At 71.2% G+C, this 57,671-nt stretch carries 49 protein-coding genes and 2 tRNA genes (1 of these 51 cut by a window edge); 9 read left to right on the forward strand and 42 right to left on the reverse strand.

Annotation, left to right across the window (positions count from 1 at the left end):
- The 9 genes from holA to leuS form a co-directional block, all read right to left on the reverse strand.
- Positions 1-876, reverse strand: partial view of a DNA polymerase III subunit delta gene (gene holA / locus ACWGJB_RS09605; protein WP_453379646.1) — the 5' portion only. It extends 114 nt beyond the left edge of the window; the window shows 876 of its 990 coding nt (coding positions 1-876); the start codon lies at positions 874-876; the stop codon falls past the left edge of the window.
- 114 nt (positions 877-990) lie between these two features.
- On the reverse strand, positions 991-1,236 hold the full coding sequence (locus tag ACWGJB_RS09610) for a hypothetical protein (protein WP_365796147.1): 246 nt from the start codon (positions 1,234-1,236) through the stop codon (positions 991-993).
- A gap of 61 nt (positions 1,237-1,297) precedes the next feature.
- Entirely contained in the window at positions 1,298-2,179 is an 882-nt protein-coding gene (locus tag ACWGJB_RS09615) for a YceI family protein (RefSeq protein WP_453379647.1), read from the reverse strand.
- Between the two features lie 174 nt (positions 2,180-2,353).
- On the reverse strand, positions 2,354-3,208 hold the full coding sequence (locus ACWGJB_RS09620; RefSeq protein ID WP_453379648.1) for an arylamine N-acetyltransferase family protein: 855 nt from the start codon (positions 3,206-3,208) through the stop codon (positions 2,354-2,356).
- Positions 3,209-3,212: 4 nt separating this feature from the next.
- The gene (locus ACWGJB_RS09625; protein ID WP_453379649.1) at positions 3,213-5,930 is read right to left on the reverse strand and encodes a ComEC/Rec2 family competence protein; all 2,718 of its coding nucleotides are present in this window, start codon (positions 5,928-5,930) and stop codon (positions 3,213-3,215) included.
- Positions 5,927-7,030, reverse strand: coding sequence for a helix-hairpin-helix domain-containing protein (locus ACWGJB_RS09630; RefSeq protein WP_453379650.1), 1,104 nt, complete (start codon positions 7,028-7,030; stop codon positions 5,927-5,929). Before ACWGJB_RS09630 ends, ACWGJB_RS09625 begins: the two co-directional genes overlap by 4 nt.
- 131 nt (positions 7,031-7,161) lie before the next feature.
- Positions 7,162-8,007, reverse strand: coding sequence for a DegV family protein (locus ACWGJB_RS09635; RefSeq protein ID WP_453379651.1), 846 nt, complete (start codon positions 8,005-8,007; stop codon positions 7,162-7,164).
- 72 nt (positions 8,008-8,079) lie between these two features.
- Entirely contained in the window at positions 8,080-8,808 is a 729-nt protein-coding gene (locus ACWGJB_RS09640) for a hypothetical protein (protein WP_453379652.1), read from the reverse strand.
- 152 nt (positions 8,809-8,960) lie between these two features.
- Complete coding sequence (gene leuS / locus ACWGJB_RS09645) at positions 8,961-11,840, reverse strand: leucine--tRNA ligase (RefSeq protein WP_453379653.1); 2,880 nt, start codon at positions 11,838-11,840, stop codon at positions 8,961-8,963.
- Positions 11,841-12,266: 426 nt separating this feature from the next.
- On the opposite strand from leuS, the gene ACWGJB_RS09650 reads away from it, so the two are divergent.
- Both ACWGJB_RS09650 and ACWGJB_RS09655 read left to right on the forward strand, forming a co-directional pair.
- The gene (locus tag ACWGJB_RS09650; protein ID WP_453379654.1) at positions 12,267-13,565 is read left to right on the forward strand and encodes a cytochrome b/b6 domain-containing protein; all 1,299 of its coding nucleotides are present in this window, start codon (positions 12,267-12,269) and stop codon (positions 13,563-13,565) included.
- Positions 13,562-15,172 (forward strand): NADH-ubiquinone oxidoreductase-F iron-sulfur binding region domain-containing protein, encoded by a 1,611-nt coding sequence (locus ACWGJB_RS09655; protein WP_453379655.1) that lies wholly within the window; start codon positions 13,562-13,564, stop codon positions 15,170-15,172. Before ACWGJB_RS09650 ends, ACWGJB_RS09655 begins: the two co-directional genes overlap by 4 nt.
- Before the next feature lie 167 nt (positions 15,173-15,339).
- On the opposite strand, the gene ACWGJB_RS09660 is transcribed toward ACWGJB_RS09655, so the two are convergent.
- Positions 15,340-15,412 (reverse strand) — tRNA-Ala (locus ACWGJB_RS09660).
- 113 nt (positions 15,413-15,525) lie between these two features.
- On the opposite strand from ACWGJB_RS09660, the gene ACWGJB_RS09665 reads away from it, so the two are divergent.
- A complete protein-coding gene (locus ACWGJB_RS09665; RefSeq protein ID WP_453379656.1) occupies positions 15,526-16,737 on the forward strand; it encodes a glycosyltransferase 87 family protein in 1,212 nt (403 codons plus the stop codon).
- Here ACWGJB_RS09665 and ACWGJB_RS09670 read toward each other — a convergent pair.
- The 3 genes from ACWGJB_RS09670 to ACWGJB_RS09680 all read right to left on the reverse strand — a co-directional run bounded on the left by ACWGJB_RS09670 (position 16,716) and on the right by ACWGJB_RS09680 (position 18,664).
- A complete protein-coding gene (locus ACWGJB_RS09670; RefSeq protein WP_006136074.1) occupies positions 16,716-16,949 on the reverse strand; it encodes a hypothetical protein in 234 nt (77 codons plus the stop codon). The two genes, ACWGJB_RS09665 and ACWGJB_RS09670, sit on opposite strands and share 22 nt — an antisense overlap.
- 3 nt (positions 16,950-16,952) lie before the next feature.
- Positions 16,953-17,126, reverse strand: a complete 174-nt coding sequence (locus ACWGJB_RS09675) for a hypothetical protein (RefSeq protein ID WP_453379657.1) — start codon at positions 17,124-17,126, stop codon at positions 16,953-16,955.
- 68 nt (positions 17,127-17,194) lie between these two features.
- The gene (locus ACWGJB_RS09680) at positions 17,195-18,664 is read right to left on the reverse strand and encodes an MFS transporter (RefSeq protein ID WP_453379658.1); all 1,470 of its coding nucleotides are present in this window, start codon (positions 18,662-18,664) and stop codon (positions 17,195-17,197) included.
- A gap of 94 nt (positions 18,665-18,758) precedes the next feature.
- Here ACWGJB_RS09680 and ACWGJB_RS09685 point away from each other — a divergent pair, with 94 nt between their 5' ends.
- Entirely contained in the window at positions 18,759-19,700 is a 942-nt protein-coding gene (locus ACWGJB_RS09685) for a helix-turn-helix transcriptional regulator (protein ID WP_453379659.1), read from the forward strand.
- 60 nt (positions 19,701-19,760) lie between these two features.
- Here the strand turns inward: ACWGJB_RS09685 and ACWGJB_RS09690 are convergent.
- The 7 genes from ACWGJB_RS09690 to ACWGJB_RS09720 form a co-directional block, all read right to left on the reverse strand.
- A tRNA-Ala gene (locus tag ACWGJB_RS09690) sits at positions 19,761-19,833 on the reverse strand.
- A gap of 136 nt (positions 19,834-19,969) precedes the next feature.
- Positions 19,970-20,638, reverse strand: coding sequence for a histidine phosphatase family protein (locus ACWGJB_RS09695; protein ID WP_450755586.1), 669 nt, complete (start codon positions 20,636-20,638; stop codon positions 19,970-19,972).
- Complete coding sequence (rsfS, locus tag ACWGJB_RS09700; protein WP_360483967.1) at positions 20,638-21,081, reverse strand: ribosome silencing factor; 444 nt, start codon at positions 21,079-21,081, stop codon at positions 20,638-20,640. Before rsfS ends, ACWGJB_RS09695 begins: the two co-directional genes overlap by 1 nt.
- A gap of 101 nt (positions 21,082-21,182) precedes the next feature.
- Positions 21,183-22,913, reverse strand: coding sequence for a LytR C-terminal domain-containing protein (locus ACWGJB_RS09705; protein ID WP_453379660.1), 1,731 nt, complete (start codon positions 22,911-22,913; stop codon positions 21,183-21,185).
- A gap of 16 nt (positions 22,914-22,929) precedes the next feature.
- Positions 22,930-23,622: a nicotinate-nucleotide adenylyltransferase gene (gene nadD / locus ACWGJB_RS09710; RefSeq protein WP_453379661.1), complete on the reverse strand. Its 693-nt coding sequence runs from the start codon at positions 23,620-23,622 to the stop codon at positions 22,930-22,932.
- Positions 23,623-23,691: 69 nt separating this feature from the next.
- Complete coding sequence (locus ACWGJB_RS09715) at positions 23,692-23,859, reverse strand: hypothetical protein (RefSeq protein ID WP_351692895.1); 168 nt, start codon at positions 23,857-23,859, stop codon at positions 23,692-23,694.
- 176 nt (positions 23,860-24,035) lie between these two features.
- A complete protein-coding gene (locus tag ACWGJB_RS09720; protein WP_362168800.1) occupies positions 24,036-24,197 on the reverse strand; it encodes a hypothetical protein in 162 nt (53 codons plus the stop codon).
- A 101-nt stretch (positions 24,198-24,298) separates the two neighbouring features.
- On the opposite strand from ACWGJB_RS09720, the gene ACWGJB_RS09725 reads away from it, so the two are divergent.
- Positions 24,299-25,441 carry a M48 family metallopeptidase gene (locus ACWGJB_RS09725; RefSeq protein ID WP_453379853.1) on the forward strand — a complete coding sequence of 381 codons (1,143 nt, stop codon included), beginning with the start codon at positions 24,299-24,301 and terminating at the stop codon, positions 25,439-25,441.
- Between the two features lie 10 nt (positions 25,442-25,451).
- On the opposite strand, the gene ACWGJB_RS09730 is transcribed toward ACWGJB_RS09725, so the two are convergent.
- The 5 genes from ACWGJB_RS09730 to proB form a co-directional block, all read right to left on the reverse strand.
- On the reverse strand, positions 25,452-26,522 hold the full coding sequence (locus tag ACWGJB_RS09730) for an SCO2583 family membrane protein (protein ID WP_453379662.1): 1,071 nt from the start codon (positions 26,520-26,522) through the stop codon (positions 25,452-25,454).
- An 89-nt stretch (positions 26,523-26,611) separates the two neighbouring features.
- Positions 26,612-27,187 carry an SCO2584 family spore wall biosynthesis protein gene (locus ACWGJB_RS09735; protein WP_453379663.1) on the reverse strand — a complete coding sequence of 192 codons (576 nt, stop codon included), beginning with the start codon at positions 27,185-27,187 and terminating at the stop codon, positions 26,612-26,614.
- Positions 27,188-27,355: 168 nt separating this feature from the next.
- Positions 27,356-28,642, reverse strand: a complete 1,287-nt coding sequence (locus ACWGJB_RS09740) for a glutamate-5-semialdehyde dehydrogenase (RefSeq protein ID WP_453379664.1) — start codon at positions 28,640-28,642, stop codon at positions 27,356-27,358.
- A gap of 87 nt (positions 28,643-28,729) precedes the next feature.
- The gene (locus tag ACWGJB_RS09745; protein WP_453379665.1) at positions 28,730-29,158 is read right to left on the reverse strand and encodes a hypothetical protein; all 429 of its coding nucleotides are present in this window, start codon (positions 29,156-29,158) and stop codon (positions 28,730-28,732) included.
- 124 nt (positions 29,159-29,282) lie between these two features.
- Positions 29,283-30,389 carry a glutamate 5-kinase gene (proB, locus tag ACWGJB_RS09750; RefSeq protein WP_453379854.1) on the reverse strand — a complete coding sequence of 369 codons (1,107 nt, stop codon included), beginning with the start codon at positions 30,387-30,389 and terminating at the stop codon, positions 29,283-29,285.
- Positions 30,390-30,623: 234 nt separating this feature from the next.
- Here proB and ACWGJB_RS09755 point away from each other — a divergent pair, with 234 nt between their 5' ends.
- A complete protein-coding gene (locus tag ACWGJB_RS09755) occupies positions 30,624-32,027 on the forward strand; it encodes a polysaccharide pyruvyl transferase family protein (protein ID WP_453379666.1) in 1,404 nt (467 codons plus the stop codon).
- A gap of 37 nt (positions 32,028-32,064) precedes the next feature.
- Here the strand turns inward: ACWGJB_RS09755 and ACWGJB_RS09760 are convergent, their stop codons facing one another.
- The 6 genes from ACWGJB_RS09760 to ACWGJB_RS09785 form a co-directional block, all read right to left on the reverse strand.
- Entirely contained in the window at positions 32,065-33,225 is a 1,161-nt protein-coding gene (locus tag ACWGJB_RS09760) for a glycosyltransferase family 2 protein (RefSeq protein WP_453379855.1), read from the reverse strand.
- Between the two features lie 382 nt (positions 33,226-33,607).
- Positions 33,608-35,692: a hypothetical protein gene (locus tag ACWGJB_RS09765; RefSeq protein ID WP_453379856.1), complete on the reverse strand. Its 2,085-nt coding sequence runs from the start codon at positions 35,690-35,692 to the stop codon at positions 33,608-33,610.
- 184 nt (positions 35,693-35,876) lie between these two features.
- A complete protein-coding gene (locus tag ACWGJB_RS09770) occupies positions 35,877-37,376 on the reverse strand; it encodes a D-ribitol-5-phosphate cytidylyltransferase (RefSeq protein ID WP_453379667.1) in 1,500 nt (499 codons plus the stop codon).
- A 322-nt stretch (positions 37,377-37,698) separates the two neighbouring features.
- Positions 37,699-38,940 (reverse strand): hypothetical protein, encoded by a 1,242-nt coding sequence (locus ACWGJB_RS09775; RefSeq protein ID WP_453379668.1) that lies wholly within the window; start codon positions 38,938-38,940, stop codon positions 37,699-37,701.
- A gap of 114 nt (positions 38,941-39,054) precedes the next feature.
- Positions 39,055-40,605, reverse strand: a complete 1,551-nt coding sequence (locus ACWGJB_RS09780; protein WP_453379669.1) for an alkaline phosphatase D family protein — start codon at positions 40,603-40,605, stop codon at positions 39,055-39,057.
- Between the two features lie 174 nt (positions 40,606-40,779).
- Entirely contained in the window at positions 40,780-41,715 is a 936-nt protein-coding gene (locus tag ACWGJB_RS09785) for a LysR family transcriptional regulator (protein ID WP_453379857.1), read from the reverse strand.
- 80 nt (positions 41,716-41,795) lie between these two features.
- Here ACWGJB_RS09785 and ACWGJB_RS09790 point away from each other — a divergent pair, with 80 nt between their 5' ends.
- Complete coding sequence (locus tag ACWGJB_RS09790) at positions 41,796-42,749, forward strand: NAD(P)H-binding protein (protein WP_453379670.1); 954 nt, start codon at positions 41,796-41,798, stop codon at positions 42,747-42,749.
- 36 nt (positions 42,750-42,785) lie between these two features.
- Here the strand turns inward: ACWGJB_RS09790 and obgE are convergent, their stop codons facing one another.
- From obgE to ACWGJB_RS09820, 6 genes are all read right to left on the reverse strand, one after another.
- On the reverse strand, positions 42,786-44,228 hold the full coding sequence (gene obgE / locus ACWGJB_RS09795) for a GTPase ObgE (RefSeq protein ID WP_453379671.1): 1,443 nt from the start codon (positions 44,226-44,228) through the stop codon (positions 42,786-42,788).
- Positions 44,229-44,362: 134 nt separating this feature from the next.
- Positions 44,363-44,617, reverse strand: coding sequence for a 50S ribosomal protein L27 (rpmA, locus tag ACWGJB_RS09800; RefSeq protein WP_020940020.1), 255 nt, complete (start codon positions 44,615-44,617; stop codon positions 44,363-44,365).
- A 14-nt stretch (positions 44,618-44,631) separates the two neighbouring features.
- On the reverse strand, positions 44,632-44,952 hold the full coding sequence (gene rplU / locus ACWGJB_RS09805; protein WP_007381993.1) for a 50S ribosomal protein L21: 321 nt from the start codon (positions 44,950-44,952) through the stop codon (positions 44,632-44,634).
- Positions 44,953-45,321: 369 nt separating this feature from the next.
- Positions 45,322-49,494, reverse strand: coding sequence for an Rne/Rng family ribonuclease (locus tag ACWGJB_RS09810; RefSeq protein WP_453379672.1), 4,173 nt, complete (start codon positions 49,492-49,494; stop codon positions 45,322-45,324).
- 278 nt (positions 49,495-49,772) lie between these two features.
- Complete coding sequence (locus tag ACWGJB_RS09815) at positions 49,773-50,537, reverse strand: TIGR03936 family radical SAM-associated protein (RefSeq protein ID WP_453379673.1); 765 nt, start codon at positions 50,535-50,537, stop codon at positions 49,773-49,775.
- Positions 50,538-50,645: 108 nt separating this feature from the next.
- The gene (locus ACWGJB_RS09820) at positions 50,646-51,485 is read right to left on the reverse strand and encodes a hypothetical protein (protein ID WP_453379674.1); all 840 of its coding nucleotides are present in this window, start codon (positions 51,483-51,485) and stop codon (positions 50,646-50,648) included.
- 181 nt (positions 51,486-51,666) lie between these two features.
- Here ACWGJB_RS09820 and ACWGJB_RS09825 point away from each other — a divergent pair, with 181 nt between their 5' ends.
- Complete coding sequence (locus ACWGJB_RS09825; protein WP_453379675.1) at positions 51,667-52,020, forward strand: DUF805 domain-containing protein; 354 nt, start codon at positions 51,667-51,669, stop codon at positions 52,018-52,020.
- A gap of 51 nt (positions 52,021-52,071) precedes the next feature.
- Here ACWGJB_RS09825 and ACWGJB_RS09830 read toward each other — a convergent pair whose 3' ends face one another.
- From ACWGJB_RS09830 to ACWGJB_RS09850, 5 genes are all read right to left on the reverse strand, one after another.
- The gene (locus tag ACWGJB_RS09830) at positions 52,072-52,536 is read right to left on the reverse strand and encodes a hypothetical protein (RefSeq protein ID WP_453379676.1); all 465 of its coding nucleotides are present in this window, start codon (positions 52,534-52,536) and stop codon (positions 52,072-52,074) included.
- Positions 52,537-52,757: 221 nt separating this feature from the next.
- On the reverse strand, positions 52,758-52,994 hold the full coding sequence (locus ACWGJB_RS09835; RefSeq protein WP_453379677.1) for a DUF6400 family protein: 237 nt from the start codon (positions 52,992-52,994) through the stop codon (positions 52,758-52,760).
- A gap of 205 nt (positions 52,995-53,199) precedes the next feature.
- Positions 53,200-53,817: a VOC family protein gene (locus tag ACWGJB_RS09840; RefSeq protein ID WP_453379678.1), complete on the reverse strand. Its 618-nt coding sequence runs from the start codon at positions 53,815-53,817 to the stop codon at positions 53,200-53,202.
- A 70-nt stretch (positions 53,818-53,887) separates the two neighbouring features.
- Positions 53,888-54,640: an SDR family oxidoreductase gene (locus ACWGJB_RS09845; RefSeq protein WP_453379679.1), complete on the reverse strand. Its 753-nt coding sequence runs from the start codon at positions 54,638-54,640 to the stop codon at positions 53,888-53,890.
- On the reverse strand, positions 54,630-55,322 hold the full coding sequence (locus ACWGJB_RS09850; protein WP_453379680.1) for an isochorismatase family cysteine hydrolase: 693 nt from the start codon (positions 55,320-55,322) through the stop codon (positions 54,630-54,632). Before ACWGJB_RS09850 ends, ACWGJB_RS09845 begins: the two co-directional genes overlap by 11 nt.
- A gap of 927 nt (positions 55,323-56,249) precedes the next feature.
- Here ACWGJB_RS09850 and ACWGJB_RS09855 point away from each other — a divergent pair.
- The gene (locus ACWGJB_RS09855; RefSeq protein WP_453379681.1) at positions 56,250-57,458 is read left to right on the forward strand and encodes a cytochrome P450; all 1,209 of its coding nucleotides are present in this window, start codon (positions 56,250-56,252) and stop codon (positions 57,456-57,458) included.
- Positions 57,459-57,671 lie beyond the last annotated feature (213 nt).

Raw genomic sequence — 57,671 nt, forward strand, 5'->3', positions numbered from 1 at the left:
CCGCAGCGCCACCGCCACCCCGTCGGGCGTCCAGCCCCGCATCTGCTGCCGTACCCGGTCGATCTTCCACGGCGGCATCCCGAGCTCCCGGGCGAGATCGGCGGGCCGCCCGCCCCGCGCGCCCGACAGCTTCCCGATCGCCCGCACCCCCTGCGCGAGCGCACTCGTGATCAGCACCGGGGCGACACCGGTCGACAGCGACCAGCGCAACGCCTCCAGCGCCTCCGCCGTACGTCCTTCCACGGCCCGGTCGGCGACGGTGAAGCTCGACGCCTCGGCCCGCCCGGTGTAGTACCGCCCGACGACGGCCTCGTCGATGGTGCCCTCGACGTCGGCGGCGAGCTGGGTCACGGCGGAAGCCAGCTCGCGCAGATCGCTGCCGATGGCGTCGACGAGCGCCTGGCAGGCCTCGGGGGTGGCGGAGCGGCCCAGCGCCCGGAACTCGCTCCGCGTGAACGCGAGCCGGTCCGCCGGCTTGGTCATCTTCGGGCAGGCGACCTCCCGCGCCCCCGCCTTGCGCGCCGCGTCCAGCAGCCCCTTGCCCTTGGCGCCGCCCGCGTGCAGCAGCACCAGCGTGATCTCCTCGGCGGGCGCCCCGAGGTACGCCTTCACGTCCTTGACCGTGTCGGCGGACAGATCCTGCGCGTTGCGTACGACGACGACCTTGCGCTCCGCGAAGAGCGACGGGCTGGTCAGTTCGGCGAGCGTGCCGGGCTGCAACTGGTCCGGGGTCAGATCCCGTACGTCCGTGTCGGCGTCGGTGGCCCGGGCGGCGGCCACCACCTGCTGCACGGCGCGGTCGAGCAGCAGCTCCTCCTGCCCCACGGCAAGCGTCAGCGGGGCGAGCGGATCGTCATCAGCAGTCTTCTTTGCCATCACGCCAAGCATCCCACGGCCCACTGACAACGCGGCCGCGCCGCCTGCCGACGCCAGGCGAGGGCCGTTGCGCCGCCGGCCGGCAGGGGTGGACTCGGTGGCTCCGCGCACCCGCTACGGCTCCTCCCGCCATCCCTCCCACTCGCCCGCGAACTCGTCCAGCTCCGCCGGGTCCAGCCGTCCCTCCGCGTCCCGCAGCAGCACCAGCCACTGTGCGTCCTCGGCGTCGTCCTCCCCCGCCAGCGCGTCCCGCACCAGCCGCGGCTCCTCACCGATCCCGAAGCGCTCCCCGAGCGCCTCGGCGGCTTCCTCCGCCGCGTCCCGGTCCGGTAGCACCAGCACATGTCTCACATCGCTCACGGCACCATTCTCGGGTACCGCCACCGGCCGCAACGAGCCGGAGCGGGCAGGAGGGACCGGCTCAGCCCTTGGGCACGATCTGCACGTCGAGGTCGACGCGGATGCTCGGCCCGACGACCGCGATCCCGCGCGCCAGCATCGTCTGCCAGCTCACGGTGAAGTCGTCCCGGTGCAGTTCGGTCGTGGCCCGGCAGGCCGCCCGCGCCTCGCCCTCCATACCGTTGCCGAGCCCGAGGTAGTCCGTGTCGAGGGTGACCGTCCGGGTCACGCCGTGCAGGGACGGTGCCCCGGTGACGGCCCACCTGGTGCCGCCCCGGTGCGCGAACCGGTCGCCGTAGAACTCCAGCGTCGGAAACCGCAGCACGTCCAGGAAGTCCGCCGACCGCAGATGGTCGTCCTGCATCCGCACGCCGGTGTCGATGGTCGCGGCGTCGATCACGACGTGCAGGGCGGACCGCTCCATCGGTTCGGCGATCCGTACCGCGCCCGCGAACGAGTTGAACCGCCCGTGGACCCGGGCCAGTCCGATGTGCCGGGCGGTGAACGCGATCGAGGAATGCGTCGGCTCGATCTCCCAGTCCCCGGGCGCCGGCAGCTCCGGCGGCTGGGCGACCTGGAGGGTCACGTCACCGAGCGAGGCAAGGCAGTTCTCGCCGACCCTCGCGGTGGCCCGGTACGGCGTGAACCCCTCGGCGGACACCGCGAGCCGGTACTCCCCGGCCGGCACAGTCGTCATGAACGACCCGTAGGGATCCGCGCCCCCGCTGACCACCGTGCGCCCCATGGTGTCGCTGACCGCGAACTCGGCGTTCGTCACGGGCTCGTTGACCGGGTCGAGCACCCGGCAGCTCAGCACCCCGGCGTCGGGCGGAGTCCGCACCGCCGCGAGGGGACTCGTCCGCTGCACCCGGTTCGTTCGGTTTCCCCTCAAGCCGCCGAACATCCACGCCACCCCTGTACGCCTCGCCACCGTTCGTTACCGAAGAAACATTCGATCACTGATGCGGCTTTCGGGGCAACACGGGCCCACATCGCGGGAATCCAGCAGATATGCCGGAACTACCCATGAGTAGCATGTTACGCGCCGGTACTGACGCATTCTCCAGCGACGCCCGACTTAGCCACTCCGGTTGATGTTCCGTGGAGTTCGCACAACGGGCACACGGTCCAGCTCGATCCCGAACCGCTCCCGGTAGACCCCCAGCACCTCCTCGTCGCGCTCCAACTCCCGTACCTCACGCGCCCCGTCCGCCGCCGTCACCGTCAGCGTCCGCCCGCCGAGCGTGATCCGACCGCCGTCCTCGGTGACCCGGGAACACACCAGCGACTGCGTGAAATGGGACGACGGCGAGGTGCTGTGCCACCACGCCCCGGCCGCGAAGTCCCCGAGCACCCGCGGCCGGACCTCCAGCCGGTACTGCGGCTTCCCGTCCCGCAGCACGTCCAGGTCCCCGGCCACCGCACCCGGTCCTCCCCCGACCCCCGCCGCGTCCGGCCCGGCCCCGGCGATCCGGAACGTCCCGCCCGGATCCGCCTGCTCACCCCGCTCCGCGAACGCCAGCGGGTAGTGACTGTGCGACCCGAACCCGACGTCGGCCAGCCACTCGCCCCCGTCCACCGTCCCGACGCGCAGCGCGAGATGGTCGTACGGGATCCCGAGCCGCCCCTCATCCCCGTACACCCGCCCCGCCAGCAACGTCACCCGGAAACCGAGCGCGGTCAGCAACGCCGAGAACGCGCCGTTGAGTTCGTAGCAGAACCCGCCCCGGCCCGCGCCCACCATCTTGTCCACCAGCCGCTCCTCCGCCAGCACGATCTCCTCGCCGAGGTGGAGCGACAGGTTCTCGAAGGGCACGGCCCGCAGATGCCTCAGATGCAGATCCCGCAGGGCCTCGGCGGTGGGCCGGGCCGGGCGGGCGGCCCCGAGCCGTTGAAGGTAGGCGTCGGTCTGCGTGCTGTTCACCGCGTTCATGCCCTCAGTCTCGCGCCACCGCCAGCTCCCCCGCCTCCCGTCCCGTACGGCCGCCGGTCACGGCGAGCGCCCCGTCCCGGTCGGTCCGCAGCACCACCGCCCCCACGGCCCTCAGCCGCGCCACCGTGTCGGGCGCCGGATGCCCGTACGGGTTGTCCGCCCCGCACGAGATGAGCGCCACCCGGGGTGCCACCAACCGCAGCAACTGCGGATCCTGATACGCGGACCCGTGATGGGCCACTTTCAGAACGTCCACCCGGCCCAGTCCGGCGGCCGCCGGTGATCTCAGCAGCTCCTGCTGGGCCGGGGGTTCGAGGTCTCCGAGCAGCAGCATCCGCAGTCCGGCCGAACGGACCAGCAGGGCGACACTGGCGTCGTTCGGGCCGTCGGGTTCCGGTGCCGGATCCGGGGGCGGCCACAGCACCCGCCAGTCCAGCCCGCCGGTGGTGCGCCGCTCCCCGGCGACCGCGCGCGTGAGGGGGATCCGGCGCTCGGCCGCCTCCCTGCGTACGAACTCGGCCTGTTCCGCCGGTTCCTCGAACCCGGTCGTCTCGATCTGCGCCACCGTCCGCCCGCGCAGCACCCCGGGCAGCCCGCCGACATGGTCGGCGTGGAAGTGGGTCAGGATGACCAGCGGGACGCGGGTGATGCCGAGTTCCCGCAGGCAGCGGTCGACCAGTGCCGGATCGGGCCCGGCGTCGACCACCACGCCCGTGCCGGCGCCCGCCGCGAGCACCGTCGCGTCGCCCTGCCCGACGTCGCACATCGCGAGCCGCCAGCCGGGCGGCGGCCAGCCCGTGATCACCCGGGTCAGCGGCGCCGGCCGCACCACCAGCAACACGAGCAGCACCCCGAGCGCCCCGCACCACCACGGGTGCCGCAGCAACCGCCGCCCCAGCGGTACGACGACCACCGTGACCCCGGCCAGCAGCAGCGCCCCCGCCCAGCTCCCTGGCCAGTCCACGCCCGCGCCCGGCAACGCGGCCCCGGCCCGGGCGATCCCCGCGATCCACCTGGCCGGCCAGCCCGCGCACCACGCCAGCGCCTTGGCCAAGGGCATCGCCACCGGGGCCGCCGCGAGCGCCGCGAACCCCAGCACCGTGGCCGGCGCGACCGCGATCTCGGCCAGCAGATTGCACGGCACCGCCACCAGACTCACCCGCGCCGACAGCACCACGACCACCGGCGCGCACACCGCCTGCGCGGCGGCAGCCGCGCCCAGGCCCTCGGCCAGCCGCTCCGGCACCCCGCGGCGCCGCAACGCCTCGCTCCAGCCGGGCGCCAGCACCAGCAGCGCCCCGGTGGCCAGCACCGACAGCAGGAAGCCGTAACTGCGTGCCAGCCACGGGTCGTACAGCACCAGCAGCAGAACCGCCGTCGCCAGTGCCGGGATCAGGGACCTGCGGCGGCCGGTCGCCAGGGCGAGCAGGGCGACGGCTCCGCAGGCCGCGGCCCGCAGCACGCTGGGGTCCGGTCGGCACACGACGACGAATCCGAGGGTGAGTGCTGACGCGAACAGCGCCGTCGATCGCAGCGACAGCCCAAGGCGCGGGGCGAGGCCGCGCCGCTCGACCTGCTGGGCCAGTCCCGGCGGTCCGATGAGCAGGGCGAGCAGGATGGTGAGGTTGCTGCCCGACACCGCGAGGGTGTGCGCGAGATCGGTCTGCTCGAAGGCCTCGTCCAGTTCGGGGGTGATCCGCGAGGTGTCCCCGACGACCAGCCCGGGCAGCAGCGCCCGCGCGTCTTCGGGCAGCCCCTCGGTCGCCTCCCGCAGCCCGGCCCGCAACCGCCCGGCCAGCCGCTGCGGCCCGCTGGGCTCACCCACCACCACCGGCGCCGGACGCTCCCGCACCCGCAGCATCGCCGCGGTCCGGTCCCCGCCGGCCGTCGCCGGTGCCAGCCGCCCGCTCACCCGCAGCCGCGTGGAGGGCAGCAGCCCGAGCCACTCCGCGCGGCCACCGCCACCCGGCGCCCGCACCCCCGGGTCGACGGCGATCAGCACCGGTGACCTCGTCGTCACCGCCGTCCCCTCGCCGCTCTCCACCCGCCGTACCTCGCCCCGCACCAGCACGGCGACCGGAGTGGCATGGTCACCCCGCACGCGCGGCCTGCTGACCCACGGATCGCCCGTGAGCTCCACCTCCGCGGTCACGGTCGCGTAGGCGCGGGCCAGCCCGGGCACCGGCCCCCGGCGCACATCCGCCCCGTGCAGCCCCGCGGAGGCGGCGGCCCCGGCGACACAGAGGAGCAGAGCACCGACGGAGGCGTTCCGCCAAGTCGGCCGGGGGGACGGGGAGTTGCGGGTCACTGTGCCGGGCCGGAGATCCGGAGGGTTGCGAGGCACCGTCCCAGCCCCGAGGCCCGGGGGGTTACGAGTCACCGCCCCAGGCCCGGGATCTGGAGAGTTGCCGGTCACCGTCCCAGACCCGGGATCCGGAGAGTTGCGAGTCGCCGTGCCGCGCCGGCGGCTCGCCCGGCTCCGCCACAGCAGGATCAGTCCGGCGACCAGGCAGGCGCCGGCGGTCCCGGCCGTCCACCCCGCCGGCGTGTCCAGGGTCAGCGCCGCCGTCGCCCAGGCGGCCAGCGCGGGCGGCACCAGCCGCAGGTCGGCCACGGTGTCCTGACGGGGGTGCGCGGTCCCGAGCCGCTTGCCCGAGCCGGCGTGCACGGCCCGGCGTACGGTCACGGATCCCGGCGGCGCTCCGTCGCTCGCGCGGCTCATGGCCGGACCAGATCCCGCAGGTCGGAGAAGCGGCGGTCGCCGATGCCCTTGACCTGGCGGAGTTCGTCGACCGAGCGGAAACCGACGTGCTCGGTCCGGTAGTCGACGATGTGCTGGGCCAGCACCGGGCCGACCCCGGGCAGGGCGTCGAGCTGCTCCACGGTCGCCGTGTTCAGCGAGACCGGGGCGGCCGGGGCCGTTCCCGTCGCGGCGCCGCCTGCCACCTGGCCCGGGGCGGCCGGCGGGGCGGGGCCCCCGACGACGATCTGTTCGCCGTCCACCAGGAAACGGGCGCGGTTGAGTCCGCCGGTGTCGGTACCGGGCCGCACCCCGCCCGCCGCCTTCAGCGCATCGGTCACCCGGGAGCCGGCCGGCAGGGAGTGGACCCCCGGCTCACGCACCTTCCCGGTGACGTCCACGACGACCTCACCGCCGGGCCCCGCCGGCCCGGTGGGCGCCCCGGCGGTACCGGTGCCCGCGGCCGGAACCTTCTCCTCACTCTTCTCGTACGACGCCTCGGCGCGCACCACCTCCGGTGCGCTCACCGACTCGGTCCGGCCCGTCCAGAAGTGCTGCACGGCCAGGGCCGCGGCCACCACGAGGACCACCCCGAGGGCGACGGCGCCCCGGCGTTCCAGCCCGCAGCGGGTCTGCAGCCACACCGGCATCCGCTCCCGCACGGCGAGCCCGACCCGGGCCCGCAGTTTGGGGAGCGCCGGTTCGCGCAGGGCCGTGCCCTCGTCGGCGAGCGCACGGGCCGAGGACATCACGGCCGCCGCCGTGGACAGTACGGCCGCGGCGGTGCGCACCCCGGACGCGGCGGTGCGCAGCCCGGAGGTGGCCGCGGTCAGCCCGGCCGCCGTACCGGGACCGGTCACCGTTCCCGCGTGCGGGGGTCCGTGTCCCGGCTCCGGCCTGGTGACTCCCCGTTCGCCGAAGAGGAGCTCCGCCCGGCGGCGCAGTTCTTCCGCCGGGGCCGGGCGGTGCCGGGTGCGGACCCGGACCGGGGACCGGCGGTGCCGGGTCCGGCCGTCGGAGGTGGGACCCCGGCCCGGGCCACTGGTCGCATGTGTCTCGTGTGAGCGTGATCGAAGTGCCATGCGACGAGGATGGGGCTTCCCGCCGATCCACGATGATCTTGCTCAAGTTCCGTGGAACACGGCCCGGTTGTGGATAACTTCGCCACCCACACGAGTGAAAGCGGCGAGGCCGCCGCCCTCTGATCCACAGGTCACCGAAGTGAGACGACCGCCCCGAGCAGCCCGGGTCCGGTGTGCGCACCGATCACCGCACCGACCTCGCTCACATGCAGCTCGGCCAGCCCCGGCACCCGCGCACGCAGCCGGTCGGCGAGGGCCGAGGCCCGGTCGGGGGCGGCGAGATGATGGACAGCGATGTCCACCTCGGCGCCGCCCGCACGCTCGGCGGCGAGTTCCTCGAGGCGGGCGATGGCCCGGGACGCCGTCCGTACCTTCTCCAGGAGTTCGATCCGGCCGCCGTCCAGCTGGAGCAGGGGCTTGACGGCGAGTGCGGAACCCAGCAACGCCTGGGCCGTGCCGATGCGGCCGCCGCGGCGCAGATAGTCGAGGGTGTCGACGTAGAAGTACGCCGAGGTGCCGGCGGCGCGTTTCTCCGCCGCGGTGACAGCCTCGTCGGCGGTGCCGCCCGCCTCGGCGGCCTCGGCCGCCGCGAGCGCGCAGAAACCCAGCGCCATCGCGACCATGCCGGTGTCCACCACCCGCACCGGAACGGGTGCTTCGCGAGCCGCGACGACCGCCGCGTCGTAGGTACCCGACAGTTCGGCGGACAGGTGGAGCGAGACGATGCCGGTGGCACCGGCCTCGGCGACCTTGCGGTACGTTTCCGCGAACACCTCGGGGCTGGGCCGGGACGTGGTGACCGAGCGCCGCTTCTGCAGAGCCTGGGCCAGGGAACGGGTCGAGATCTCGGTGCCCTCTTCGAGCGCCCGGTCCCCGAGGACCACGGTCAGGGGAACCGCGGTGATGCCGTGGCGCTCCATCGTCCGCGGCGGCAGGTAGGCCGTTGAATCGGTGACGATCGCGACATGGCGGGACATGAGCTGGAGGTTACCTGGCGTAGCCCAGGGGCGGCAGCCCGCCCCCGCCCGCCTCGACCAGGACCGGCCGTGTCAAGTGGTGCTCTCCGGCCGGGGCTTCTTCTGCCAGGGGTAGGCCTGACGCCGCCCGGGCGGAGTGATCGCGGGCTGTGCCGGCTCCTCGTCCGGGGCGGTCCGGGGTGCCTCGGGCCAGGTCTGGCGGTCGCCCTGGCCGGCGGGGGCCTCGGGCCACGGCGCGGTTTCGGGTGCGGGAGCGGGACGGGTCCAGTGTCGCAGGGCGTCCGCCTCGACGCCGATCTGGGTGCTCAAGGTGTCCAGGTCGTCGTCGGCGAACCGGTGGGCCCGGTCACGCACCGCCCATCGCAACGCGTCCGCGGACTCGGTGACGCGAGTGGTGCGCCGGCGCAGCTCGGGCAGCCGGGCGGTGAGCGTGGCCCGGTCCGGCTCGGACTCCAGGCGCCTGAGCTCGCCGTCCAGTTCTTGCCCGTGCACACTGAGCCGCTGGAAGAGGCCGAGGGACTCCTTCAGCGACTCGTCCTCGGCGACGCCGGCGTGCAGCGCGTCCTGGGTGGCCCGCATAGAGGTGCGCAGGGTGAGCCGCAGCTGGGCGATCTCGGCCGCCGGGCCGATCTGGACCATGGACTTGGCGCGCAGCGTGTGGTCCTCGACCGTACGCCGGGCCTGCGTGATCGTACGGTCCACACCGCGCTTGGCGGCGCCGACCGCCTTGAACGTGACGTATGCCCCGCCCGCGACGAAAAGCAGGAAGAGCACGGCGAATACGGCGATCACTGTTTCCACGGTGCTCCTCCTCCGCTCCCGGTCAGCCGACCGCTTCCGAGCACGGCAGGGGCGGCCGCCCTCTTCAACGGTAAACGCAAAGGGCAGGCCCGGAGTTCCAGAAAAACCCCGAACCTGCCCGTAGGGGACCGCCCGGAGGCGGCCTGCGGCCGTTACGCCGTGACGATGTTCACCAGCTTCGGCGCGCGGACGATCACCTTGCGGATCCCCGCGCCGTCCAGCGCCGCGACGACCTTCTCGTCGGCCAGCGCCACCTTCTCCAGCTCCTCCTCGGAGATGTCCGGCGACACCTCCAGGCGGGCCTTGACCTTGCCCTTGATCTGCACGACGCAGGTCACGGTCTCGTCCACGACGTACGCCGGGTCGGCGACCGGGAAGTCCCGGTGCACGACCGAGTCGGTGTGACCGAGCTTGCGCCACAGCTCCTCGGCGATGTGCGGGGCCAGCGGCGCGATCATCAGCACCAGCGGCTCGGCGACCGTCCGCGGCACCGCGCCGCCCGCCTTGGTCAGGTGGTTGTTCAGCTCGGTGACCTTGGCGATGGCGGTGTTGAAGCGCAGGCCCTCCAGGTCCTGTCGGACGCCGTCGATCGCCTTGTGCAGGGCACGCAGCGTGTCCTCGTCGGCAACGGCGTCGGTGACGGTGACCTCACCGGTCGCCTCGTCGACGATGACGCGCCACAGCCGCTGCAGCAGCCGGAACTGGCCGACCACCGCGCGCGTGTCCCACGGCCGGGAGACGTCCAGCGGGCCCATCGCCATCTCGTACAGGCGCAGCGTGTCGGCGCCGTACTCGGCGCAGATCTCGTCCGGAGTCACCGCGTTCTTCAGGGACTTGCCCATCTTGCCCAGCAGCCGGGTGACCTTCTCGCCCTGGTAGTAGTAGGCGCCGTCCTGCTCCTCGACCTCTGCGGCGGGCACCGGGAAGCCGCGGCCGTCGCGGTAGACGTAGGCCTGGATCATGCCCTGGTTGAACAGCTTGTGGAACGGCTCGGCGGACGAGACGTGCCCCAGGTCGTACAGGACCTTCGACCAGAAACGGGCGTACAGCAGGTGCAGCACCGCGTGCTCGGCGCCGCCGACGTACAGGTCGACACCGCCGTGCGGCAAGCCCTGGCGCGGGCCCATCCAGTACCGCTCGATCTCCGGGTCGACCAGCTGCTGGTCGTTGTGCGGGTCCAGGTAGCGCAGCTCGTACCAGCAGGAACCGGCCCAGTTGGGCATGGTGTTGGTCTCACGGCGGTACTTCTTCGGCCCGTCACCCAGGTCCAGGGTGACGTTGACCCATTCCTCGTTGCGCGACAGCGGCGTCTCGGGCTGGGTGTCCGCGTCCCCCGGGTCGAAGGTGCGCGGCGAGTAGTCCTCCACCTCCGGCAGTTCCAGGGGCAGCATCGACTCGGGCAGCGCGTGCGCGACGCCGTCCTCGTCGTAGACGATCGGGAAGGGCTCGCCCCAGTAGCGCTGGCGGCTGAACAGCCAGTCACGCAGCCGGAAGTTGACGGTGCCCTCGCCGATGCCCTTGCGGGCCAGCCACTCGGTGATGCGGGCCTTGGCCTCGGCGACCGGCAGGCCGTCCAGCTTGATGTCGTCGTTGGAGGAGTTGATGATCTTCGCGTCGTACGAGCCGAAGGCGTCCTCCCACGTCGAGGTGTCGGTGCCGCGGCCATCGGTCGGCTCGACGATGCAGACGATCGGCAGCTCGAAGGCGCGCGCGAACTCGAAGTCGCGCTGGTCGCCGGCCGGGACGGCCATGATCGCGCCGGTGCCGTAGCCCATCAGCACGTAGTCGGCGACGAACACCGGGGCCTTGTCGCCGTTGACCGGGTTGGTCGCGTACGCGCCCGTGAAGACGCCGGTCTTGTCCTTGGCCTCCGCCTGCCGCTCCACGTCGGACTTGGCGCCGGCCTGCGCGCGGTACGCGGCAACGGCCTCGGCGGGCGTCGCGTGGCCGCCGGTCCACACGTCGTGGGTGCCCTCGGGCCAGGCGGCCGGAACGAACTCGTCGACCAGCGGGTGCTCGGGGGCCAGCACCATGTAGGTCGCGCCGAACAGGGTGTCGGGACGCGTGGTGAAGACGGTGATCTTCTCGCCGTCGATCGGGAAGTCGACGCGGGCGCCCTCGCTACGGCCGATCCAGTTGCGCTGCTGCAGCTTGATGGCCTCGGGCCAGTCCAGCTCGTTCAGGTCGTCCAGCAGCCGGTCGGCATAGGCGGTGATGCGCATGTTCCACTGGCGCAGCTTGGCCTTGAAGACCGGGAAGTTGCCGCGCTCGGAACGGCCGTCGGCGGTGACCTCCTCGTTGGCCAGCACGGTGCCCAGCCCGGGGCACCAGTTGACCGGCGCGTCGGAGGCGTAGGCCAGCCGGAACTCGCCCAGGACGTCGCCTCGCTCGACTGCGGTCAGCTCGTTCCACGCGCGCGTGTGGCCCGGTACGGCTCGCTCACCGGACTCGAACTGGGCGATCAGCTCGGAGATCGGGCGGGCCTTGTTCGCCTCGTCGTCGTACCAGGAGTTGAAGATCTGCAGGAAGATCCACTGGGTCCACTTGTAGTAGTCCGGGTCGATCGTGGCGAACGACCGGCGCTTGTCGTGGCCCAGGCCCAGCCGGCGCAGCTGGGCCTTCATGTTCTCGATGTTGGACTCGGTGGACACGCGCGGGTGCGTGCCGGTCTGTACGGCGTACTGCTCGGCGGGCAGGCCGAAGGCGTCGAAGCCCAGCGTGTGCAGGACGTTGTGGCCGTTCATCCGCTGGAAGCGGGCGAAGACGTCGGTGGCGATGTAGCCCAGGGGGTGGCCGACGTGCAGTCCCGCCCCGGACGGGTACGGGAACATGTCCATGATGAACTTCTTGGGCCTGGCGACCAGCTCGGGGTCGCCGGCCAGGTCACCCTTGGGATTGGGGGCCGCGTAGGTGCCGTCGGCGTCCCAGAAGTCCTGCCAGCGTGCCTCGATCTCGGCCGCCAGAGCGGCCGTGTAGCGGTGCGGCGCGGCCTCCGCCGACGTGGCGGCGGCAGCGGGGTTCGTCTCGCTCATGATCCTCAAAGCTCCATCGATCGTCTCTGCCTGCGGCTGTGACTTTCTAGAAACGAAAAATCCCCTCGCACAGGAGGGGACGCCGCGCCGATGCCGACCGGCCGTTTGGTCCGGCGGTCGGGACTGATCAGCGCGGCCCGCTAAGCAGAAGGCGTACGGCACGCATGGCGTCAGGGTACCGCAGCACTTGAGCAAGCCGCGACGCGCTTACGTATCAATGGTCGACACGTACGTCTAAGGCGACAAACGGGACGAGAGTTGAACCAGGTTCAAAACTTACTTCGCGTAACAACCGCTAAGGGACATCGCAAGACCCGCATTGCCCTTTGATAACAACGCAATAACTCAAACCTCGTACTGATCGGTATGGCGCCACTTAGGCTGCGGCACCGGGACCGCTTTCCCGAACTGCTCGGAGTTGCCCCCATGAACCCTCGTCGTAGTAACAGCTCGCTCCCCAAGCCAGGCCGCTCGGCCTGGGGGGTGGCGTCCGCTGTCGTTCTGTTGCTCATACCCGTGGTCGTGCTGACCGGAGGCAGCCAGTTCCAATCGTTCCTGAACTTCGGCGCGGGCGTGCTCTCGCTCGTCTCGCTGAGCTGCTCGGTGATCTGGGGTCTGGTCGCACAGGACCGCATCTTCCTCAACACCCGCCAGCGGATCGTCGGCCAGGCGGTGCACCGGACGACCGCGGTCGCCTCGATCGCGTTCCTGCTGGTGCACATCGTCACGAAGATCGCCCTGGATCACACCGTGGTGATCGCCGCGATCATCCCGTTCTCGCTCGGCGTCACCGGAAGCGCCGGCCTGATCGGGCTCGGTTCGCTGGCCGGACTGTTGATGATCTTCGTAGGTGTCACCGGTGCCCTGCGCAGCAATTTCGCCGCCCCGGCCGTGGTGGCGGCCCGCTGGCGGGCCATGCACATGCTGGCCTACCCGGCCTGGTGCGCCGCGCTGATCCACGGCCTGTTCGCGGGCCGCGCGGCGAAGCCCTTCTTCATGATCTCGTACGAGCTGTGCCTGGTCGGCGTGATGGGCGCGCTGGCGCTGCGCGCCGCCCCGCGCCCGTTCAAGCGCAAGGTCGCCGACCGTCTCGTCTCCATCCTGGGCAGCTCGGAGCGCCCTGACCTGGACGAGCTGGACGCCAGCCGTGCCCGGGTCGGAGAGTCCGGCCTGCCGGGCTACGACGGCGGACGTGAACGCGAACGCGAGCCGAGGCCCTCGCGGGCCGACACCGGGGCCCCGCAGCCCAACCCGCTGTTCCCGACCGGCATGCCCACCCCCGAGCCTGCCTCCGGCTTCGCGGCCGCCTACCGGGCCACCTCCATGCCCGGGCAGCCCCAGTCGCCGTTCGCGGCCGGTCAGACCGCACGCATGGAGCGGCTGGACCTCCAGGCCACCGAGGCCATCCCGCGCATGGACGGTCCCGGCAGCACCTCGGGCAGCTGGCCGGTCCCGTCCCCGCCGCCGGTCGGCGAGGCGCCCCCGTCGGCGTACGACCCGCTCCAGGACACCGGATACAACATCCCGGTCTATGGCAATCCGGGCGTCGGCGGACCGGGAGGACGTGATGTGTACGACACGGGTGAGACGAACCCCGGCTACGGCACGTACAACTCGAACGACACGTACAACAGCGGTCCCGCCAACGAACCAGCGCCCGGCGCGTCCTTCGACGCACCGGGTTCGGGCGAACCTTGGAACACGCCTTCCGGAGGCTATAGGTGAACGAGGCCCTGCCCGACGTCCCAGAAGTCCGCGTGGTCGGCCTTCCGCAGCTCACGTCGGGCTTCGACCTTGTCGAAAGACTCGATCTGCCCATGCACCTCAAGGTGCACGGGCCGCTTGAACCCTTGGGCGGGGAGCAGCTCGCGCAGCTCTCCGAACGCATCAACCTGAAGGGCCGCGGCGGCGCGGGCTTCCCCTTCCACAAGAAGCTGCGCTCGGTCGCCGAAGCGGCGATCAAGCGCGGTGTCCGGCCGGTGGTCGTCGTCAACGGCAGCGAGGACGAGCCGGCCTGCCGCAAGGACACGGTGCTGATCAACCGTGCCCCGCATCTGATCCTGGACGGCGCGCTGCTGTGCGCCGAGGCGCTGGGTGCCCGCACGCTCGTGGTGGGGGTCACCCGGGAATCCACGCAGCGCTCCATGGAGCAGGCGCTGGCCGAACGCGGTCTGAGCACCGGCCGCCGTTCGGCCCTGAAGGCGTTCGTCCAGCGCAACCCGGTCCGGATGGTCACCGGCGCGGCCGCGTCGCTGGTCCGCTCGATCGACGGCGGCCCGGCGGTCCCGCCCGGCCGCAAGACCAGCGCCTCCCAGAACGGTGTCGGCGGCGCGCCCACGCTGCTGTCGAACGCGGAGACGTTCGCGCAGCTGGCGATCGCCGCCCGTATCGGCCCGGAGCGTTACGGCAACACCGGCCTGTATGACGAGCCGGGCACCGTCATGCTGACGGTCTCCGGCGCGGTCGCCCGCCCCATGGTGATCGAGGTGCCCACGGGTGTGCCGCTGCGCTACGTCCTGCAGCTGGCCGGCGCCCCTCCGGTGCCGCAGGGTGTGCTGACCGGCGGCTACCACGGCAAGTGGATCGACGCCGCGACGGTCAACGAGGCGATTGTCTCCCGCAACTCCCTGGACGCGGTGGGCGGAGCACTGGGCGCCGGCGCGATCCTGCCGATCACGCAGGACACCTGCCCGCTGGGCGAGTCGCTGCGGGTCGCCCAGTGGCTGGCGGAGGAGAGCGCGGGACAGTGCGGTCCCTGCTACCTCGGTCTGCCGGCGGCAGCGCGCGGCATGGAGGACATCCTCAACGGCGGCGGACCGGCCGCCCTGGAGGCGCTCAAACAGGTTGCCAAGAACGTGAAGCGGCGCGGCGCGTGCTCGCACCCGGACGGCTCCGCGATGTTCTTGGAGTCGACGATCAAGGCGTTCACCGACGACCTGGCCGCGCACGTCCTCGGAAACGGCTGCGGACGGCCCGTGGAAGGCGTTCTGCCGCTCTTCGAGGACGGCAAGATGCCGACCGGTATCCCGGGCGGCGGAGAGCCCGAGGAGACCAGCGGCAGCCGCCAGAAGATCTACGTCGACTGGACGCTGTGCCGGGGCCACGGCCTGTGCGCGGACATCCTCCCGGAGGTCTTCGAGCTGGGCGCGGACGGTTTCCCGACGGTGGCGCAGGCGAAGGTGCCGCGGTTCGCGGAGGCCAAGGCGCTGCGCGCGGTGCGCCGCTGCCCGGCGCTCGCCCTGCGCCTGGAGGAGGACACGCGCTCCCAGGCGCCGGCCAAGAACCTGCCGGTCCTCTCGCAGGGCCGCGGCCGCCGCGCCCTCGGCCGCTGATCGCACCAGCACCAGCACCAGCACCACATGTAAGGCGGGCCACCCGGTCGGGTGGCCCGCCTTACATGTGGCACACGTTTCCCTGCGCCCGTTTCCGCTGTTTCCGAATGTTTCCTGAAAACGCCGAAGGCGGACCGCCCATCCGGACAGTCCGCCTTCGACTTCTGTGGAGCTAAGGAGAATTGAACTCCTGACCTCCTGCATGCCATGCAGGCGCTCTACCAACTGAGCTATAGCCCCGCGTTTCGCTCCGCCCGGCTTCCCTGGCGGCGACGCCAACATTACACGGTCGACCGGGTGCACCACCAAATCGTTTCCGTTCTGTGCGGATACGGGCGCTAGTGTCGGACTTCGTGACCGTGATCGTGTTCTCCGAGACCCGGCGCCGGGTGCCGGTGGCCCTGGGGGTCTGCCTCTTGTCGTTCACGGCGTTCTGGGTGGCTCAACGGGCCGCGCACGTGTCGATGATCGACCTGATGGTCTACCGGGCGGAGGGCGCGACCGTCCTCGCGGGCGGCGACCTCTACGCACTCCGTACGACGGCAGCTCATCTGCCGTCCACCTACCCGCCGTTCGCGGCGTTGCTGTTCACCCCGCTGACGCTGCCGGACGTCACGACCATGCGGACGCTGGCGACGGCCGGGAACCTCTTTCTTCTGGTGGTGTTCGTGGCGCTGTCGCTGCGGCTCGTGGGGCACGCGCGCGTGGAGGGCGTGCTGTGGGTCGCGGCGGCTGCGGTGTGGTGCGAGCCGGTGTGGACGACCGTGCGCTACGGGCAGGTCAATCTGCTGCTGGCCGTGCTGATCCTGTGGGATCTGTCACGGCCTCCGGCCGAACGTCCGGGCCGCTGGGCGGGGGTGGGCCTCGGGCTCGCGGCCGCGGTCAAGCTGACGCCCGCCCTGTTCGCGGTGTTCCTGCTCGCCACGGGCCTGATGGCGCGCCGCGCGGGCCGGGACGGCGGGCCGTGGCTGCGGCACGCGCGCGGGGCCGCCGTCGCCTTCGCAGGGGCGACGCTGCTGGCGGCGGCCGTCCTGCCCTACGACTCGTGGCGGTTCTGGACCGGGATGGTGTTTCGGACGGGACGGGTGGGACGGGCCGAGGAGACCGCGAATCAGGCCCTGCGTGGCGTTCTGGCGCGGTTGCTGCATACTCCCGAGCCGGGGGCGCTCTGGACCGCCGCAGCGGCCCTGACGGCCGTCCTGGGGCTCACGGTGGCGGTCGCGGCGGAGCTGCGCGGCCGGCGGGGCTGGGCGGTGGCCGGGTGTGCGGTGACCGCGCTGCTGATCAGTCCGGTGTCCTGGTCGCACCACTGGGTGTGGTGCGTGCCCGTGGTGCTGCTGCTGTGGACGCGCGGGTACCGGGCGGCGGCCGCCGGCACGCTGCTGGTCTTCTGCTCGTACGCCCTGTGGTGGGTGCCACATCGGTACGGACGGCCCGAACTGCACCAGAACGCCGTCGACTTGACGCTGTCGGCGCTCTACGCGGTCACCGGACTGCTGTTCCTGGCGCTCGCCCGGACATCGTTGCCGAAGCCGGGCGCCGCTCAGGCCGTGACGAACGAGTAGAACCGCTTGAGCGTGCAGTGCTCCTCCAGAAGACGGCCGTAGATCGGCTCGCCCTCCAGTTCACGGTAGGTCTCGATCGGGTCGCCTTTTATGATCAGCGCCCGAGCGCATTCCTCGCACCAGTACTGGTAGTCGGGATTGATCGGCTCCATGTCGCGGACGATCGGGGTGCCGCTCCCGCACCAGTCGCACTTCCGCCTGTGTGCACCCATCGATCAGCTCCAGCTGTGGCCGCAGGCCGTGCACACGTAGGAGATCCCGCCGTTGTCGCCCAGTACTTGGGCCACATGTACGGAACCGCAGGAAGGGCAGAGCAGCCGGGTGATCGTGTCCCGTATCAACGCCGCACCGAGGAGGTGGCCGCCCTCCTCATGGATGCTCGCAGGCATCGCTACTCCTCCCGTCGGGCCGCGCCCCCTTCCGGCCGTTTGATTCTGCCACGGCCGGACCAATACGGTCAGCGACGCCTCAGTACCAGTCCGGACACGGCGCCCGCGGCCGCCGTCGCGGCGAGCGCCCATGCGCAGGCTGACAGCGCCTCCGCAGAGGTATACGCCCGCGGCGCCCCAAGTGACTCAAGCCGGTTCAAGAACAGTGTGCCGAGTGCGGCGACGCCGATGAGCTGGCCGAGCTGGGTGACGGTCGCCAGAAGACCGCTGGCATCCGCCGCGTCCTCGGGGCGCACGGTTGCGAGCGCCCCGGTGAGAGTGGGGCTGAACGCGAGCGCGAGCCCCGCCCCCACGCCGGCGTACGCCACATAGAGCCACGCGCCCCCGTCGCCGCCGCCGTGGAAGACCAGCCCGACGCCGGCGACGGACAGCGCGGTGAGCGCGAACCCGGCCGGGGTAAGCGCCCGCTGCCAGGAGGCGGGCCATCCGCGCCAGGTCAGGGCGACCGCGCCGAAGACGACGGCGGTCGGCGCGAAGGTGAGTCCGGCGCGCTGCGCGCCGTAGCCGAGGCCGCTCTGGACGTGCAGGGTGAGCGTGAAGAGCAGTCCGGCGTTGACGGCCATGACGGCGAGGATGCGGAAGACGGCGAGACCCATGCCGGGGTGGCGCAGCACCCGGGGTGCGACGATCGGGGCACCGCCACGCCGGGCGAGCCGCACCTCGTAGCCGCAGAACAGCGCGAACAGGAGCACGGCGGCCGCCAGGGACAGCCAGGACCACAGCGGCCAGTCCTCCTCCTGGCCGAGCACCAGCGGAACCGTGAGCAGCGACACGGCGGCCCCCAGCAGGACCAGGCCGGGCAGGTCCAGGCCGCGCGACCGCTCCGGCCCGGATCCGGTGCCCGGCGGCAGGACGCGCCTGCCGAGGACGAGGAGTACGGCGCCGACCGGCACGTTGACGAGGAACACCGGACGCCAGCCGGTGCCGAACAGGTCCGCGCCGACCAGGACGCCGCCGATGATCTGGCCGGCCGCGGCGCCGACCGCGAGGACCGCCGAGTAGGCGCCGAGCGCCCGGATGCGGGCCTCGCCGGTGAAGGTGCGCTGGATGATGCTGAGGACCTGCGGGATCATCACCGCCGACCCGGCGCCCTGCACCAGCCGGAACACGATCAGCTCGGTGGCTCCCTGGGCCAGGCCGCAGGCCAGCGAGGCCGTCGTGAACAGCACCAGTCCTGCGAGGTGGACCCGACCGTGGCCGAGCCGGTCGCCGAGGCGGGCGCCGGTGATCAGCAGCACGGAGTAGGTGATGGCGTAGCCGGCCACGACCAGTTGCAGGTCGGCGCCGGAGGCGTGGAGTTCGGAACCGATGGTGGGGGCCGCGACGTTCACGATGAAGACGTCCAGCACGGCCATGAACAGGGCCGCGAGGACGACCGCGAGGAGCAGCCGGGGCCGGTTGTCAGTGCCGGATGCTTCACTTTTCGCAGGGGTTCGAGCGGGTGCGGGGCCTGGTCCCGTCCGGGATGTCGTCGTCATGTGTCCGAGCGTGGCGAGGGGCCGGTACGGGTGCCGAGAGCCCACCGATGCTGGTAGTGGCAGCACCTGGCAGTGGGCGGGTGCGGCGCCCACGATGGATGACGTGACGACGGGGGACGTGACGATGAGGGCGACAGCACACCGCCGCAGGCCGGAGCTGGCCGCGTTCCTGCGCAGCAGGAGGGCCAGGGTGACACCGGCCGATGTGGGGATGCCGCCGGGGCTGCGGCGGCGCACTCCGGGGCTGCGCCGGGAGGAGGTCGCCCAGCTCTCGGGTGTGGGGGTGACCTGGTACACGTGGCTGGAGCAGGGCCGGCCGATCAACGCGTCGCCGCAGGTGCTGGACGCGGTGGCGCGCACGCTGCGGCTCGACGCGCCGGAGCGGGAGCATCTGTACCGGCTGGCGGAGGTGCCGTACGCGGCGGCGCCCGAGGGGCTGTCGCGGTCGGTCGGCGCGGAGGTTCAGGGCATCATCGACGCCCTCGATCCGCTGCCCGCGGTGGTGTACACGTCGCGGTACGACGTGCTGGCCACCAACCCGGCCTACCGGGACCTGTTCCTGGTGCCGGAGACGGTGCGGATCGGGGTGCCGAACGTCCTGTGGACGTTGTTCACCGTGTCCGAGGAGGCGTGCCCGGTTGTACACCGGGAGCGGGAACTGCCGGTGATGGTGGCGACCCTGCGCTCCAGCTACGGCAGACATGTCGGCGAGCCGGCCTGGGAGGACTTCATACAGGCGCTGTCCGGGGCGAGTGCGTACTTCGCCCGGTTGTGGGCGAGCGGTGCGGTGGCGCAGCCGGGGCCGCGGGTGAAGACGTTCCGTCATGAGGCGGTGGGTGAGCTGCGGATGACGTCGCAGTCGTTGTCGATCGACGGGATGCCGGAGTCCCGGATCGTGGTCTACACACCGGAGGACGAACGGACGCGGGACCAGGTCGCGTTGTTGCGGGAGCGCAGACAGCGGCTGTGGCCGGTGACCGACGACGAGGCCGCCGAGATCATCCGGGAGTGGAACACGAAAAATCCCGCCCCCTGAAGAGGACGGGATTCTCTCACCGATCTTTGACAACTCGACAGTGTGCGGAGTGTCGATCTGTGGAGCTAAGGAGAATTGAACTCCTGACCTCCTGCATGCCATGCAGGCGCTCTACCAACTGAGCTATAGCCCCTTGCGTTCTTCCCGTCTTTCCGCTCGGCGGGGCGAACAAGAAGAACTTTAGCCTGCGACCTGCCGGAAAGTGAAATCCGGGTCCCGGGGCGGGACGGGCGGCCGGAGGATCACCGGCCGACGGCCGAAAAGGGCTCTCAGTCGTCGTCGCCGAGGACGGGCTCCGGGAGGGTGCCCGCGTTGTGCTCCAGGAGCCGCCAGCCGCGGGCACCTTCGCCGAGCACGGACCAGCAGCAGTTGGTGAGACCGCCGAGGCTCTCCCAGTGATGGGAGTCCAGGCCGAGCAGGCGGCCGATGGTGGTGCGGATGGTCCCGCCGTGGCTGACGACCACGAGGGTGCCGTCCTCGGGGAGCTTCTCGGCGTGCCGGAGCACGACGGGGGCGGCCCGGTCGGCGACCTCGGTCTCCAGTTCACCGCCGCCTCGGCGGACCGGCTCGCCGCGCTTCCAGGCGGCGTACTCGTCGCCGTGGCGGGCGATGATCTCCTCGTGGGTGAGGCCCTGCCACACACCCGCGTAGGTCTCGCGCAGCGCCTCGTCGCGGATCACGTCGAGTCCGGTGAGCTCCGCGAGCTGGGCGGCCGTGTCGGAGGCCCGCCGCAGGTCGGAGGAGACGATCGCGTCCGGGCCCAGGGAGGCGAGCAGCCGGGCCGCGCGGCGGGCCTGGCCGATGCCGGTCTCGGTGAGCTCGACGTCGGTGGAGCCCTGGAAGCGGCGCTCCACGTTCCAGGAGGTCTGGCCGTGCCGCCACAGGATGATGCGGCGGCCGCGGCCCTTGCGGTCGGTCACCTCGCCCGTGGCGCTCATCACCACTCCCCGCCCGGCTCACCCGCGTCCTCGGCGGCCTGCAGCTTGGCGTGCTCCTGGGCCTTGCCGCGGGTGGCCTTGGCGTCGGCGGGCAGCTCGATCTCGGGGCAGTCCTTCCACAGCCGCTCCAGGGCGTAGAAGACGCGCTCCTCGCTGTGCTGGACGTGGACGACGATGTCGACGTAGTCGAGCAGGATCCAGCGGGCTTCGCGGTCGCCCTCGCGGCGCACCGGCTTGGCGCCGAGCTCCTTGCTGAGACGCTCCTCGATCTCGTCGACGATCGACTTGACCTGGCGGTCGTTGGGCGCGGAGGCCAGCAGGAAGGCGTCCGTGATCGACAGGACGTCGCTGACGTCGTAGGCGATGACGTCATGGGCAAGCTTGTCGGCGGCCGCCTGGGCGGCGGCGGTGATGAGCTCGAGGGAACGGTCGGTGGCGGTCACTACGTGGCTTTCCGTCGGCGGTCGATTGACCTCAAGGGTCTCACGGACCGCCGGGCGCACCCCACGTGATTACCGGGTCACGTGGGGTGCGACGGGTGGGCTCAGGAGGAGGACGGCTTGTAGTCCTGGCCGAGGACGACCGAGACGTCGGCGCCCGAGCCGACCGTGCCCTTGGCGACGGCGCCGGTGCCGAGGCCGAGGGTCTTGGCGACCTCGGTGGCGTTCTCCTTGTCGGCGGCGTCGGAGTACAGCACCTTGGAGGCGGCCTGGGTGCCGGAGGCCGTACCGCCTTCCAGGAAGGTGTAGCCGCCGTTGACGAGGACCACGCGGGCCTTGTCGGTGTTGTCCTTCACGCCGGTGGCGTTCTGGACGGAGACCCGGATCGCGGAGTCCGCGGAGGGGCTCTTGGCGGTGCCGCCGAGGATGTCCTTGACCACGCTGGAGCTGGTCTGCGCGCTGAGGGTGCCGTCGCTCTGCACGGGCAGCAGGGCGGTCTTGTAGTCGCCGCCCTTGGCGAGGTCGGCGAGCTTGGCGAGGAAGGTGCCGAGGTCCTTGTCGGTGAGCGAGGGGTCGAGGATCTGCGCGAGGGTCTGCACGGTGACCGTGGCGGCCGAGGAATCGGAGGACATCTTGCGCAGCACGCCCTGCATGACCTGCCCGAACCGCTCCAGCTGGGCGTTCTGGGCCTCGCCGGAGGCGCGGTAGGTGGCGTAGGCGACGGCGGCCTTGCCGCTGAGGGTCTGGTCTTTGCCCTTGTGGACCAGGGGCGCCTGGCCCTTCTTCTTGGCGTCCGGGTCGGGGACGTCGGCGTTGGTGTCCATGTCGATGTTGCCGACGAGATCGACGAGGTTCTGCAGGTAGGGGGTGTCCAGGCGCCAGGTGCCCTCGATGTTGGTGCCCAGGACGGTGTCGAGCTGGTCGCGGGTCCCGGAGGAGCCGTCGTCGCCGACGGACTTGGCGAGGGTCGTGGTGGTGCCGTCGTCGTCGGTCATGGCGAGCGAGTTGGGCAGCAGGACGGTGGTGCCCTGCTTGGTGGTGGTGTTGTCGACGAGCAGCGCGGTCGAGGTGCCGCCGCCGCTGGTGTTGTGCAGGTGGACGACGACCACGTCGCGTTTCTGGGCGGCCGCGGACGTCGTCGTGCCGCCCTTGGCGCCGGAGGAGGACAGTCCGGGCAGCTTTCCGGCGTACCAGAGGTAGCCGGCGCCGCCGACGGCGACCAGGGCGAGGACGACGACCAGGGCGATCATGCGGCTGCGGGCGCGGCGCTTGGCCTCTTCGCGGCGCTCGGTGCGGTTCTCGGTGAAGTTCAGCCAGTCGATGACGTCCTCGGAGTCGCCGTCCGGGTCCTCGACGAACGCGAACTGCTCGGTGTGGTAGTCCCGTTCGTCCCCGGGGGCCCGGCGGGGACCGGCGGGTTCCTCGACAGGCCCGGCCTGCTGCGGGATGTGCGCGGTCTGCTCGGCGACCCGGGGGTGCCGACCGCTGGTGGCGGCCTGCCCGTAGGGGTCGTAGACGGGCTGGCCGCCGGTGCCGTACGGGTCGTAGGCGGGCGTGACCGGCTGCTGCCCGGTGTCGTGCACGGGGGGGACGGGGGCCTGCTGCCCGGTGTCGTACGACGGTGGGCCTTGCCGTCCGGGGTCGTACGAAGGCGTGCCCTGCCGTACGCCGCCGTCGGCGGCGTACGGGTCGTACCCGTAGCCCTGTCCGGCGTACGGGTCGTACGTCTGCTGTTGTTGTGCGGGGATCTGGCGGTACACCGGCTGCCCGTACTCGTCGTAGCCGACGAGTTCGTACTGGTCGCTTCCGTAGCCCGCGTCGTATCGGTCGTTCACCGGTGCCCCTCTCGGCTCACTCGCCGCGGTACAGCTCGCGCTTGTCGATGTAGCGCACGACTCCGTCCGGCACCATGTACCAGATGGGGTCGCTCTTGGCGACTCTCGCACGGCAGTCTGTGGAGGAGATGGCGAGCGCGGGAACCTCCACCAGCGAGACGCCGCCCTCCGGGAGACCGCGGTCGGTCAGTTGGTGGCCGGGCCGGGTGCAGCCGATGAAGTGGGCGAGGGAGAAGAGTTCCTCCGAGTCGCGCCAGGTGAGGATCTGGCCGAGGGCGTCGGCGCCGGTGATGAAGAAGAGGTCGGCGTCGGGGTTGAGGGCGCGCAGGTCCCGCAGGGTGTCGACGGTGTAGGTGGGGCCGCCGCGGTCGATGTCGATACGGCTGACGGAGAACTGCGGGTTCTCCGCGGTCGCGATCACCGTCATCAGGTAGCGGTCCTCGGCCGGTGAGACCTTGCGGACGGTCTTCTGCCACGGCTGCCCGGTGGGCACGAACACCACCTCGTCCAGCTGGAACTGGGCGGCGACCTCGCTGGCCGCCACGAGGTGTCCGTGGTGGATCGGGTCGAACGTCCCGCCCATGACGCCGAGGCGGCGTTTGCCGGTGTGCGCGGGGCCCGCCGGTGTGTACCGCGGGGTCGTCACCGTGTCGTCGGCGGCATCGGCCGCGTCATGCGCCGGACCGGTAGGCATGTCCTGCTCTCCCATGCGTGCAGACCCTACCGGCCCGGACCGTGGGCCCCGCCCCGAGGACGGGCGCCGGGCTCGGCCGCCGGCTCAGCGGTCGCGGTTGAAACGGGTGGTGATCCACAGCAGGAGCAGCAGGATGATGAACGCACTGCCACCGGTGACGAGCGGGTTGAGGCTGTTGTGGTTGCCGCCGTGCTCCTCGCCCTCGGCGGCGAGGGTGACCAACTGGGCAGCGGCGCTGTGAAGATTCATCATCTGCGGCAGGACCTATCGCGTGTGGACGGGATAAAGACGTCGGCCCATCGTATGCGGGCGGCCCGGCGACGATCACGCCGACTCCTCCGTTGGGCCGACTCCTCGGTTCCGTCGACCCGGCCCCTCGGTCACGTCGGCTCGGTCGGCCACACCGGGCGGGGAACGATCCCGGCGGCTCAGTCGTCCTTCTGTCTGTACCCGCGCAGCAGGAACCAGGCGGTCAGCGCACAGCCCAGGAACATGACGATCAGGACGACCCGCAGCAGGTCGCCCGAGCCCTGTTGGTGGGCGGCGCTCGCGGCCTGGGTGAGCCAGGCGGCTCGGGGGTTGTGCTCCATGAGGCACTCCTTCGGCTGTACTGCCCGTCCACGGTATCTCCGCCTAGGCTGGGCTCTGCTTCGGGGGCACGGTGGGCACACTCACGCACATGGGGGATGACATGTCCGACGACGGCCACGAGCAGAACGGGCACGAGCGGGTGCCGGGCAGGCAGCGCAGGCGGTTCCCGGGGATCTCCTCACGCGCGTACGAGCATCCGGCCGACCGTTCGGCCCTGGTGGCGCTGCGCAAGCTGAGCGGCTTCGACACGGTCTTCAAGGCGCTCAGCGGGCTGCTCCCGGAGCGAAGCCTGAGGCTGCTGTTCCTGTCCGACTCGGTCCGCGTGTCGGACCAGCAGTTCGCACACCTGAACGACATGCTGCGGGACGCCTGTTACATCCTGGACCTGGAGAAGGTCCCGCCGATGTACGTCAACCAGGACCCGCAGCCCAACGCCATGTGCATCGGCCTGGACGAGCCGATCATCGTCGTCACCACCGGGCTCGTCGAACTGCTCGACGAGGAGGAGATGCGGGCGGTCGTCGGGCACGAGGTGGGGCACGCGCTGTCCGGGCACTCGGTGTACCGGACGATCCTGCTGTTCCTGACGAACCTGGCGCTGCGCGTCGCCTGGATCCCGCTGGGCAATCTCGCGGTCATGGCGATCGTGACGGCGCTGCGGGAGTGGTTCCGCAAGTCGGAGCTGTCCGCCGACCGGGCGGGACTGCTGGTGGGGCAGGATCTACGGGCCTCGATGCGCGGGCTGATGAAGATCGCCGGCGGCAACCATCTGCACGAGATGAACGTGGACGCGTTCCTGCAGCAGGCCGAGGAGTACGAGGGCGGGGGCGATCTGCGCGACTCGGTGCTGAAGATCCTTAACGTGCTGCCGCGCTCGCACCCGTTCACCACGGTCCGCGCGGCCGAGCTGAAGAAGTGGGCCGAGTCCCGCGACTACCAGCGGATCGTGGACGGTCACTATCCGCGGCGCGACGGGGACAAGGACACCTCGGTCAGCGACTCGTTCAAGGAGTCGGCGGCGAGCTACGCGAGCGATGTGAAGAGCTCCAAGGACCCGCTGATGAAGCTGGTCTCGGACATAGCGGGCGGGGCCGGCGGCCTGGGCGGCCGGGTCAAGCGCGGCTTCGACGGGTTCACGAGCTCGGCGCCCCGCACGGATGCCTCCGCGAAGGACGCTCCCCCGAACGACACACCGTCGCAGGACGGTCCCGCGCAGGACACTCCGCCGCGGGACGACGAGTAGCCAGGGCTCGTCAGACCTTCGGTTCGGCCCCGGCGGCCAGCGTCCCGCACAGGGCGGCGGCGCTGTCCGTGGCGTACGGGTTCGTGCCCGCCGGGCCGCCCGCCCTGGCGGTCTCGCCGGCCAGCAGCGGCTGCAGGTGGTCGGCGGAGTCGTCGGCGCAGGACAGCGGGCCGGCCTGGACGTAGGAGACGACCAGCTGGGTCTGGCGCAGGCGCAGGTCGTCCCGGTCGAAGCGGAAGGTCAGCTCGCGGCGGACGGTGAACAGGGAGACCTGGGAGCCGGCCGGGGCGCCGGTGGCCCGCAGCGCGTAGACGACGGTGTGGTCGGCCGTGACCTCCAGGGTGGCCGAGTCGGTCTCGGTGGCCTGCATGCTGCCCTGGACGCGGATCTTCGGATCGGCGAGCTCGGCACGGGTGGGGTCGAAGCGGACCAGCCATCCGGTGGGCGCGTGCCGGCCGTCCGCCGCGGGGTGGTCGAGGCCCTGGTCGAACTGGTCGAGCTGCCCGGGGTCGAGCAGCACCCGCGCGGGCCGCACCTCGCTGCTGTCGAGGACCTCCGGGTAGAGCGCGGAGCGGACGATGTAGTCCTTGGCCGTGGTCAGGGCGGTGACGACCTGGCTGTCGGAGAAGTGCGCGGTGCTGCGGACGGGCGGCAGCGGTATCCCCTCGGCGCCGACCTCGTACCGCGCGGCGGGACTGTGCGCGAACAGCGTCTCGGCGTCGGCGGCGCCGGGCACCTTGCCCTGCGGGGCGAGCGGGACGACGGTCATCCGCAGCGGTTCGACGGGCTGCTGGGCCTCCTGGGTGCCGTAGGGGTGGCGGACACCCATGTAGATCGCGGTGCCGAAGGCGACGAGGATCAGCAGGACGAGGATCAGGGCCTGCCGGGTGAGGCCCCGGCGCAGGGGCGGGCGGCGGCGTACGGCCGGCGCATGGTCGGACATGCGTTCGCGCGCGGAGGATTCCTGGAGGCGGGCAGCGCGGACGAACGATTCGTCGAAGACGACGGATCGGTACTCGTCCTCTCCACCCACGGGGCCGCCCTCGGGTGTCCCCTCGGGTGGGTCCACAGGCCCGCCCATACTCTCAGAGTAGGTCTCGGAAGCCTCAGGTAAACGCCCAGCTACACGACAACTTCTGACAGGTTCTCACCAGAACGGGCAAACGCCGCTCAGGGGGTACGCGGGACCGCGGAGACCGCCGACTGGGCGGGCTGGGAGTACTCGGCGGACGCGGAGGGTGCCGCCGCGGTGCCCTGTTCCAGGCCGGTGGAGGGGGGCCGGGGCACCTGGTCGCGGCTGCCGCCCGAGGAGGCGCCCCGGTAGACGGCCGCGAAGGCCAGCGCGACCATGCCGATGCCCATGACGAGAGCGAGCACCCAGGCCACGGGACGGTGCCAGCGGACGTGCTTGCCGTAGGCCCCCGGGGCGCCGTACCGGTCTTCAAGTACGTCGCCGTCGTCCAGGTCGTCGAGGTCGGCGCCGCGGTCGAAATCGGGGCCGTCGCGGCCGTAGCCGTCGTCGTATCTGGCGTGGGCACGGCGGGCCTCGGCCTCGGAGGCCTCGGCTCTGGCCTGTGCGGCTGCCAGGAGGCGTTCGACCGCGGTCGGCTCGTGGATCACGGCCGCCTTCACGAAGGCCTCGTCGAAGACCACGGCGTCGAACTCTTCGTCCGACATCCCGCGGTCATGGTCGTCGTCGGGCTCCCAGCCGTCAGGGGACGGCGTGCCCCCCACGTCCTCCGGCACGGATCCAGAGTAGACCTGGGGGGTCAATTTGGGCAGACGGTATGGAAATTCATAGGCCCTGTGAGACGCCTTTCACGCCCGCCCGGGGCCCGTACGCCCCTCCGCGCGCCCGCACGCCGTGGCGCGCGCGGTTGGGCCGTACGGGTGCCGGCGGCGGATTCACAGGCGTCAGCGGCGGATATGGCCGTCGCCGGTGACGATGTATTTGGTGCTGGTCAGCTCCGGCAGGCCCATGGGGCCGCGGGCGTGCAGCTTCTGGGTGGAGATGCCGATCTCGGCGCCGAAGCCGAACTGGCCGCCGTCGGTGAAGCGGGTGGAGGCGTTCACGGCGACGGTGGTGGAGTCGACCAGCTGGGTGAAGCGGCGGGCGGCCTGCTGGGAGGTGGTGACGATCGCCTCGGTGTGCCCGGAGGTCCACAGCCGGATGTGCTCGACGGCCCTGTCCAGGGAGTCGACGACGGCGGCGGCGATGTCGTACGACAGGTACTCGGTCTCCCAGTCCTCCGGGACGGCCTCGACCACGGTCGCCTTGGAGTCCTTGGCATAGGCCAGCACGCGTTCGTCGGCGTGGACGGTGACGCCGGCCTCGGCGAGGGCGTCCAGCGCGCGCGGCAGGAACTCGGCGGCGATGTCCTGGTGGACGAGGAGGGTCTCGGCGGCGTTGCAGACGCTGACCCGCTGCGCCTTGGAGTTGATCAGGATGTCGATCGCCATGTCGATGTCGGCGTGGGCGTCGACGTAGACGTGGCAGTTGCCGGTGCCGGTCTCGATGACGGGGACCTTGGACTCCATGACGACGGTCTGGATCAGGGAGGCGCCGCCGCGCGGGATGAGGACGTCGACGAGGCCGCGGGCGCGCATCAGTTCGTGGACGGACTCACGGCCCTCTCCCGGCACCAGCTGGACGGCGTCGGCGGGCAGCCCGGCGCCGCCGACGGCGTCGCGCAGGACGCGGACGAGGGCGGTGTTGGACTCGTAGGCGGAGGCGGAGCCGCGCAGCAGGACGGCGTTGCCGGACTTGAGGCAGAGGGCGGCCGCGTCGACGGTGACGTTCGGGCGGGCCTCGTAGATGATGCCGACGACGCCGAGCGGGACACGGACCTGGCGCAGGTCGATGCCGTTGGGGAGGGTGGAGCCGCGGACCACCTCGCCGACCGGGTCGGGCAGCTTCGCGACGTCACGGACGTCGGAGGCGATGGCACGGACCCGCTCCGGGGTGAGGGTGAGGCGGTCGACGACGGACTCGCTGGTGCCGTTCTCGCGGGCCTTGGCGATGTCCTTGGCGTTGGCCTCGACGATCTCGCCCGTACGGACCTCCAGGGCGTCCGCGATGGCGAGCAACGCGTCGTCCTTGACGGCACGCGGCAGCGGCGCGAGGTCGGCGGCGGCGGCCTTGGCACGGTAGGCGGCCTGGGTGACCGGGGACATGGCGTCGTACGGCGAGAGCGTGGTCATGGGGGAAGGGTAGTGCGCGCCGACGTCCCGTCCACGCGTCATCCCATACCGCGAGACGGGATCAAAAGGGGGCAATCACGGTCACTGTCAGAACGGGTGGATACCGACCGGCGTCGCCGGTGGCGGACCGTAACCCTCGGCGATCCGCTGGTGGTAGGTGGCGCGGTCGATGACCTCCAGGCCGACGATCTCCCAGGCGGGCAGCCCTGCGGTCTGGCGGTGCTCGCCCCACAGTCGCAGCGCGACGGCGGCGGCGTCGTGGAGGTCGCGGGCCTCTTCCCAGTAGCGGATCTCGGCGTGGTCGCACGCGTAGCGGCTGGTGAGGAGGAAGGGGTGGTCGTGGGCCAGTTGTTCGAGTCCGCGGCGCAGTTCCGCCAGGGAGACCTCGGCACCGCAGACGCTGAGGGTGACGTGCCACAGACGGGGCAGGTCCTTCGGCTCCTCGTAGGTGTCCCCGGCCGCGACGCTCGTCAGAGCACCGCGGGACGCCGCAGCCCCAGGGCGCACTCGTCTCACGACGGCCTCCTTCAGCTGTGCTCGTGCGGAACGTGGTCCTGAGACAAAGTTGAGCAGGCCCCAAGGGTTCGTGTGGCGGTTTTACGGAACGTCCCCCACCGGGGTCCGTCGTTACGCCCCGTTTTTACGGGTGCAGGATCACCAGGTCGTCCCTGTGTACGACCTCGCGTTCGTACGCCGGGCCCAGCTCGCGCGCCAGCTCCCTGGTCGAACGCCCGATCAGCTGGGGGATCTCCTTGGCGTCGAAGCTGACGAGCCCGCGGGCGACCGCGCGTCCTTCGGTGTCACGCAGCTCGACCGGGTCGCCGGCGGCGAACTCGCCCTCCACGGCGGCGATCCCGGCGGGCAGCAGCGATTTCCGGCCCTCGACGACGGCACGGACGGCGCCGTCGTCGAGGGTGAGCGAGCCCTGGGGGGTGGAGGCGTGCTGAAGCCACAGGAGGCGGTCTGCGGACCGTTTGCCGGTGGGGTGGAAGCAGGTGCCGGTGTCGCCGCCGGAGAGCGCGTCGGCGGCGTGCACGGCGCTGGTGAGGACGACCGGGATGCCCGCGGCCGCGGCGATCCGGGCGGCCTCCACCTTGGTGACCATGCCGCCGGTGCCGACGCCGGCCTTCCCGGCGCTGCCGATCTCGACGCCCTCAAGGTCGCGCGGGCCCTTCACCTCCGCTATCCGCGAGGTGCCGGGCTTGCCGGGGTCGCCGTCGTAGACGCCGTCGACGTCGGAGAGCAGGACCAGCAGGTCGGCGTGGACGAGGTGGGCGACGAGGGCGGCGAGGCGGTCGTTGTCGCCGAAGCGGATCTCGTCGGTGGCGACGGTGTCGTTCTCGTTGACGATCGGCAGGGCGCCCATCGCGAGGAGTTTGTCGAGGGTGCGGGAGGCGTTGCGGTGGTGGGCGCGGCGGCTCATGTCGTCGGAGGTGAGCAGGACCTGGCCGACACGGACGCCGTAGCGGGCGAAGGATGCGGTGTAGCGGGCGACCAGCAGGCCCTGGCCGACACTGGCGGCGGCCTGCTGGCGGGCCAGGTCCCTGGGGCGGCGGCGCAGCCCGAGCGGGGCGAGGCCGGCGGCGATCGCTCCCGAGGAGACGAGGACGACCTCCTTCTCGCCACCGCTGCGGCTCTTGGCGAGGACGTCCACGAGCGCGTCGACCCGGTCGGCGTCCAGGCCGCCGGAGGCGGTGGTCAGCGAGGAGGAGCCCACTTTGACGACGATCCTGCGGGCCTCGCTCACGGCCTGCCTTGCGCTTGCCACGTCCTGTCCCCACTTCGTTGCGCGTGGCAGCAATCTACGCGAAGCGGATGTGCGGGGGACGCGGCCGTCCAGCCTCCGGACAGGAGCACGTGCAGGCAGTACGTGACTGGTCGGTCACGCCCCGCTCATGGCAAAAAGGTTGCACGGACTGCTTATAGAAATTGAAGCAAACGCAAAGTTAATTTGAAGTTTGTGTCATCTAAAGTTCGCAGCGTGAAGCGCATCCTCCTCAGATCGGGCAAGAGTCCCTACGACGTCGTCACCGTCGAGGAGGCCCTGCACCGGGACGTCATAGCCACCAACTCGGGCAACCTGATCTTCAGCGATGCCGCGCACAAGATTCTCGAGACCCCGGACACCGAGGTCGTCTCGAACGGCATGCCCTCCGACGCCTCGGCGGCCGCGCGCATCAACGACGAGTACGACGCCTTCGTCATCCCGCTCGCCAACGCCTTCCGCCCGTCCTTCGAGAGCGCGTTGAAGCGGATGACCCGGCTGATCTCGAAGTTGCGGATCCCGGTGGTCGTGCTCGGCGTCGGCGCGCAGGCCGGCGTCGGCTACAACCCGGAACGGCTCAAGCGCATCGAGCCGACCGTGCGGGAGTTCTGCGCGGCGGTGCTGGAGCGCAGCGCGTCGATCGGCGTGCGGGGCGAGTTCACCGAGCAGTACCTGAAAAGCATGGGCTTCGACGATGTCGAGATCATCGGCTGCCCTTCGCTGTTCCTGTACGGCGACCGGCTCCAGGTGCACAAGAAGGCGCTGGAGTTGACGCCGGAGTCGCGGATCGCGATCAACGGCTCGCACAGCGCGGTACGTGCGCAGGGCCTGGACCGGATCATCACGCGCACCCACGAGCGCTACCCGTATCTGCGGTTCGTCGGCCAGAACCTCAGTGACGCACGGCAGCTGCACTGGCGGGACCTGTCGGACCCGAACGCCGCGGTGACCGCGATGCCGACCCACCCGGACCACCCGATGTTCCGCGAGGACAAGGTGCGGGTCTATGTCGACCCGGTCACCTGGATCGACGACCTGCGTTCTTTCGACTTCTCCTTCGGTTCGCGCATCCACGGCAACATCGCGGCGCTGCTCGCCGGCACGCCGGCCACCGTGCTGTGCGGTGACTCGCGGACGCTGGAGCTGTGCCGTTACTTCGAGATTCCGCACCTTCGGCTGGACCAGGCGGTCAAGGACCTCGATTCGGCGGACCCGGCGAAGCTGTACGCGGAGGCCGACTTCGGCGGTCTGGTCGGCGGCCACCGGGAGCGCTTCGAGCGGTTCACCGGGTTCCTCGACCGGAACGGACTGCAGAACACCTTCACGCACGGCGACGGCGGGGCGGCCTTCGAGGAGCGGATGCGGGCGCTGGCGTTCCCGGCGGGCATCCGCCCCTGGAACGACGCGGACGTCGCCTCGCTCACCTCGCGGTTCGGCTGGCTGCACAGCCGTATAGAGGAACTGTCGCTGGACAACGTCAGGCTGCAGAAGGACCTGGCGCGTGCGGGGGCCCGGGCGGCCAAGACGGTTGCCGCTCCGCCGCCGGCGGCGTCGGTCTACCGGCGGGCCCGGCGGGCCGTCGGCAGGCCGATCCGGCGGGCGCTGGGGACGGGCCAGTAGGTAGATGGGGCCGCCGTCGGCCTGACCGGGTGCCCGGTCAGGCCGCCGCCGCTTTGACCTCCCGTGTCGGCAGCGACCTGCGGAGCCTGCGCAGGGCGCGCCGCAGGAAGGTGTTGGCCGCGTCCTCGCGGTAGCCCGCGACCTCACGGGCCTCGCGGGGTTCGGCGAGGTAGATCCAGTCGGGAACGCCTGCCGACCTGGCGCGGAAGTGCGGGTAGGAGAAGTAGACGTGGGTGCCGCGCTTCTCCAGGAGGGCCTCGGCCTGCTTCTTGGCGCGTACGAACTCGACGACGTCCAGGAGGAGGTCGGGGCGCTGTACGGCGACCAGGTGGAGTCGCAGCCGCTCGTGGACCCGCAGGCGGCGGGCGATCTCCGGATTCCAGTGGGTGTCCATCAGCGGCTTGGCCAGTTCCAGCTTTTTCCGGCGCACTTCGTCGCTGTCCTTGAGGAATCTGGGCCCGAACTGCGGGAGCAGGGTGACCAGGAACGGCCGGACCATGAGCGCGTCACGGCGCGGTCCGGCCGGGACCATGTCGGCGATCAGGTTCATCAGGGCGCGTGCGGAGTCGAAGCGGAGGGTGTAGCTGCCGCTCTTGGTGACGTGTTTGCCGTCCTCGCGGCCGACCAGGTAGTAGCAGGGGTAGTCGGCGACCACGGAGACACCGTCGGCGCGCAGGTAGGCCTCCATGGTGAACAGCGCGTCCTCGCCGGTCCACAGGGACTCGTCGAAACGCATCCCGTGCTGTTCGAGAAGTGCGCGGCGGAACAGTTTCTGCGCGCTGAGCGTGAACTTGATGTTGGACGAGAAGACGTCGGTACGGTCGAGCGTCTTGCCCCACATGGACTGCGGGGGTTTGCGGTTGATCCCCTCGACCTTGCCGAGGACGACGTCCGTGTTGTTCTTGTCGGCCATGGCGACCATGCGCGCGAGGGCCTCGGGGCCGAGCCGGTCGTCGGCGTCCAGGAAGAACACGTAGCGGCCGGCGGCCTTGCCGAGGCCGACGTTGCGGGGGCCGCTGGGGCCGCCGGAGTTCTCCTGTCGGATCACGGTCACCGACATGGCGGCGCGGGCCGCGAACTCCTCCAGGTACTCCCCCGTGCCGTCCGTCGACCCGTCGTCGACCGCGATGACCTCCATGCGTGCCGGGTCGAGGGTCTGGCTCTCCACGGACGCCAGGCATTCGACGAGATACGGCATCGCTTCGTACGCCCCGATGATCACGGTCACATCAGGCTGCGCAACGACGGCCACGTTTCCCCCTAGTCAATGATGCGTTCCCCCTGCGTCACCTCGATCGCAACGTGTTAGATGACCGGCTGGCGCAACCGGTTGCCTTGGGACGCACCTTCAGTGGCACACATCACATGACGAGAAGCCAGCCGAGCGGTGTACAGCGGGTTACGTCGGAGAGTACGGACGCACGGTAAGAGTTGCTCACCGGAGACCGCGAAGCATTGGTAAGAGAAACGGCGCGAATGACTAAGCAGAGGCAAAAAGTCGCGCCCGGAGAAACGCCGAGGGGCTCGGTACCAGGGAGAAAACCCTGGTACCGAGCCCCTCGGGGTTGTGGTGCGAGCGGTCAGCCGGTGGGGGTGCCCTCGGCCTCGCCGGCGGCCTTCAGCGGGTCGCCGGGCAGCACCTCGGCGAGTTCGGCCGCCTCGGGGTCACCGGCCACGATCCGGGCCTCCTGGCCCAGGTTGCGGGTCTCGGCCTTACGGGCGAGCGCGGCGACCGCGGCGTTGAACTGCTCGATGGAGGTCGGCTCGTCCGGTCCGAGCAGATACCGCTTGAGCTCGTCCCGGTCCAGGGCCAGCGGATCGGCCGACGGGTCGCGTACGGCGTCCAGCAGGGCGTCCAGTTCCTTGGCGCTGTTGGAGAGGATCACGGCGGCGCGCACCGCGGTGTTCGCCCGCTTGAACTCCTCCACGCCGACTTCGGCGGAGTCCGTGACGGCGTACGGCTTGCCGCTGGCGATGAAGTCGGAGACGACGCTGGAGATGTCGGAGACCATCGCGTCGGAGACGTTGAAGCAGTCGTAAAGGCGCGGTTCGGCGCCAGTGACGACCCGGTGCTCGTGGTCGGGGAAGGAACGCCAGTGGGCGTCGTTCCACTCGGCGCGCAGCCGGGCGACCTCCTCGTGCTTCTTCAGGTCGACGACGTCGTCCCGGCTGGCCTCGGCCTCGTCGCGCTTCTCGCCGCCGGTACCGGTCAGCTCGGCCAGGCGGGCCTCGATACGGGCCAGCTCGGCCTGTGCCGCCGCCTGGGCGGCCGTGTCGGCGGTGAAGCGGGGGTCGGCGGCGCGCTGGGCGGCGGCCTTCTCGAGGAGCGCGGTGACGCGTCGGTGGGCGGCGCCGGCCTGGGCGCTGACGGTGCCGGTGAAGGGGTGCGGCTTGTACAGGACGCGGACCGGCGGGTCGGCCTTGACCAGCTTCTTCACGATGTTCTCGCCGGCGAGCACGAGGGAGGTGTTGCCGGGGTTGCCGTCCCAGCCCTCCCAGGTGGGCGCGTACAGGACGGTGGGGCAGCGTCCCTCGACGGGGGCGCCCGGCCCGCTCTGGATGGGGGCCAGCTGCGGGCGGCCGACCTCGACGATGTCGTCGTCGCGGACACCGACGTCGGCGATGGCGTAGCGGTCGCGGCCCGCGCGGCCGGCGGTCCACACCTCGTCGTAGACCTTGCTGAACGGGTTGACGCTGGCCAGCTTGTCGCTGTCGCCGTGGCCGATGAAGACGTGCTTCATGGTGGGGACGCGCAGCAGGTGGATGTTCTTGCCGACGTTGGCCGCGTAGAGGGCGACACGGACCGTGGAGAGGTCCAGGTTCATCAGGTGCACACCGCCGGGCACGCAGATGACGGGGGCCGTGGTCGGGGCGAGGCTCTGCAGGATGACCCGCTCGCGCAGCAGGACCAGCGGGCGGGAGTCCAGCTGTTCCATGGTCTCCAGCCACATGTTGACCTGGTAGGCGGAGTCCTTGGAGCCGGAGAAGTACAGCACGGTCTCGGGCTTGTACTGGCTCATCCAGTCGTCGACGGCGGCCAGTACGGTGTCCGCGTCCGGCGGGGTCTTTTGGCCGCGTACGTACGGCAGCAGCACCAGCACGTAGACGCAGCCCAGGGCGAGGGTGATCCCGATGCCGAGGAAACCGGCGACGGGGTTGTCCGTCATCGACGAGACCAGCAGGCCCACGACGGCCGCGAGGTCGAGGTGGAGCATCTTCTCGGCGGAGCGGTCGAGCAGGCCGCGCGGCGGGGCGTCCGGGATACGGATGCGGGACTTCAGGTCGACGTTGCGGGTGGCGACCGGCATCCGGCGGCGGTTGCGGATCAGGGTGACCAGTGCGCCGTGCGGGGCCTGCAGTCCGTAGAAGGCGATGAAGCAGGCGATCGCGCCGTAGAAGACCAGACCGTTCGAGAGGTCCATCCGGGCCAGCAGCAGGATCAGCAGCAGCTGCCGGATCAGGAAGCGGATCGACAGACCGGCCCGGACCTTGCTCAGGCGGTTGATGAGATAGCTGCCCTTGCGGTGCAGGTAGTGGTCCGCCAGGTACGTGACGGCGGCCGCGGCCGCGAAGGCGTATACGCTCGGGACGAGCGCGGCGATCATGAGTACCGGGAAGCCGAGCATCATCAGTGCCGCCGCGGCCAGCTCGGCCGCGCTGCCCACCCGGGCGACGCGAATAGCGGTGGATATCACGGAGAACCTTTTGCTGACAAAAAGGCCGGAATTTGACCTTGCGGACGATCTGGGAGGTTGTCGATCGAGGGATTTTTACGGTTCAGGCCCCTGTGATTGCTCCGCGAACGCGCAGCCACAGAGGCCTGAATTAACGATGACTAATGAACGCCGATTATGCCACGCCGTCCTGTCGGTCCAGGACACTGGCCAGCGCCTGCTCGAAGCCGGAGGCCAGGCCGGCGGCGGCCGTCGGGTCCTGCTGGCGGACGTCGATGACATGGCCGGTGAGTTCGGACAGCAGCACGTCGAGGGAGGTGCGGGCGACGGCCTCGGAGGAGAGCAGCGAGCCCGACGGCTCCTGACCGAACGCCTTGGTGCGCATCGGGGTGGCGGTGCGCTCGGGGTTGATGCAGTTGACACGGATGGCGTCGCCGGCCCACTCGTCGGACAGGGCCTGGGTGAGGTTCACCATGGCGGCCTTGGTCGAGGAGTAGAGGCTGTACTCGGCGCGGCCGCGGGTGTAGCTGCTGGAGGTGTAGAGCAGCAGCTGGCCCTGGGTCTCGGCGAGGTACTTGTAGCTGGAGCGGGCGATCTGCACCGGTGCCAGGTAGTTGACCTTCAGCGCCTCCTCGATGGTGGCGTTGTCGGTCTCGGCGAGCTTGCCGATGCGCAGCACGCCTGCCGTGTTGACGACGTAGTCGATCCGGCCGGTCTCCGCGTACGCCTTGGAGAGCGCGTCGTCGACCTCCTCCGGGTTCTCCACGTGGGTGCCGGTGGTGGAGCGGCCCAGGGCGTAGACGTTCGCGCCGTAGGACTCGGCGAGTTCGGCGATGTCCTTGCCGATGCCGTACGAACCGCCGAAGATCACCACGGTCTTGCCGGTGAGCAGCGCGCGGTAGGCGTCCTCGCCGTTCTGCTCGGGGGCGGAGGCGGAGGCGAGCTGGAAGAGCTTGTCGGCGATGAAGACGTCGACGGGCTGGGTGACCTTCATGTTGTACTCGTCGCCCGCGACGACGTGGATCGGCACGTCCGGCAGGTACTTGAGCACGACGGAGCAGTCGTCGGTGGCCTGGAAGTTGGGGTCGCCGGCGGCGACCTCGTAGGCCCGCTTGATCGTGGACAGCTTGAAGGCCTGCGGGGTCTGACCGCGGCGCAGCCGGGAGCGGTCCGGGATCTCGGTGATGAACTCGCCGTCATCACCGTGCGTCCGCGTGACGATGATGGTGTCGGCGGACGGGATGGCGACGTCGACGGCCTGGTAGCGCTCCAGGGCGGCCACGCAGTCGTCGATGACGCGCCGCGACAGCAGGGGGCGTACGGCGTCGTGGAAGAGGACGTTGAGGTCCTCGTCCTCGGCCAGGTTCTCACCGAGCGCCCCGATGGCGCGCTCGGTGGTCTCGTTCCGCGTGTTGCCGCCCTCGATGATCTTCTTGACCTTTGTGAACCCGGCCTTGGCGACGATCTTCTCGATGTCCGCGACATAGCCCGGCGCCATCAGCACGATGATGTCGTCGATCGAGTCGGCCTTCTCGAAGGTGGTCAGGGTGTGCTCGATGACTGCCTTGCCGGCGATCTTCAGCAACTGCTTGGGGATCGACAGACCCACCCGCTGGCCGGTGCCACCGGCCAGGATCACTGCGGTGGTTCGGGGCTTGGCTATGTGCTGGGACACAGGTGACCTACCTTGGGGCATCAGGGAACCTGGAAATGGTCCCACTTCGGGTAACCGGTGTGCAAGGTGAGCGCCGTCCACTGCATATGTGCCCGCAACCTTTCATTCACCTTGCGGCGCTGGTGATGGGCATCGCCCGTCGGGCGCGTGAGAAAGTTCCGTGAATTTGCTGTGAGTAACTACACAGGGCATTCCGATTGCTGTGCGTGATGCATGGTACGTCTCAGCAGAGCTAAGGCATGCCCTGCAGACGGCTTAGCGCAGCTAAGCCGTGCCGCGGGGACGGCTTGACGCAGCCAAGCCGTCCCCGCGCAGAACCGGCTCAGCGCCGTCGCAGTTTCTTCAGACATCGGTGACCCAGTACCCGTACGAGCTCCTTCGACGACGTCTGGTGCACCGTGCCGGCTTTCGCCTCGACGGTGTGACGTACCGGTACCGCGGCCGCCGCGGCGAGTGCGCCGTACAGGGCCTGGGCGGCGACCTCCGGTGCGATGCGGGCCCCGGCGACGGCCGGGCCGGTGGCCGGTTCACGCTGCTCGGGTACGGCGGAGAGCAGGGAGGGGTCGCCGACGACGCGGACGCCCATGGCGCCGATGCGTTCCACCATCTCGGCGCCGATGCGGCCGGCGGCCTCGACGGCCCAGTCGGGGGTGGAGATCTTCACGTCGTCGGCGGTGGGACTGCACGTGTTCTTCATATGCATGACGGCGCCGTTGCGGACGAGCTTGGAATAGAGCTCGTCCGGCAGTCCATTGCCGCGGAATTCCACGTTGAGCTTTCGCAGCATTTCGGTCTCGGCGAGGGTGAGGGAGCGGTTCGCCGCGTCCGGTACGGACCTGAGGAGGTTTTCGGGCAGTCCGAGCAGCGCTTCGAAGGTGCGCATCAGTCCGTCGCGGTCCCGGTCGTCGACCACGACGACGGTGATCCGGTCGGCGCCGACCGCGCGGATCCAGCGTTCGACAAGCCGGTCGTGCCGGTGCCGGCGCCAGAAGCTCGGGTTGGGCTTCTCGTAGGGGGCCTTGCGCAGCATGTGATCCAGCCACTCCTCGTACCCCATGCGCAGCCCGTTCTGCACGTACTGCTGCCACTGCGAGGGCATGATCCGGGCGATCGGGCGCAGGGTGACGAGGACGTGGACGCGGTCGCCGCCGAGCTGCTCGACGATGCGGGCGACACTTTCGTCGTCGGGGGCGTCGGCGAAGAACTCGCTGCTGATCACCGAGGTCCGGGAACCGGTGGCCTCGACCTGCTTGAGCAGCCGGGTCCAGTGCTTCTCGGTGGGCGCGGTGTCGCCGATCATCGCGGGCCGGGCGCAGGCGGCGAGGGCGGCCTCCATGGGGTGCCGGCTGGTCGCCGGGAACTCCACGCCGTGTTCGGGCAGCTTGTCCTTCGCGGCGAAGAGGGCGCCCTGGATGGCCGTGGTACCGGTCTTGTGCGGGCCGATGTGCAGCAGGCGGGTGCCGGTGGGCAGGGCGGCGAGGGGACCGGTGGGGTTCGTGGGGCTCATGGGGCCTACGGGGGCGTTGTCCACCGGGGCTTCGCTTCTCGTACAGTCCATCTCCATGGTTAACGGAAGGTAAGACGTTTACCTGAGGTTCACCTGAGAGGCGCCTGGGACACAGATGAGTCCCAGGCTCCCGTTACACAGACTTGACTTTCGGCGCACCCGATTCGCTCGTCAGACGACCTGTACGCCCGGTTCGTCCGCCTCGACGCGCAGGGTCGCGAAGGTGCTCGCGGTGGCCTGCGGCTCCACGACGGTGTCCACGACCCGCACGCGCGCGTCGATGCCGTCGCGGCGGATGTCGAAGAGGTGGTAGCCGCGGTGGGCGTCGATGACCTTCCAGTGCGGGTTGTCGGGCTTCAGCGGGTCGAACTGGGCATGGAAGGCGGCCTGGTCCTGGTCGCCGTTGCTGGAGATGGAGGTGCCGACGAACTCGGCGCCGACCACGTCCGACGACGGGTCGGCGAAGTCCTGCTTCAGGTCGCTGATCATCGTGAGATGCCGGTCGCCGCTGAGCACGACGGGGTTGCGGATCGAGGCGAACTCGTCCAGCAGGGCGTTGCGCTCGACCTGGTAGCCGTCCCAGGCGTCGTAGTACCAGAGTTTTCCGTCGCCGGGCAGGATGTCGGTCTCGGCCATCATGATCTGCGAGGCGATCAGGTTCCAGCGGGCCGGTGAGTGGTGCAGTCCGTCGAGGAGCCACTGCTTCTGCCCGGCGCCGAGCATGGTCAGGGAGGGGTTCTCGGCGGCCGCCTGGCTGGTGACCTGGTCGCTGCGGAACTGCCGGGTGTCGAGGACGTTGAGCCGGGCCAGCCGCCCGAACTCCAGGCGGCGGTACATCTGGATGTGCGGCCCGTCCGGGATCGCACTCGCCCGGACCGGCATGTGCTCGTAATAGGCCTGGAAGGCGGCGGTCAGCCGGGCGACGAACGCGTCGTGGGACTGTTTGTCGGGGTCCTGCGGGACCTGGCCGGCCCAGTCGTTGTCGACCTCGTGGTCGTCGAAGGTGACCACCCAGGGCGCGTTCGCGTGCATGGCGGCGAGGTCGGGATCGCTGCGGTACTGGGCGTAGCGGTTGCGGTACTGCGCCAGGGTGTACGGCTCCCCGGTGCCCTCGTGGCGGCGCGGGCCGGCCGAGGACGGCGTGGACTCGTAGATGTAGTCGCCGACGAAGAGGACGATGTCGGGGTCCTGGGCGAGCATGTCGGCGTACGGGGTGAAGTAGCCGTGCTGCCAGTTCTGGCAGGAGGCCAGGGCCACGCGCAGGGAGCCGCCCGTGGCGTGCGGGTGGGGTGCGGTGCGGGTGCGGCCGGTCGGGGAGATCCGGCCGCCGGCGCGGAAGCGGTACCAGTAGGAGCGGTCGGGGCGCAGTCCTCGTACATCCACGTGAACGCTGTGCCCGTACTCGGGCCGAGCATGGGCGGTGCCCCGGCGGACGGCCTTGCGGAACCGTTCGTCCTCGGCGATCTCCCAGGCGACGGGGACGACGGTGTCGGGCATGCCGCCGCCGTCGAGGGGGTCGGGGGCCAGCCGGGTCCAGAGCACGATGCCGTCGGGGAGCGGGTCGCCGGAGGCGACACCGAGGCTGAACACGCCGTCGGGCAGCGGGTTTTCGGCTGCCTGCGCGGAGGCGGGCAGCCAGAGCTGGGCGGATGCGGCGGCTGTGAGGACGGCGGCACCGGCGGTCAGAAAGCGGCGTCGGTCGGGCGATGGTGCTCCGGTCATGCGCGGACTCCCTTGCCACGGTGGCCTCTTGAACGGTCTGACCTTCGGAAACTCCCACGGCCGGACGGTCCGTGCGCTGAACGAGACCATTCGTGCGCATGACAACTAGGGAGACAACGGACGACCTCAACCGGCAGAGGATCAGACCACTGGGGCCCCGCACTTGACGACGGGTCAGCCGCCTCGGCCCTGGGGCGGGCCGGCCTCCGCGGGACCGGTGACCGCCGGAGCCGTGACCGCCGCCGCCAGCCGGTCGCGGAACCAGCGGTGGCCCGGGTCGGCCGAGTTGCGCGGGTGCCAGGCCATGCCGAAGTCGAGGGGCGCCAGGTCGAGCGGGATCGGGAAGGTGCGCAGGCCCAGCGCCTCGACGGTGTCGTCGAGCCAGTCGGCGACGGTGAGTGCGACGAGGTCGGTGGTGCGGGCGAGCATCATCGCGCTGGTGTGGCTGGGTACGACGACGGCGATACGGCGCTGGTGGCCGAGTTTGTCGAGGGCGTGGTCGATGGGGCCGAGGCGTCTGCCGTGCCGGGAGATGCCGATGTGACCGGCGGCGGCGAACCGTCGGGCGGTGATCCGCCCCTGGAGGAGCGGGTGTCCGGCGCGGGCGACGCCGACCAGGGTCTTGCGGGTGAGCCGGCGGGTGCGGATCTCGGGGTCCAGGTGGCCGAGGACGCCCAGTTCGACGTCGACCAGGCCCTGCCGGAGCGCGGGCCCGCCTTCCAGCGCCTCCGGCACGAAGACGACGTCCACGTGCGGGGCCTGTGCGTGGACGTGGTCGGTGAGCGTCCCGGCGAGGCCCACGAGGAGCAGTTCGCTGCTCTGCACGGTGAAGGCGCGCTGGAGGTGGACGGGGTCGAATCCCGCGCCCGGCCGCAGGACGTCGTCGCAGCCGCGCAGCAACTCGGCCACCTGGTCACGGAGTTCGAGGGCGCGTGGGGTGGGGACCAGGCCCTGCCCGGCGCGTACCAGCAGCGGGTCGCCGACGGCTCGGCGCAGCCGGGCGAGGGTACGGCTGACGGCGGCGGGTGAGGTGCCGAGCCGCTCGGCGGCCCGGGTCACGCTGTTCTCCTGGAGCAGGGCGTCCAGGACGCGCAGCAGGTTGAGATCGATCAAAAAATACCCTCCTGAGCTGCGTCTTTGCGTATGCGGCAAGGATTCACTGCCCATCTTTGCATGGCTGCGGGGGCGGTGTGCCGCGGAGAGTGGTCGTCGCCGGCGAGACCGCCCCCGGCGGACCGGCGCGACAGAAGGGCACGCACGTGTACGTCATCACCGCACCCACCAGTACCATCGGCCGTCTGGTCGTCGACGACCTCCTCGACCACGGGGAGAAACCGCGCCTGGTCACCCGGGACGCCTCGCGGCTCGCCCCCGGGGTCCGGGAGCGGGCCGAGATCGTCGAGGGCTCGCACGGCGACGAGGCCGTGGTCGACCGGGCCTGTGCGGACGCCGAGGGCGTCTTCTGGCTGGCGCCGGACGACGGGGACGCGCCGAGCACCGAGGCCGCCTATGTCGACTTCACCCGTCCCGCGGCGCGGGCGTTCGCCCGGCACGGCGTCCGGCGGGTCGTCGCCGTCACGGCGCTGGGCCGTGGCACACCGCTCAAGGAGCATGCCGGTGCGGTGACCTCGTCCCGGGCGATGTGCGACCTGATCGCCGCGTCCGGCGTGAACTTCCGGGCGGTGGCCTGCCCGTCGTTCATGCACAACCTGCTCAACCACGTCCGGTCGATCAGGGAACAGGGTCTGTTCTTCATGATGGCCGACCCGGATCTGAAGGCTCCGACCGTGGCCGCCCGGGACATCGCCGCGACCGCCGTGAGCCTGCTGCTGGACGGCACCTGGACGAGGTCCGGCGAGGTCGCCTGCCTCGGTCCCGAGGATCTGTCGCCGAACGACATGGCCCGGATCGTCTCCGAGGTGCTCGGCACCGAGGTCGGCTACCGGCAGATCAGCGGCGCCGCGTTCAAGGAGCGCATGACCGGCTTCGGGATGACCGAGGGGATGGCACAGGGGCTGGTCGACATGTTCGAGGCGAAGAACAGGGGAGTGGACAACGCCGAGCCGCGCACCGCCGGGTCGACGACACCGACGACGTTCCGGCAGTGGTGCGAGGAGGTGCTCAAGCCCGCCATGACGGGCTGAACACCCACGGCCACCCGCGCCCCCGACCCGGCCCCGTCACTCCTCGAACGGGTCGAAGTCGCCGTACTCGCGCAGCGACTCGTCGCGCTCCGCCTCGCGGTCGCGGCGGCGCTGTACGGCAGGGCGCTGTTCCTCGAAGCGGTGGTCCTCGCCGCGGCGGCCGAGCATCTCGGCGCCGGACATCATGGACGGCTCCCAGTCGAAGACGACGGCGTTCTCCTCGGGGCCGATGGCGACGCCGTCGCCGCTGCGGGCACCCGCCTTCATCAGCTCCTGCTCCACACCGAGGCGGTTGAGGCGGTCGGCGAGGTAGCCGACGGCCTCGTCGTTGTTGAAGTCGGTCTGCCGGACCCAGCGTTCGGGCTTCTCGCCGCGCACCCGGAACAGGCCGTCGTCCTCCTGGGTGACGGTGAAGCCGGCGTCGTCGACGGCCTTGGGCCGGATGACGATCCGGGTCGCCTCCTCCTTGGGCTTGGCCGCGCGGGCCTGGCCGACCAGCTCGCCGAGCGCGAACGTCAGCTCGCGCAGGCCCAGGTGGGCCACCGCGGACACCTCGAAGACGCGGTAGCCGCGGGCCTCCAGGTCGGGGCGGACCATCTCGGCGAGGTCCTTGCCGTCGGGGACGTCGGTCTTGTTGAGGACGACGATCCGGGGCCGGTTGTCGAGGCCGCCGTACTGCTTGAGCTCCTCCTCGATGACGTCGAGGTCGGAGACGGGGTCGCGCTCGGACTCCAGGGTGGCGGTGTCCAGGACGTGGACGAGGACGCTGCACCGCTCGACGTGGCGCAGGAACTCCAGGCCGAGGCCCCGGCCCTGGCTGGCGCCGGGGATGAGTCCGGGGACGTCGGCGATGGTGTAGACGGTCGAACCGGCGGTCACCACACCGAGGTTGGGGACCAGGGTGGTGAACGGGTAGTCGGCGATCTTGGGCTTGGCGGCGGACAGCACCGAGATCAGCGAGGACTTGCCGGCGCTGGGGTAGCCGACCAGTGCCACGTCGGCGACGGTCTTCAGTTCCAGGACGATGTCCTGGAGGTCGCCGGGCACGCCGAGCAGGGCGAAGCCGGGGGCCTTGCGGCGGGCGCTGGCGAGAGCCGCGTTGCCGAGGCCGCCGCGGCCGCCCTGGGCGGCGATGTACGAGGTGCCGTGGCCGACGAGGTCGGCGAGGACGTTGCCCGCCCCGTCCAGCACCACGGTGCCGTCGGGCACCGGCAGGACCAGGTCCTGTCCGTCCTTGCCGGCTCGGTTGCCGCCCTCGCCCGGCTTGCCGTTGGTGGCCTTGCGGTGCGGGGAGTGGTGGTAGTCGAGGAGGGTCGTCACGGACTGGTCGACGGTCAGGATGACGTCGCCGCCGCGGCCGCCGTTGCCGCCGTCGGGGCCGCCGAGCGGCTTGAACTTCTCCCGGTGTACGGAGGCACAGCCGTGGCCTCCGTTACCCGCGGCGACGTGCAGCTCGACGCGGTCCACGAAGGTGGTCATGGTGGGGTGCCTCCAGTTACTTACGGGGTGATACCTATGTCAACACGCGAAAGGCGGACCCGCCTTCCCGATCGGGAAGTGAGGTCCGCCTCGCGATACGTTCGGTCTGAGCCGTCCAGTCAGAAGACCAGGACTCAGGCGACCGGAACGATGTTCACGACCTTGCGGCCACGGTGGGTACCGAACTCCACCGCACCGGGCTGCAGCGCGAACAGCGTGTCGTCGCCGCCACGGCCGACGCCCGCGCCGGGGTGGAAGTGGGTGCCGCGCTGACGGACCAGGATCTCGCCCGCGTTGACGACCTGACCGCCGAAGCGCTTCACGCCGAGGCGCTGAGCGTTGGAGTCACGACCGTTACGGGTGGACGATGCGCCCTTCTTGTGTGCCATCTCTCCTCAGTCCCTTACTTCGCAGCCGCGGGGATCTCAGTGACCTTGATCGCCGTGTACTGCTGGCGGTGGCCCTGACGACGGCGGTAGCCGGTCTTGTTCTTGTAGCGAAGGATGTCGATCTTGACGCCCTTGTGGTGGTCCACGACCTCGGCCTGGACCTTGATGCCGGCCAGGACCCACGGGTCGCTGGTCACAGCGTCGCCGTCGACAACGAGCAGGGTCGAGAGCTCGACCGTGTCGCCAACCTTGGCGGTGGAAATCTTGTCAACCTCAACGATGTCGCCGACAGCAACCTTGTGCTGGCGACCACCGCTGCGCACGATGGCGTACACGCGGATCTCACTCTCTCGCTCGGGAACGGCACCCCCGCAGTCCAGCCGTCCGGCACGCGGGCGGCCTCTCCGGAACACCGTGTGCTCCGGAGGAAGAGGTTTACGGGGATGTGGCACGTCCTCATATCCATGGACACGCCGAGGGTCAAGGTTACGGGGCAGTGGCCGAGGGGGTCAAACCGGGCCCCGGGAGGTGTGGGGCCGATCACTCGGAGCAGGCCCCGCACAGAACGGGACCGGCCGCACGGACCGGTCCCACGCAGAACGGGACCAGCCGCACGGACCGGTCCCACGAAGTGCGGGACCGGTCACCAGGACCCGCCCCGCGGAGTGCGGGACCGATCCACGGACCGGCCCCGCGCCCGGGTGTCAGCCCTCGTCGGAGGCGGTGGTGACCGTGGTGGTCTTCTTCGCCGTCGACTTGGCGGCGGCCGTCTTGGCGGTCTTGGCCGCCTTCTTGGCCGTCGTCGTCTTCTTCGCCACCGTCTTCTTGGCCGCGGTCTTCTTGGCGGCCGTCTTCTTCGCGGCGGTCTTCTTGGCAGCCGTCTTACGGGCCGTCTTCTTGGCCGGAGCGGCCTCCTCGACGCCCTCCTCGACGGTCTCACCGGCGACCGGCGCCTCGGCGGCGGACGCCTCCGGCTGCCCGGCGGCCTCCGTCGACGGCACGACCACGACGGCCGCCTCCTCCGACGCGGTCGGCGCGGTGGCCTTGCGCACCGCGCGGCGGCGCGGACGGCCCGGGGCGGCGCTCTCGGCGGGCGCGGCCGCCTCGGGCTCCGTCGCCGTCTCCACCACCGGCTCGGCCACCGGCTCCGCCACCGCTTCGGCCGCCGGGGCGGCGGTCTCGGCGACGACGGTCACCGCGGCCGTCTCGGCCCCTGCCGGGGCACCGGCGGGCGCCGACACCTTCCGGGTGGCCCGGCGACGGGTACGGCCCCTGGGCGCGGTCTCCTCGGCGGCCGGGGCCTGCGGTGCCTCGGGGGCCTGGACGACCGGGTCCTCCACGGCGACCGGCTCGGCGTGCGCCTCGGCGGCCGGTTCCGGCAGTACCTCGTGCTCGGCCCGGGCGGTCGGCGTCTCGGCCTCCGCACCCCGGTTGCGGCCCACCCGCTCCCTGGGCGCCCCGGCCGGAGCCGAGGCCCGGCGGCCCGCCCGGCGGCGGGTACGGCCGCGGCCGGCCGCGGCCTCCGCCTCGGCGACGCTGCTGTACAGCTCCTCGTCCGGCGCGAAGTCGGGGGCCGGCAGCGCGACGGGGCCGGCGGCCTCGGCCGCGACCTCCGCCGCCGTCTCGACCGCCTGGACGGCCTCGGCGTGCTCGACGGCCCCGTCGGCCGTGGCCGTGTGGGTGTCGTGCAGGTCGTGGTCGTGCTCGTGCCCGTCGCCGCCACGGCCGCGCTTCTTGCGCTTGCCGCCGCCACCGCCGCCGGAGCTGGGCTGCTCCATGTGGACGATGACGCCACGGCCGTTGCAGTGCACGCAGGTCTCGGAGAAGGACTCCAGCAGGCCCTGCCCGACGCGCTTGCGGGTCATCTGGACGAGCCCCAGCGAGGTCACCTCGGCCACCTGGTGCTTCGTCCGGTCCCGCCCGAGGCATTCGAGCAGGCGGCGCAGCACCAGGTCCCGGTTGGACTCCAGGACCATGTCGATGAAGTCGATGACGATGATGCCGCCGAGGTCGCGCAGCCGCAGCTGGCGGACGATCTCCTCGGCCGCCTCCAGGTTGTTCCTGGTGACCGTCTCCTCCAGGTTGCCGCCCTGGCCGGTGAACTTGCCGGTGTTGACGTCGATGACGACCATCGCCTCGGTCCGGTCGATCACCAGCGAACCGCCGCTGGGCAGCCAGACCTTGCGGTCCAGGGCCTTGGCGAGCTGCTCGTCGATCCGGTAGGTGGCGAAGACGTCGACCTCGGAGGTCCACTTCGACAGCCGGCCCGCGAGGTCGGGGGCGACGTGCGAGACGTAGCCGTGAACGGTCTCCCAGGCCTCGTCGCCGCTGACGACGACCTTGGAGAAGTCCTCGTTGAAGATGTCGCGGACGACCCGGACGGTCATGTCCGGCTCGCCGTACAGCAGCGTCGGCGCGTTCGAACTGCCGCCGTTCTTCGACTTCTTCTGGATCTCCTCCCACTGCGACTGGAGCCGTTCGACGTCGCGGCGCAGCTCGTCCTCGCTCGCGCCCTCGGCGGCGGTGCGCACGATGACGCCCGCGTCCTCGGGGACGATCTTCTTGAGGATGGTCTTCAGCCGGGCCCGCTCGGTGTCGGGCAGCTTGCGGCTGATGCCGGTCATCGAGCCCTCGGGGACGTACACGAGGTAGCGGCCCGGGAGGGAGACCTGGCTGGTCAGGCGGGCGCCCTTGTGTCCGATCGGGTCCTTCGTCACCTGGACGAGCACGGACTGGCCGGACTTGAGGGCGGCCTCGATGCGGCGCGGCCCGTTGGCCATGCCGAGTGCCTCGAAGTTGACCTCACCGGCGTACAGGACGGCGTTGCGGCCCTTGCCGATGTCGATGAAGGCGGCCTCCATGGACGGCAGCACGTTCTGGACCTTGCCCAGGTAGACGTTGCCGACGTACGAGGTGGCCTGCTCCTTGTTGACGTAGTGCTCGACGAGCACGCCGTCCTCCAGGACGCCGATCTGGGTGCGGTCGCCGTGCTGGCGTACGACCATCACGCGCTCGACGGCCTCACGGCGGGCCAGGAACTCGGCCTCGGTGATGATCGGGACGCGCCGGCGGCCCTGCTCGCGGCCTTCGCGGCGGCGCTGCTTCTTGGCCTCCAGACGCGTGGAGCCCTTGATGGACTGCACCTCGTCGGACGGCTCGGACGGCTTGCGGGGCTCGCGGACCTTGACGACCGTGCGCTCCGGGTCGTTGTCGCCGGGCTCGGCGTCGGCGGAGCTGTCGCCGGCGCGACGCCTACGGCGACGGCGGCGACGGCTGCTGGAGGAGCCGCCGACCTCGTCGTGGGCGTCCTCGTCGTCCTCTTCCTCCTGCTCGGCGGTGTCCTCGGCATCCTGCTCGGCCTGCTCGGCGGCGAGCTCGTCGCTGTCGGCGTCGCCGTCACCGGCGTCACCACGGCGGCGGCGACGGCCACCGCGGCGGCGACGGCGGCGGGATCCGGCCTCCTCGGCCTCGTCGTCACCGTCGGCGGCGTCCTCGGCCTCCTCGGCGGGCTCCTCCGGCTCCTCGGCCTCGTCCTCGGCGGCGGGCCGGGCGGCCGGGGTCTCCTCGGCGGCACCTCGGCGCCTGCGCCGGCGGCGCGCACCGGTCTCGGCCTGCTCGGCCTGCTCGACCTGTTCGGCCGGCTCCGGCCGGTACGGGGCGAGTTCCTCGGGCTCCTCCGCCACGGCGGCCACGGCGGCCGCTTCGGCGGCGGCCCGCTCCGGGGTCTGGAACTTCGGCTCGGTGAACACGGGCGCCTGGAACACGGCCACGGCGGGCCGGGCGGGGCGGCGCTGCGACTCGTCCTCGGCGGACGTGGCCGCGGCGGCGGGCTCGGAGAACCCGATGGCGGCCTGCCGTACGACCCGGCGCCGGCGCCGCGGGGACTCGGTCTCCGGCTCCTCGACGGCGGGGGTCTCGGTGATGGAGGTGACGGCCGGGGCCTCGACGGCCTGCGGCTGCGCCTCGGCGGCGGCCTCGGGCGCACCGGCGGGCGCGGCGACCCGGCGGGTGGCGCGGCGCCGGGTGCGCGGCGCGGGCGCGGTGGGCTCGGCCTCGGGGGCGGGGGTGCTCCCGTGGGTCTCGCCGGTCTCGGCGGCGGCCGCGGGCTCGGCGACGGCCTCGACGGCCTCGGCGGTGTCCGCGACGGCGGCCGTGGGTGCGGTCTCGGCGGCGGTCTCGGCCGGCACCGGGGCACCCGCGGGCGCGGACGCCCGGCGGGTCGCCCGACGGCGGCTACGCGGAGCGGGCACGGCCTCCTCGGCGGTTTCGGTGGCCTCGGCGGCCGGAGCGGCCTCGGTGACCTCAGCAGTCTCGGCGACCTCAGGGGCCTCGGAAACCGCGGAAGCCTCGACAGCCGCTTCCTGCTCGACCGCCTCGGTGGGCGCGGAGACGCGACGCGTGGCACGCCGACGCGTCCGGCGCGGCGCGGCCTCCTCGTCGCTCTGTGCGGCGGTCTCGGCCGCGGGTGCAGCCTCGGTGGGCTCGGCGGGCTCGGTGGCGGTCGCGGGAAGCACGGTCTCGGCCGTCTCGACGGCCTCGGCTCCCGTCGGGGAACCGGCGGGCGCGGACGCCCGGCGGGTCGCCCGGCGGCGGCTACGCGCGGCGGGCACGGCTTCCTCGGTGACCGCGGCAGCCTCGGCGGTCTCGGCCGCCCCGGATGCCTCCAGGGTCTCTGCCGTCTCCTCGTCGGCCTCTGCGGGCTCGGAGGGGAACGACTCGGCGGCCGGTATGGCCGGCGTGGTGATCTCGGCCACGGCCTCACCCGCGGCGGGCGGTCCCGCGGGGCGGGACGCGGCACGGCGACGCCTGCGCGGCGGCAGGGTGTCGCTGGGCGTGTTCAGTTCGGAGCCCTCGGTGGGCTCGGTCGGTTCGAGCATGCGGGCGGTTCTCCCGTCAGGCTCCCGGGCGCCGCGCCTGGTCCGGCGTCGTTCGGTTCGAGCGACCGCCGGTGACGTCCGCGGCTCGCGCGATGCGCGGTGCCGCCGTGTGGGGCGCGGGCGCCGCACAGGAGCTCTCTTGTGTCCTGTCTCGCCGGTTCCGTACGCCTTGTCGCGGACGGCCTGGCGAAAGTCTTCTGGTCGGTGCGCTGCCCGACCCAGGTGGCTCCCGAGTACGAGGGCTGCGCGTACGACGTCCGTCCTTCGCGGGACCTTCCCTACGCCGGCGCCGTCGCGGCGGCAGCGTGTTCGGCCTTCGAGAGGGCCTCCACTGCCTCGCGGTCGGGCGCGAGCGGGTCGGTCACCGTGCCGGTCTCTTCATCGAGCAGCCCCTGCGCCAGCCTGGTCACCGCTGCGGGGACCGGCGGCGCCAGGTCGGCCACGGCGCGGAGACCGGACAGGACGTCGTCGGGTCGTACGGCAGGCGTCACGTGCCGAACAACCAGCCGCAGTATCGCACAGGGCTGGTCGCTCGGCCTATCAGCCGTTTCATTGTGCGTTTCAAGTTGTACGACGGCGGGGCGTGCGTCGAAGGTCCGTACGCCGTTCTTGGTCATGCGCTGGACCTCGACGGCGTCGGCCGTGGTGAACGCGGCGACGGCCTGTCGGGCCTCCTCCGGGTCCACGCCGGCCAGCCGCAGCTCCCACACGGAGGCGGTGAGCCGGTCGGCCAGTCCGGACGTGCGGGCCTCGACCGCGTCGACGATGTCGAGCCCGGTGGGCAGGGACTCGTCGAGGAGGACACGCAGTCGCTCCGGGTCGCGGGCCGCGGTGAGCGCGATCTCCAGGTACTCGGCCTCGCTGCCGGTGCCGGTGGGTGCGGCATTGGCGTACGACACCTTCGGGTGCGGTGTGAACCCCGCCGAGTACGCCATGGGCACCTCGGCGCGGCGCAGCGCCCGCTCGAAGGCGCGCTGGAAGTCACGGTGGCTGGTGAACCGGAGGCGGCCGCGCTTGGTGTAGCGCAGTCGGATGCGCTGCACCGCCGGTGCGGGCGGCGGGCCTTCGGGCTGTCGCTTGCCCAGTGTCGTCAGTCCTTCGTGGTTCTGGTGAGAGCAGCCGTGCCGCGGGGGCCGTGCTGCCGTGTACTGCTATTCATCAAGAGTACGTGTGTCGCGGCCGACAGGTTCCCGCCGGTCCACGGCCGCCGGCCGGGCGGGCTCGCCGAACAGGGCGCGGCGCAGGTCGGCTCGGGCCTGCCGGACGGCGCGTCCGACGGACCGTGCGACCTGGGCGGCGGGGCGCAGCACGAGGTCGCGTACGACGTGTCCGACCGGGGTGAGGACGGTCCGGTAGAGCAGGCGCGCGGGCTCCACGAAGATCCACCGGAAGAGGGTTCCGAGAATCCGTCCGACGGCGCGTGCGACGTGTCCGGCGGCGCGCCAGGCGTGGCCGAGGGCCGCCCCGATCTCCCTGAGAACGATGCCGAGGACACGGCCGACGGGGGTGAGGATCCAGCGCCACACGGCGACGGCGGGCAGCACGAGGAGCACCCGCACGATCCAGTACAAGGCGGTGGCGAGCTGCTCGAACACCCAGGCGACGGCTTTGGCGACGGGCGTGAGGAGCCAGATCACCGCGTGGCCGATCGGGGTGAGCACGCGCGCGTAGAGCCACACGAGGGCGTGGCCGAGGGGAGTGAGCAGGTGGCGATACAGCCAGATCAGCGGGACGACCAGGAGGACATGGAGGAGCCAGGCGACGGCGCGGCCGACAGGGGCGAGGACGTACCGCCGGAGGAATCGCGCGACGGGGACGACGAGGTACCGCCACAGGAACCGCGCGACGGCGGCGAAGGCGTCCCAGAGCAGCCGTATCGGCAGCACCACCAGGAACACGAAGATGCGGACGGGGATCCTGATCGCGACGACGAGACACCCCTCGGGGTGCTGCGTCTGCGGTTGCCGCTGCGGCTGTTTCTGCATGTCCATGGCCACAGAGACGCTATCGCGTGCCGTGCGGATGCGATCGGCCACCCTTGATCACCGAACGGCGGCGACACGGTAACGGTTGACCCGCACACGCCAATCTGGATGGATCCGGCCAGGGCGGCTTGATTTGCTGGGCACCAGCCAAATCTTGAGCCTTTCTTGGGTCCTTGGGGGACGAGCAATGAACTGGTACGTGGACGTACTGAAGAAGTACGCGGTGTTCAGCGGCCGTGCGCGCCGGCAGGAATACTGGATGTTCTTCCTGTTCAACCTGATCATCAGCATCGTGCTGGCGGTCGTCGGGCGGGTCATCGGGTTCGCCGCCCTCGGCGCGATCTACAGCCTGGCGGTCTTCCTGCCCGGCCTGGGCGTCTCGGTCCGCCGGCTGCACGACACCGGCCGTTCCGGCTGGGCGGTGCTGGTCGGCATCATCCCGCTGGTCGGCTGGATCATCCTGCTGGTCTGGCTCGCCTCCGAGGGCAAGCCGGAGCAGAACCAGTACGGCGACAACCCGAAGTACTCGCCCGCCGTCTGAGCTGTCATCACCCGAAGGCCCGCCGGATCCGTCCGGCGGGCCTTCGGCCGTCTACGAGGTGGCGGACGCTCTCTTGTTGCGTTCGGCCTGGAGGTGCAGGACCAGGAAGAGCACACGCAGGAGGTCGTCGGGGAGGGTGTGCAGGTCCTTCGGGAGGCTGATGCGGCGGGGGCGGGTGCCGAGGGCGTCGTACGACAGGGCGAGCGGGCCGATCGCCCTCGCCCGGCCGCTGAACCTGGGGTGATCCACGGGGTACGGCCCGATGCGGCGCGGGATCCCGGACCAGGCGGCGCAGTCGACGTCCCAGGTCCCGAACGTTCTCGGGACGCTGCCGAGGCGGCCGTACCCGATCTCGATGTCGCCGATCCACCGCAGCCGGCTGCCGAGCATGTCGTACTCCAGCGGATGCGGTCCGAGCGCGTGGGGCCTGCCGCCCCACCGGCCGTAGGTGAGGGGGACGTCCCCGATGGTGCGGAGCCTGCTGCCCAGCAGGTCGTAGCCCAGTTCCAGTTCCATGCCCGCCAACTCCCCCGTCACACCGGCCTTCGCTCTCCCCGATTGTGCGGCCGGCCCGCTGCGCCTTCCATGGCGGTCGTGTCACGGTTTCGCAGGGCTACGGCTTCCGGGAGGGGCGTGTTCCCGCGCGTCTTCCCGCAGTGAGGTGGCGCGCGCCCTCGGCAAGGTGTTCGGCCGTACGGCGCTGACGCCGTGGCGCCGCCGTGTCCCGGGGCCGGGAATCAGCGTCGGGGCAGTACCCCGGCCGCAACGAGCGACTCGTACAGTCGCTGCTGTTCCTCGTCGAGCCCGGAGTACAGCAGGTCGTACGCCTCCTCCTCGCCGCGCATCGCCTCGACGGGATCCCAGCCGTCGCCGAGGGCCGCCATGACGTGGGCGCGCCGGGTCATCTCGTGGCCGGTGAGATCGACGCTGAAGTCGACCGGTTCGGCGGGAAGGGAGGCATCAGAACTGGACATATGACCGAATCTAGGCAGGCGGGCCTTCCCGCGACAAGAGCCCGTGGGACACATCACAGCAGGTCATCGCAGGTCACGGCGCGGCATGACGCTGTGGGGTGACCACCGTGTCCGGAAGCGCGCCCGGTGGCCCGGGCAGGTCCGGAGGGTCGCCGTGGCCATGGACCACGGGGGTGGTCAGCGGTCGGCTGCCCGGTGCCCCGGCTCACGTGGGCGGTTCGGTCCCGGCCTGCTCGCTCACCATGTACCGCGCGTACCAGTCCGGCCAGTTGGGGTCCTCCGCGCCGGTGCGTGCCTCGTGCTCGCCGTGTGCCGCCGCGGCCCGCCGCAGGGCACTCGCCAGGTCCTCGGCCGAGGCGAACGAGGTGGCCGTGGGATCCAGCCGTCCCGGCAGCCGGTCGGTGACCTCCTGGAGGAGCCAGCCGTTGCCGTCCGGGTCGCTGAACGACAGGAAGGAGCCGTAGCTGCCGTGCTGCGGTGCGGGACCGGGCAGCCGGGCGTCGCCGTCGGCGTGGTGGAAGACACCGCCGGCGTCGTGGAACACCTCGCTGGGGTGGGCGCCGTGCCGTGCCAGCTCGTCGTGGGCGGTGTCGATGTCGTCGACGACCAGGTGCAGCCCCCGGGCCGACCCGGGCGTCTGTTCGGTGACCGACTCGCCGAAGATGACCGATGCCGGGGAACCCGGTGGGGTCATCTGCACCACCCGGAACTCCCCGTCGGTGGCGACGTCCGCGTCGAGCCGCCAGCCCAGCGCCGTGTAGAAGTCCTTGGCCCGGTCCACGTCGGACACGGGCACCACGACGACCTCTAGCTTCATGTCCATGGCTTGCACTTCCCGTCTCGGAGGGGCAGCAGCGGCGGCGAACGGATCCGCGACAGGGCCGAGCAGGGGCTCAGTGTGCGAGGAGCTGCTGGCCGCCGTCGATGTCGTAAGTGGCGCCGGTGAGGGCGTCGTTGACCATGAGGTGCACCGCGAGGGCGGCGACGTCGGCCGGACCGACCACGCGCCCGATGGGCAACGTCTTCCTCAACTCCTCGCGCCGCGCTTCGAGTCGGTCGCCCAGCAGGGAGGCCGACAGTGGGGTGTCCACGAACCCGGCCGCGATGAGGTTGACCCGGATCGGGGCGACCTCCAGCGCCAGGTTGGCGACCAGCGCCGGCAGCGCCGCGGTGAGGGCGCCGGTCACCGCCATCCCGGGCGCGGGCCGCCGGCCGCCGGTGCCGCCGATGAAGAGCAGCGCCCCGCCGGCCCTCACCTTCCCGCGGCTCGCCCGCGCCACCGCCAGCACCATCGCCAGACGCCCGCCGAAGTCACGTCCGGCGTCGGTCAGGTCGAGTCCGTCGAGGGGGGTGTACGACGGGCTGCCCGCCGTCACCAGCACATGGTCGACCTGCCCGGGCAGCTCCCCGACGAAGCGCTCCATGCGTTCGGTGTCGTGGGCGTCGAACACGGCCGTGCTCAGCGGGTGCAGCTCGTCCGCGGCCCGCTGGAGGCGCTCGGCGTTGCGCGCCACGAGCACCAGTTCGCCGCCGGCCGCCCGTACCTGCCGCGCGGTCTCCAGACCGATGCCCGCACTGCCCCCCACCACCACGACCGTCTGTCCGGCCAGTTCCCCGTGCGCTCCGCTCCGCTCGTCACCGCTCATGAGCGCCGTCTCCGCTCTGCCGTGAGCCCTCACCGGCCCCGGCGTCCACCATTGCGACGAACTCCTCGGTGGTGACGACGGCATGGGCGTACAGGGGCGCGTTGAGTTCGAAGGTCGCGGTCATCTCAGGCCAGCTGAAGGAGGCGATGGCGTCGCGGACGAGGGTCACGTGGTACCCCAGTTCCTGGCCGTAGCGCGCGGTGGTGTCCACACAGGTGTTGGCCCGCATACCGATCAGCACGATCTTCCGGATGTGGTGCTGCTTCAGCATGAAGTCGAGGTCGGTGTTGGCGAACCCGCTGGACGCCCAGTGCTGCCGTACGACGATCTCGTCCTCGCGCGGCTGGAAGTCGGGGTGCCACTCGGCGCCCCAGCTGCCCTCGGCGAAGATCTGCTGGGCGACGACGCGCCGCTGGGTCGGGGACAGGTGGCCCCAGGTGACGTAGTCGCTCGGTGTCGTCCGGTGGTGCGGCACGACGAAGACGCGAAAGCCGTGGGTGCGGGCCGTGGCGAGCACGGTCCGCATATGGTCGAGCAGGCCCACGCCCTCCGCCACTTCCTTCGCCCGGGGCCACAACTTGCCGCCCTCGGAGAGGAAGTCGTTGTAGGGGTCGACGATCAGAAGAGCGGTTTCGTCGGGGTAATACGGGGAGTACCGCGCTTCGGAGGTCTCAGCAGTCATGGACGGTTCCCAACTGGTCAGCGACCGGATCGCTCGCTGCCGGGACACGGCGCCGGACAGTACAGCCGACGGCCGCCCGCAAGCCCTCCGCGCCCCGAGCCCCGCGTGACACTCCGTCACGGGCCCGCCGACTCAGAAACCCCAGTGTGTCACTCCCCCGGCCCAACGGCATCCGGGCCGCCGCGCCCCCACCGGCGTCGGCACCAGCCGAGGGAGTTCATTCATTGAACTGACCGGTGTCACGGGCCGAACAGGGGTGGTTCAGTGACTGAACTGCACCGACCGAGTCGAGGAGACCGACCCGCGATGACCTCGAACCCGAACCGTCGAGGGCCGGCGGTCGCCACACCGGGGCCCGTGTCCTCCCGCTTCGACAACCAGCTCCACCGCTCCCGGCAGTGCCCGCACACGTCCCCCGGCGCAGGCGTCGACCATCGCGGTGGAGAGATGCTTCCGAAGCCGCCGCCTCCCGGATTGCGAGCCCCTCCGAGGGGGTCGATCCTGAAGGGACGGTGCCGTCCGACCGTGTGGATCGAGCGCATGGACTACGGAGCCGGCGGCGACCGTGACCTGCGGAGAGCGTGTTCCGGAGTTCGGTGACGAGCCGTACGAGCCCTACGACCGTCCTCCGCTGTCCGAGCAGGCGTTGCTCGGGCGGGCTCGGCCCGAGGGGATCGCGCCGCCGCGGCTGCATCAAGTCGGTGGGTGTTCCCTCGCTGGGCGACCAGTCGGTCGTCGCCCGGGGGACGGTCGACGAGGAGCGGTTCGTCGCCGTGTACGGGTACCGCGGCCGCGTGCCCCCGTTTGCCCACCCACGGGGCCACGGTCACGCTGACGGGTCACTGACCGAGCGAGCGGCGTGTGCAGTTCGTTGCTGCGCATGCCTGATCACCGGCCCTGCACCGCCCGGAGCCCTCAGGAGTCACCATGACATCCGGCACCATCGTCGCGCAGATCACCGACTACGCCAATCGGGCCGATCCGTACCCGCTCTACGCGGAACTGCGCAAGACACCGGTCAGGCGGGAGGACGACGGCTCCTACCTGGTCAGCACCTACTACGAGGTGCGGAGCCTGGCCAACGACCCGCGGCTGAGCAACGACACGAGCAACCGTCCGGCCGGCTACGCCCGCCCCGGGCAACCGGCGGCGGAGAGCGGTCTGCCGCCGAGTTTCATCTTCACCGACCCACCTGTGCACGACCGGCTGCGCAACACCATCAACCGGCCGTTCGGCCCCCCGCACAGCCCCGGATTCCTCGACGGCCTGCGCGGAGAGCTGGCCGACGTCGTCACGGAGCTGCTCGACGCCTTCGAAGGCAAGGACGAGGTCGACATCGTCGAGGCCTTCTCCTACCCCCTTCCCGTCACCGCCATCTGCAAGGTTCTCGGCGTGCCACGCGAGGACGAACCGCGTTTCCACGTCTGGGCCGATGCCCTGGCATCGTCGCTCGACCCCCGGCCCGGCGACGACAACGGTGCGGAAACGGCACAGCGGGCGCGCCAGGACATGGGCGCCTACCTGGCCGATCTGATCGAGACCAAACGCCGCCACCCCGGCCCCGGGATACTCAGCGCGCTCGCCCCCGACATGACACCGGCGGACCTGGAGGCCACCGCGGTGCTGCTCCTGGTCGCCGGCCACGAGACCACCGTCAACGCCATCAGCAACACGACCCTCACCCTGCTGCGCCGCCCCGACCTCCTCGAACGGTTCCAGAAGGACCCGGACCTGGCCGCCCCGCTCATCGAGGAAGTGCTGCGCTACGAACCCCCTGTCCAGTTCGTCCCGTGGACCACCGCGCTGGCCGACATCGACGTCGCCGGCACCACGATCCCCAAGGGCTCGCCGGTCTGGCTCATGCTGGCCGCGGCCAACCGCGACCCCAGGCGCTTCGAGAATCCCGACCGGTTCGATCCCGACCGCAAGGACAACGAGCACCTCGGGTTCTACACCGGCATCCACTACTGCTTCGGTGCCCCCCTCGCCCGAATGGAGCTCCATGCGGCGGTGCCCGAACTGTTCCGCCGGGTCAGGTTCTCGCGGCTGCTCGAGGACCCGCCCCCGTACCGCGCCAACGCGGTGCTGCGTGGCCCCCGCCACCTTCGCGTGGCGATCGAGGGCATCACGCCCTGAGTGAGTGTCGGGGCCTCGCGAGTTACTGGCGACGAGGGTCGCGTCAGTGGGTGTGACCGCTCGCGGCCGGTGCCGGGCCCGCGTTCTTGACCGTCAACGGCAGCAGTTTCCTGCCCGGCTTCCTGCCCGTCGGTCCAACCTGAATCTGCGTGTCCATCATGCCGACCGATGAGTTCCCGTGCCCTGTGCAGTCTGCCTCCGCACAAGCCAACG

Source organism: Streptomyces sp. NPDC054813 (assembly GCF_053611365.1).

Coding starts and splice junctions, on each gene's coding strand:
- ACWGJB_RS09615 (WP_453379647.1), bottom strand. CDS start 2,179: ATGTTCGGCGGCTTGAGGGGAAACCGAACGAACCGGGTGCAGCGGACG.
- ACWGJB_RS09620 (WP_453379648.1), bottom strand. CDS start 3,208: ATGAACGCGGTGAACAGCACGCAGACCGACGCCTACCTTCAACGGCTC.
- ACWGJB_RS09625 (WP_453379649.1), bottom strand. CDS start 5,930: ATGAGCCGCGCGAGCGACGGAGCGCCGCCGGGATCCGTGACCGTACGC.
- ACWGJB_RS09630 (WP_453379650.1), bottom strand. CDS start 7,030: ATGGCACTTCGATCACGCTCACACGAGACACATGCGACCAGTGGCCCG.
- ACWGJB_RS09635 (WP_453379651.1), bottom strand. CDS start 8,007: ATGTCCCGCCATGTCGCGATCGTCACCGATTCAACGGCCTACCTGCCG.
- leuS (WP_453379653.1), bottom strand. CDS start 11,840: ATGAGCGAGACGAACCCCGCTGCCGCCGCCACGTCGGCGGAGGCCGCG.
- ACWGJB_RS09650 (WP_453379654.1), top strand. CDS start 12,267: ATGAACCCTCGTCGTAGTAACAGCTCGCTCCCCAAGCCAGGCCGCTCG.
- ACWGJB_RS09670 (WP_006136074.1), bottom strand. CDS start 16,949: ATGGGTGCACACAGGCGGAAGTGCGACTGGTGCGGGAGCGGCACCCCG.
- ACWGJB_RS09675 (WP_453379657.1), bottom strand. CDS start 17,126: ATGCCTGCGAGCATCCATGAGGAGGGCGGCCACCTCCTCGGTGCGGCG.
- ACWGJB_RS09680 (WP_453379658.1), bottom strand. CDS start 18,664: ATGACGACGACATCCCGGACGGGACCAGGCCCCGCACCCGCTCGAACC.
- ACWGJB_RS09685 (WP_453379659.1), top strand. CDS start 18,759: ATGGATGACGTGACGACGGGGGACGTGACGATGAGGGCGACAGCACAC.
- ACWGJB_RS09695 (WP_450755586.1), bottom strand. CDS start 20,638: ATGAGCGCCACGGGCGAGGTGACCGACCGCAAGGGCCGCGGCCGCCGC.
- nadD (WP_453379661.1), bottom strand. CDS start 23,622: ATGGGAGAGCAGGACATGCCTACCGGTCCGGCGCATGACGCGGCCGAT.
- ACWGJB_RS09715 (WP_351692895.1), bottom strand. CDS start 23,859: ATGATGAATCTTCACAGCGCCGCTGCCCAGTTGGTCACCCTCGCCGCC.
- ACWGJB_RS09720 (WP_362168800.1), bottom strand. CDS start 24,197: ATGGAGCACAACCCCCGAGCCGCCTGGCTCACCCAGGCCGCGAGCGCC.
- ACWGJB_RS09725 (WP_453379853.1), top strand. CDS start 24,299: ATGTCCGACGACGGCCACGAGCAGAACGGGCACGAGCGGGTGCCGGGC.
- ACWGJB_RS09730 (WP_453379662.1), bottom strand. CDS start 26,522: ATGGGCGGGCCTGTGGACCCACCCGAGGGGACACCCGAGGGCGGCCCC.
- ACWGJB_RS09740 (WP_453379664.1), bottom strand. CDS start 28,642: ATGACCACGCTCTCGCCGTACGACGCCATGTCCCCGGTCACCCAGGCC.
- ACWGJB_RS09760 (WP_453379855.1), bottom strand. CDS start 33,225: ATGCCGTATCTCGTCGAATGCCTGGCGTCCGTGGAGAGCCAGACCCTC.
- ACWGJB_RS09775 (WP_453379668.1), bottom strand. CDS start 38,940: ATGGAGATGGACTGTACGAGAAGCGAAGCCCCGGTGGACAACGCCCCC.
- ACWGJB_RS09780 (WP_453379669.1), bottom strand. CDS start 40,605: ATGACCGGAGCACCATCGCCCGACCGACGCCGCTTTCTGACCGCCGGT.
- obgE (WP_453379671.1), bottom strand. CDS start 44,228: ATGACCACCTTCGTGGACCGCGTCGAGCTGCACGTCGCCGCGGGTAAC.
- rpmA (WP_020940020.1), bottom strand. CDS start 44,617: ATGGCACACAAGAAGGGCGCATCGTCCACCCGTAACGGTCGTGACTCC.
- ACWGJB_RS09810 (WP_453379672.1), bottom strand. CDS start 49,494: ATGCTCGAACCGACCGAGCCCACCGAGGGCTCCGAACTGAACACGCCC.
- ACWGJB_RS09820 (WP_453379674.1), bottom strand. CDS start 51,485: ATGGACATGCAGAAACAGCCGCAGCGGCAACCGCAGACGCAGCACCCC.
- ACWGJB_RS09825 (WP_453379675.1), top strand. CDS start 51,667: ATGAACTGGTACGTGGACGTACTGAAGAAGTACGCGGTGTTCAGCGGC.
- ACWGJB_RS09830 (WP_453379676.1), bottom strand. CDS start 52,536: ATGGAACTGGAACTGGGCTACGACCTGCTGGGCAGCAGGCTCCGCACC.
- ACWGJB_RS09835 (WP_453379677.1), bottom strand. CDS start 52,994: ATGTCCAGTTCTGATGCCTCCCTTCCCGCCGAACCGGTCGACTTCAGC.
- ACWGJB_RS09840 (WP_453379678.1), bottom strand. CDS start 53,817: ATGGACATGAAGCTAGAGGTCGTCGTGGTGCCCGTGTCCGACGTGGAC.
- ACWGJB_RS09845 (WP_453379679.1), bottom strand. CDS start 54,640: ATGAGCGGTGACGAGCGGAGCGGAGCGCACGGGGAACTGGCCGGACAG.
- ACWGJB_RS09850 (WP_453379680.1), bottom strand. CDS start 55,322: ATGACTGCTGAGACCTCCGAAGCGCGGTACTCCCCGTATTACCCCGAC.
- ACWGJB_RS09855 (WP_453379681.1), top strand. CDS start 56,250: ATGACATCCGGCACCATCGTCGCGCAGATCACCGACTACGCCAATCGG.